The organism is Acrocarpospora sp. B8E8 (genome assembly GCF_039871605.1).
Lineage (GTDB): Bacteria > Actinomycetota > Actinomycetes > Streptosporangiales > Streptosporangiaceae > Acrocarpospora > Acrocarpospora macrocephala.
On the sequence record NZ_JBDPLV010000006.1, the window covers coordinates 112974 to 168496 of the forward strand.

The window sequence follows — 55523 nt, forward strand, 5'->3', positions numbered from 1 at the left end:
CCGCTCAAGACCGCGGCCAGGACCGGTGTTCCGCAGCGCGAGATAGGCGGTGATCACCAGCGCGGCCAGCAGCCCCAGGTAGGTGACCAGGCCGAGCAGCCCGCTCTCCACCAGGGCCCGCAGGTAGTCGTTGTGCACTTCCTTGTAGATGAGCAGCCGCGTCGTGCCGAGCCCGGTGCCGGTGACCGGATTGAGCCCGAGCAGGTCCAGCGCCTGGCTCCAGTGGTCGAACCGCCAGACCAGCGAGTTGGCCTCGAGCCCGCCCTCGGTCCGCGTCTCGGCGAGGTCGGCGAACCGGTCCACCACGGCGGGCACCGCGATCACGATCGCCACCACCAGCGCGCCGAGCCCGATCAGCAGCCGCCGGTTCTGCAGCAGCCCGACCACCACCAGACCGGCCAGTCCCGCGATCATGGCCCCGCGCGCGCCGCTGCCCAGCAGCGCGATCCCGGTCAGCGCGAGCACGGCGCCGATCCCGATCTTCGCGCGGTTCCCGACGTGCGGGAAGAGCGCGACCCCGGCGACGATCAGCACGTGGCAGAACATGCCGAGCGCGTTGGGATGCCAGAAGGTGCCGTGCGGCCGGAGCGAGCCGTTCAGTTCCACCAAACCGTCGCCGGTCAGCAGCTGCTGGACGGTGACCAGGGACGGCAGCACGGCGGCGGCGAAGACGGCGATCATCAGCTGGGGTATCCGGGCTGGATCCTGGGCGACCAGCCGCTCCACCACGAAGATCATGACGAGCACGGCGCCGATCCGGACCACCTCCCCGGCGCTGGTGCCGAAATACAGCGACCCCACCATGCTCAGCACGCAGGCCACCAGGAAGAGCATGGCCGCCACCGGCAGGAACCGCCGGGGCGCGCCTTCGGCAGAGCCACTCTGCGCGCCTTCGGCAGAGCCACTCTGCGCGCCTTCGCCAGAGCCACTCTGCGCGCCTTCGGCACGGCGGCCCTGCGCGACCAGCCAGGCCAGCCCGGCGACGATGAACAGCGCGCCCAGAATCGAGGAGGGGTCGAGCCAGCTGGCCGCCGTCTCGCCGCCGCCCGACGGGCTGATGGATCCGGCCAGCTTGGTGGCGTCAAGGCTGGCCCGCACCCCGAGCACGATCAGGACGAAGACAAAGAACCTGGTCAGCGCGATGACGCCGAGGGCGAGGCTGAGCGCGACGGCGACCGGGATGACCACGGTCCCCCGCGGCGAGTCCAGGGCGAACGCGATCCCGCTGTAGGCGGCCAGCACCGCCGCCACGGCGAAGGCGGCGATCCAGACGGCGCCCTCGCGTGCGGGTCGGGCCAGGGTGTGACTCATGGGGACTCCAGCCACCGCTTGGCGCGGTTGAACGGGGTGGACAGGGTGACGAGCAGCGGTTCCGGGCCCACTTGGAGCGGTCCCGATCCCCAGATCCTGGGCTCCCCCGAGGGCAGGGCGACGACTTCGGCCGCGCCCACCGGCTCGCCGAACGCGAGCGGCACCACGGCGCCGTCGGCGCTCCAGACGACGAAAACGGTGCGGCTGCCCAGGTCGACCGCGCCGCCGGTCACTCCCGGCTTGCCGAGCGGCTGCCACTGGCCCGCGGCCGTGTGCTGCCTGAGCTGGTCGAACACGGTTTTGGCCGGGCGTGGCCTGTCGTCGGCGCCGTACAGGCCGCGCCAGGTCTCGTTGGCGGCGATCGCGCCGGGGCGGTAGTAGAGCGGCAGGTAGACGACCCTGCGCACCCCGGCCGCCAGCAGGGTGACGACCAGCTTGGCCGTCTCCGTGCCGTGCGCGTTCTCGTCGTAGTCCGGGCCCGGCCAGAAGGTGCCGACCTCCCAGGCCTCCACCGTGGTGGTGGCGGGCAGGTTGCGTTTGACGTACTCGAGGATCTCCGGCAGCAGCGCCCACGGGTCGTAGTAGTGCAGCTGGTAGACGTCGAAGACGCCGTTCTCGTCGAGGTCGCGCACGGCCTGGTGGGCGGCGACGGCGCGCTGCCCGGCCGGGGTGTCGAAGGCGGCGCGCAGGGCGGGGGTGTCGGCGGCCGGGGGGAACCGTCCGGCGCCCCGCCTGGCGTAGTAGGCGGCGTAGATCCGGAGCGCGTCGTCGGGGCGGGTACGGAGGTCGTAGTCGTGCGCCACCGCGATGCCGTAGCTGGAGCTGGACAGGCCGGGGTCGGCGACGATCGCGGTGGGATCCGCGCGCCTTACGGCCTCCGCGCCCGCGCGGCCGACCGGGCCGTAGGTGGCCGGGTCGGCCGCCCAGAAGTTCTCGGCGTCGATCTCGTTCTCGATCGCGTACTGGTGCACGCCCATGGCGGCATAGCGCCGGACCAGATCCTCGACGAACGCCTGGTAGGCGGAAATGTCGGCGGGTGGGCGGGATGCGGCGGCGCGCGGCTTCGGATCGGCGGGATCGCCGGTGGCCCAGCAGGTGCCGATCCTGATCCTGAGCATCACGTGGTAGCGGACCCCGAGCAGGCCGGTGACCACGCGATCGTCCAGCGACCATTCCCTGGCGCCCTGCTCCGGTTCGACCGCGCACCAGACGATGTCGTGGAACGTCGCGCCGCCCGCGTACGCGCCGATGTCGGCGTCGTATTCGGGCGGGTGCTGGTAGCCGTCCCATTTGAGGCCGAACGGGCTGCTCGCGGCGTCGGCCGGCGCGGTGGGCACCGGGCGGGGTGGTTCCTGCGGCGCCGAGCAGGCCGTCACCAGCAGCAGGGCGAGCGCGATCGCGGCGAGCGCGCGGTTCACCGGGTCCTCCCGTAGCCGTAGCGGTCGCGGAGCGGATAAGTGGCGCATTCCACCAGCACCCGCTTGGCCGGGGGCAGCGCGCGGGACCATTCGGTGTCCAGGCGGAGCTCGATCTCGCCCGAATGGTGGCGGCCGACGTTGCCGGCCACGGTGTGGGTGGGGCTCATCTTGACCGTCGACTCGCCGATCAGCGGCAGGTCGGGGTCGGTGATCCCGGCCAGCCCGGCGGCGGCGCGCAGCCAGCGGGCCGGGTCCTGGATGAGGTCCTCGTAGCGGACCAGCAGGTAGCGGCCGGGTTCGCCGGCCCAGCTGCCCATGGCCGCCAGGTTGCCCAGATTCCACATGGCCGCCGTGGTCAGCACCGGGCGGGTGCGCATGGTGTCGGCGCCGGTGCCCGCCTTGCGGCGCAGCCAGGACCAGGCCACGGCTCTCGGGTCGCGGACGAGGTGGATCACGCGGAGCTGGACGCCGGGGAGGTCGTCGAGGAGCCTGCCGTACGCGACGGGTTTGGTGGAGTCGACGACGACGCGGCGGCCGGAGACGGACGCGGCGGCGCGGATGAGCCGGGCGAGGATCGCCCGGTATTCGGAGGGTTCCTCCTGAAGGCGGCCGCGTAACCAGAGGGAGGCCACGTCGCGGCCCCGGGAGGTGGCGCGGTGGAAGCGCGCCAGGCGCTCCACCTCCTCCTCGCCGGGGCCCTCTGGGCCGAAGACCTCCTGGAGGATCCGCCGCCAGACCGGGCAGGTCCTGACCTGGGCGCCGCAGCCGCACCTGCCGTCCTGGCGCAGGCCGCGGTCCCACAGGTAGCCGAGCTCGCCGACGTCGAAGCAGTCGCCGAGCTGGCCGAGCAGGCTCCCGAACAGGGTGCTGCCGCTGCGCCCGGCTCCGGCGATGTGCAGGACGATGACCGGATCAGGGGTTACGCGCACACCCACTGCCACCTCGATCGGTGGAAGACCCAATCGCACTTCGGCTTGGGTTTGTACGTCTGGGTGGGCTTCGGGGTGGGCTTCGGAGTCGGCCGCTTCGTCGGCGTCGGGCTCGGGGTCGGCCTCGGCGACGGGCTCGGGCTCGGGGGCGCCACGGCGGTGATCAGCCGGTACGGCTTGTCCTGGTCGACCAGCCCGACCCGGTCGATCGCGGCGATCTGCACCACGAAAGCGCCCAAGGCGGGCGGGCGGAACGCGTACGACCAGGAGGTGGTCGGAGAGCCGGAGCGGTCCACCGGAATCTGCACCCGGGCGAAGGCGCCCCAGGATCCGTCCGGCCGCAGCCATGAGCGGGTGGCCTGGTCCTGGATGGCCAGCCAGAGGCCGGTCACGCCGTAGTCGTCGGTGGCGCTGCCGCTGATGGTGACCGGCGTGTTCAGCGGTGTGCTCGCGCCGATCTCGGCGGGGGCGGCGATCACGGTGTCCGGCGGGGTGTTGTCGACGTTGATCCGCCGGAACGGGATGGACGCGTCGGGGTTGCCCGCCTTGTCCAGCACCACGACCTGCAGCGAGAACTGGCCGGCGCGCGGCGGCGTCCAGGTGAACTGCCAGTTGGCGGTCTTCTCGCCGGTCGAGGTGAGCAGGGTCGGGTAGCGGTGGTAGTCACCGAAGGTCCCGTCCGGCTGGTACCACTGGCCGGTGGTGCGGTCGCTCACCGCGAAGCCGACATCGCCGATCTTCCGGTCGTCGGAGGCCCAGCCGGTGAAGGTGAGCGGGCGGACGCCGTACACCTCGTCGTTGATGGGCGGCTGGGTGAAGTCGGCGTCGGGGGCGACGTTGTCGACCGTGAACGAGCGCCAGGTGGAGGTGATCGCGCCGTCCGCGTCCTTGGCGAAGACGGTCACGCCGTACTCGCCCGCGGCCAGGGCCGTCCAGTCGTAAGCCCAGGTCGCGGAGGTACCTGGGGTGATCGTCACCGGGATCCGGGCGAACGCGCCCCAGGTGCCGTCCGGGCGCCACCACAGCAGGGTGGATCGGTCCTGGATGCCGAGCCAGAGCTCGGTGACGCCGACGTCGTCGGTGGCCGTGCCGCGCAGCGCGATCGGGCCGGGTTTCACGGAGGCTCCCGTGACCGGCTCGCTCATCACCACGGCCGGGGCCGCCGCGATGGCGGGCTGAGGCAAAAGCACCGACGCGAGCAGGAGCCCGGTGGCAACAAGAGGGGTTGTCGTGGACGGTTTCATCAGACCCCCGCCAGGTCATGAAAAATATTGGCATATCCGATTGGTGAGATATTTATACCGGCGGATTACCTTATGAATCAGTGTGCTTAGCCCCAACGTGGTCGTGCCCGAGGATGAATTCCAGGTAAACGAATGGGTGTCCGGCCAGGGAGCGGGACGAAGAGGCCAACCGGTGGTTAAGAGTGCGGGAATACGCCCGCCACCCCTTTTCGCCCGGACGGCTATTCCTTAGCGTCCAGCCCGAGAAGCGCGTTATTTGCGTTGTTATAGGGGCGTCCATGCGTGCCGTAAAGATCTCCACCTCAACGACCACTGCCGAGCGCCAGGGACGTGCGCTCCGCATCGCCATGATCGGCCAGCGCGGCCTGCCCGCCACCTACGGCGGGATTGAACACCATGTCGCCCAGCTCGGCCGGCGGCTCGCGGCCCGCGGCCACGAAGTCACCGTGTTCTGCCGTACCAACTACACCCCCGACCGAGACGACCGGCACGACCGGATCGACGGCATCCGCCTGCGCCACCTGCCCACCCTGGGCACCAAGCACATGGACGCCCTCACCCACAGCCTCACCTCCACCCTGGCCGCCGCGGGACGCCACGACATCGTGCACTACCACGCCCTCGGGCCTGGCCTGTTCGCGCCGGTTCCGCGCTATCTGACCGGATCGAGGGTGGTGCAGACGATCCACGGCTGGGACGACCTGCGGGCGAAGTGGGGCGGGCTGGCGCAGCGGGTCCTGCGGGCCGGACGCTGGATGAGCCAGCGGGTGCCCAATGCCGTGATCGGCGTGTCCCGGGAGATCACCGACGAGTACGGAGAGTCGGCGACCTACATCTCCAACGGTGTCGAACGCCCGCCGGACGGCATCAGCCCGGAACCCGTGCTGGCCCGCGGTTTGCGGCCTGGTGGCTACGTGCTGTTCGTCGGCCGTCTGGTTCCGGAGAAGGCCGTCGACCTGCTGCTCCGCACGTTCAGCCAGCTGCCGGACGATGTTCAGCTCGCCGTCGCCGGTGGTTCCGCGTACACCGACGACTACGTCACCGGCCTGCGCGAGCTCGCCGCCCGCGACCCGCGCATCCACCTGCTCGGCTACGTGTACGGCGACGACCTGGCCGCCCTCTACCATCACGCCGCCGTCTACGTGCAGCCTTCGCACCTGGAGGGTCTGCCGCTGGCGCTGCTGGAGGCCGCCTCGCACGGGCTTCCCCTGATCGCCAGCGGTCTCGGCTGCCATCGCGAGATCATCGCCACGGAGGGGCCCGGCGGACGGATCTTCCGTCCTGGCGACCCGGCCGGGCTGAAGGAGGCGCTCGGGCACGTGCTCGCCGAGCGGGACCGCGAACGCGCCGCCGCGCTGGCCCGCCGCGAGGACACCCTCCGGCGTTACTCGTGGGACCGGGCTACCGACCTGACCGAGGAGCTCTACCTACGGCTGGCCCGCTGACGGTTCGACGGTCACCTCGTCCAGGCCGAGCAGCAAGTCGACCAGCGGGAAGACCACATACCAGAGCAAGCTCCCGGCGGCGGCGACCAGCAGGACCGCACACACGGTCTTGACATACCGTCCGCCGGGCAGCTTGCCCCATATCCAGGGATAAATCACTTCTTCTCCTGCCTTCCGCGCTGGTGGCCGGTTCCACCTGCCCATCGCGCTGGTGACTTCTCCTCAGCCACGTTTCCTGCCCCCCGCGCTGGTGGGTCACTTTCGCTTTTCCAGCTCGGGCGGCCGTCCGGCCGACTTCGCCTGGGAGCGGGTGAGTTCGGCGAAGACCACCAGGCGTTGCCAGTTCTGGAATTTCGGGTTGCAGGTGGTCAGGGTGAGCATCGCCCGTTCGGGGGGGACGCCTGGGTGGTCGGGTGTGGGGGCGACGACCTCGACCGAGGTGGGGAGTACCTCCTGGTGGCCGGTGACGCTATAGATGAACCAGGCGTTCCTGGTCTCGGCGATGATCGTGTCGCCTTCGCGGAGCCGGTCGATGTCCCAGAAGACCGAGGGGATGCGATGGCCGGCCACGGCCATGTTGCCGATCTCGCCCGGGCGGGCGGTATTCGGGTAATGGCCGGGGCCTTTGCGCAGGTCGGCTTGGGTCACCCCTTCGACGACGGCCCATCTCATGTCCAGCTTCGGGATGTGCAGGCGGGCCAGCGGCTGGCCTGGGGCCGGGGCCGCCCCCGCGTTCGCGGTCGCCCAGGTCCGGTTGAGGCGGTCGTCGATCAGGTGCTGTTCCGCTTCGATTCGCCAGGCTTTGCCGTACACGGCGTAGGCGGCGAAGAGCAGGGCGATCACGCCGAGCGTGACCATGAGCTCGCCGGCTCCCCTGGCGAGCCGCCGCGAGGGCGGCTCCCAGAGGTCGTCGTCTTGCTGGTACGGCAAGGCTGCCTGGCCGGTGACCAAGGTCAGAGCTCGCCCGTGACGTAGCCGCCGCGCCTGGCCGCCCGGAGGGTGAACGCGCCGCCCATGACCAGGAAGGCGCCCAGCATGGTCAGGGGGGCGACGAAGCCGTCGCCGGTCTTGGGCAGCTCTTCGTCGTCGCCTCCGCCGGGGACGGGGGCGGTGACCGTTTCGGAAATGGTGGTCGTCGATCTCGGGGTACGGCTGGTCGAGGAGGTGGGGGTGGAGGTGTTGCTGCTGGAGCGGGAGGGGGAGGCGGAGGCCGAGCGTGACGGGGAGGGGGACACGCAGGGAGAGGCGCTGGGGGATGGGCTGGCGCTCGTGCTCGGGCTCGAACTGGCCGAGGCGCTCGGGCTCGAGCTGGCGGAAGCGCTCGCGCTGGCACTCGGTGAGGCGCTCGCCGACGCGCTCGCTGAGGCGCTGGCCGACGGGCTGGCGGACGCCGACGCGCTGGCGGAGGTGCTGGCCGAGGCGGAGGCGCTGGCGGAGGCGCTCGCCGAGGTTGTCGGGCAGGGGCGCAGTGACGAGGTGGTCGACGCGCTTGGGCTCGCGCTGCCGGAAGGGCTGGTGGAAGCGCTGGGCGACGGTGACGGGGTGCCCGACTCGGTGAGCAGGAGCTGAGCGTTCGGCTGGACGACCTGGCTGAGCGTCAGCAGGACGGAGGCCGACGCGGGGGCGTCCTGGGCGAACAACCGCGCGGCCGCCGGGCCGCTTGGCGAAGGACTGGCGTCTGGGCTCGCGGAAGGTGTGCCGGTGCTACTCGGCGTGGGCCCTGGGGTGGAGCCGGATTTCGCGGACGAACCAGAGGTGGAGGTAGCGCTTGGTGACGGGGTGGCCGCCGCGGCTGTGCCGGTCCAGGCCACGGTCGATCCGCTGAGGTTTGGGGTGCCGATGTCCAGGCGTACCACATCGGTGATGGCGGGAGGACTGGCCAGCAGCGATGGGGACGGGCTGGGAGTCGGGTCGGCGAGTGATGGGCTCGGTGTCGAGTGAGGGGTCGCGTGGGGTGTCGGGCTGGGGTCCACGGGTGTGGTCACGCGCTCGGCGCGTACTACGGCGGCTGGGCCGTCGATTCGCAGATGGGGACGGCTGATCACCACCGTGCGCGTGCCGGCGACGATCCGCACGGATCCCTCGTAGTCCACCTCGGCGTCGCCGGTGGCCGGATCGAACGCGCCGCTCGCCGCGTGGAAACGTACCCCGCCCTCAGGCGTCAACTCCGCGCCGCCGTCGACCAGGACCCGCTCCGTGTCCGCGTCGGCGATGGCCGCCAAGCCGATCGTCAGCGTGCCCGCGGTCACGTCCCGGGCGGTCACCGCGTTCGGCGGAGTCGCCGCGAGCGCGCCCACGGCGAGTGCCGCGCCGAGCCATATCTGCGCGAATCCCAGGGTCGCAAGCCGTTTATGCCGCACCCTCATCATCAAAAACCACACCCAAAATGACTAATTTACTGGAGACCCTGCTCGCGATCAATTTGCAATGTTAAGTAGATGTCGCTGAGGTAAGCGTGGCGTAGACAATGAGGTTGTCGGTGTAACTGTGCGTTTTCCTGTTGTACACCCCGCCACAGGTGATGAGGCGAAGCGCGGGATGGGCGGTGTTGCCGTACACGCGCTCGGTCGGAAATCGCGTTTTGGAGACCTGCTCGACGCCGTCCACGGTGAATGTGACCACCGAACCGTCCGCCCGCCCGATTTTGACGACGTGCCCGCGCGCGAGTTCGCGCAGCCGCTGGAAGACCGCGGGGCCGCCCCGGACGTTGACGTGGCCCACGATGACGGCCGGCCCCTGTTCGCCGGGTGTCGGGCCGTATTTGAACCAGCCGGCCAGATTGCGGGCCGACAACGGCGGCACCTCGATCTCCCGCCGTTCGGTGACCCCGACCGCGCGTAGCGGCGCGTCCACCTTGATCCCCGGGATGACCAGCCTGGTCGGGTTCGCCTTCGCGACCGGCTGGGCGGGCTGCCCGGCCGGTTCCGGGGGCGGCGCGTCGGCGACGGCCGCGGTGAGCACGGCACCCGGCCCGCCCGGTCCCACTTCGTTCGGAAAGGTCAGCACTCCGGCGGGTCCGGGTGGATTCACCACTCCCAGGGACTCCCGGACCGCCGAGTCACTGGGTTCCGACGCCACCAGCACGACCCCGACCAGCGCGGTGACGACCGCCGCCACGGTTCCCAGCACCAGGACCAGGCGCACCGGTCCCAGCAGCCCTGGCTCCGGCTCGGTGGCGCTCCGCCTGAACCGCGCGAACCATCCGCCCGGCCGCGGATCGCTCCCCTGCTCGTCCCACCCGGTCGACCGCTGATCGATCCCCGGCTCAACCCTTTGTCCGTGCTCGCCTGGTTCGTGTGGCTGCTCGTCGATGGTGTTCATGCTCGCCTCCAGATCAGGCGGCCGATGAGTGCCGCGCCCGCGCTGCCAAAAACGATCAAGAAGAGGCCGAGGAGGGCGCGCCCTCCGATGGAGCTTTCCGCGCCGGTCGCGGCGCCGCCGAGCGGGGTGAGCAGCACCTGCGGCGAGGGTGAGGCGGTCATGGACACGGTCACCGTGGTCGTCGGCGTCGGGCTCGGCGTGGCCGACGGCGAGGGGCTCGCGGACGAGCTCGGCGTGGCGCTCGGGCTAGGTGTCGCGGACGGGCTCGGCGAGGGGGACGGCGAAGGGCTCGTCGCGGCGGCGACCAGGAGCTGTGTCCCCGCGGTGACCTCGGTGACACAGGTGGTCTTGCCCGCGCCCGGGACCTCGAGCTGGAAGTCGCCCGGCATGAGCGTCACGCTCGACCCCGCCGGGAGGTCGCCCGGGATCGTCATATGTCCCGTCATGGGTGGTACGGCGATTGGTTGCCCTGGATCCACCGACGTCAGCAGGGGCGATCGTCCCGTCATCGGGGCGAGTTCGCCCTGGATCGCGCCGTTCAGCCGGAGCCTGCCGTACGAGCCGATTTCGGTGCCCTGCGCGGCGGTCTTGTCTCCCGCGTTGGCCAGCCCGCCGCCCAGCGACCACACCACGGTGACCGTGGCCCCCGGCGGCGCCGTCTTGGGCGCCTCCAGGGTGACGTCGAGCTCCGCGGCCTTCCCGCCACACGTGTAGGGCACGGTGACTATCCGGGTCTCGGCTGCCGCGACATCCTGGAAGGAGAGAACTCCAGCCACCATCAACAGGATGACGCCGACGCCGGGCCAGGCCTTGAGCACGATCGTACGGCCTTTCAGGAGGGTTCCCCGCCGGAGGGAAGGCGAGGCAGCAGCGAAAGGCTGACGACCTTGGGTTACGCGCTAGCGGTTTCCGAGCGAAATATTGGTGTGGCCCGTGTGAAAGGAGGTCAGGGGCGGTGAACCCGCACATACTCCAAGATGGACTGCACATGACAGGCAGCCAGCGCCCACAAAATATCACCACATAACGGACAAAATCATGGCTTTGAAGGCTCTCGAAGGTGCTTGGCTTTCACGCCGCGCGAACCCTTGGCCGACCACGGCCACCGAAGCGGAGGCCGTGCAGGAACAGCTGCGCCCGCTCGTGGATCTCACCGACCCCGGCCCGCCCACCGTCGACTTCATCGCCGGTCTGGACGTCGGGTACGCCCCTGACAGCGACGAGGTAACCGGCGCCGTCGTCGTCCTCGACAACACCCTGCGGATCGTGGACCAAGCAACATCCCGCGAAAAAGCGAAATTTCCGTACATACCGGGACTGTTTGCGTTCCGCGAACTCCCGCCCCTGCTGACCGCCCTCGACCGCCTCACCATCACCCCCGACCTGCTGATCTGCGACGGCTACGGCCTGGCCCACCCCCGCCGCTTCGGCCTGGCCTGCCACCTGGGCGTCCTCACCGGCCTCCCCACGATCGGCGTCGCCAAGACCGCCTTCGTCGGCACCCACGCCGACCCCGCCCCCACCCGCGGCAGCTGGACCCCGATCACCCTCGACCACGACACGGTCGGCCGCGCCCTCCGCACCCGCGACCACGTCAAACCCGTCTACGTCTCCCAAGGCCACCGCATCAGCCTCGACAACGCCTGCGCCCACGTCCTCCGCACAACCCCGGCCTACCGCCTCCCCGAACCGATCCGCCTAGCCGACCGCCTCTCCCGCACCAACCCGCCCGCCTGACCGCCCCTCCCGCGCGGCCCGCCGCCTGCGGTTTGAGGCCGTACGCCTGGCAGCAGGCTCCGATCCGCTTCCCCGGTCTCCGCTGCGGCCAATTTGATCATCTCGCCCAGGCGTTTGCCTTTGTGTAGGGCGACAAATTGATCCAGCACCACCCGCGCGCTGGTGTTCCGCACCTTGGCCGTCGCCGTCATCTTGATCGTCACCGGCCGGGGCCCGCAGTTGAACCTGATCACCCCGCCCTTGGCGACAGCCGCGACGACCGCCCTCGACGTGCAACTGCCCGGACTGCCATTCCCCACCATCCGATCCGGCCGCGAGGTGTTCACCGCCCGCGCCTCCGCCGGCACATAAGCCCCGCCACCCGGATTCCCCGGCCCAGCGACGGCCCCAGCCGAAACCCCCGGCACCAGCACAGCGGCAATCACCACAACAAGAACAAACAAGAACAACAGTCAGCCCTCGGCACACGCGCCGGATGCTACCGCGACCGGAATAACCACCCCGAAGCTTCCCTAAACCCACCAAACATCACAGTAGCCCGGCAGATTACTACCGGGAGATGGTGAGCAGACCTCGCCGAACAGTAAATGAGGTGAGGCGCTCACCGGGCGGCGGAGGCCGACTGACCTGCCGGGAAATCGGGGTACCGCGCCGCCGATGAGGACACCCGACCCGCGATCGGTCAGATATCTGGAACGTCCAGGAACCCTGAAAATCGACCGTCTGGATGGAATCCTTGACACATTCGGGTAATTGATGCCATCGGTGATGCCCAACGCATCTGAGGCGATCTGCGCCAGTTTCTTCAGGACATAGGAGGAACAGCGAAACCCGTTCGTGGTCTTCGATTCCACCATTGAACTGCCGGACGGGGTCCCTTTTGTCGGCGCAACCAATTGGGCGGGCGGCAGGTCGGCCACCCGCCACCTGCTTGAACTGGGACACCGCCGCATCGCGATGATCGCAGGCCCGGACCGGATCCTGTGCTGCCGCGCTAGGCTGGACGGCATTGCGGATCCCGGCAGACCTGAGCGTGGTCGGCTTCGACGACCTGCCTGTCGCCGCCTTCGTTGATCCCCCGCTGACCAGCGTCCATCAGCCGCTCACCGAGATGGCCGCTGCGGCGACCGAACTGGCGCGCGCCCTGGGGCGAGGTGAGGTGACGCCGCAGGTCGGTCTCGAACTGGCCACCACCCTCACGGTCCGGGAGAGCACCTCCCGGCCGGCGAATCAGTAAGAGGCCGGGCCGGGGCGGCCGGTTTCACCCACGGTGGCACGGGGCACGGAACCCAGCGCGCGGGCCGCCCGCGGATCCGGCAAGATGTAATGAGTGTGACCAAGAACGACTCCGGTGGAAGCGGTGGACGGCCGGATGTGATGATGTCCCCAACGCTCGACCGGGAGGAAGCGATCGTGGGGTCTCTCGTGGGCGGCATGCTGCCCCCGGACGATGTCGTCGTCTCGGCCCTGCGGGCGGGCGATGAGGCGATGTTCGCGACACTGCTGGACACCTGGTCGCGAGGGATGCTGCGGGTGGCCAGGTCGTACGTCTCCACCGACGACTCGGCGGAAGAGGTGGTGCAGGACACCTGGCTGGCGGTGATCGGGGCGATCGACGGCTTCGAGGGCCGCTCGTCGGTCAAGACGTGGGTCTACCGCATCCTCGTCAACACGGCCAAGAAGCGGAGCGTGCGCGAGAGCCGTACACTGCCGTGGAGCGCCTTGGAAAGGGACGCCAGCCCTACCGTCGGCCCCTCGCGGTTCCACGGTGAGGACGCCGCCCGGCCGGGAAGCTGGAAGGAGTCACCTGCGGCCTGGCCGACGCCGGAGAACCAGGCGCTCGCCGCGGAGGTTCGCGGCCTGATCGGTGCGGCCCTGGCCGGGCTGCCGCCACGGCAGCGGATCGTGATCACACTGCGTGACGTGGAGGGATGTACCTCCGAAGAGGTCTGCGAGATCCTGGAGATCTCCGCCGCCAACCAGCGAGTCCTGCTGCACCGCGGCAGGGCGGCGGTCCGTGGGCGGCTGGAGGACTACTTCCAGTCGGTCAAGCAGTCAGAATAGGCGAAACGGTTATGCCACCGAGGGTAAAGGCGGTCACCGTCGTGAAGCGGTTCACGTGCGACGAGCTGGCGGAACTCATCACCGCCTACCTCGACGACGCCCTCGACGACTCCTCCCGCGCCGCGGCCGAGGCCCATCTGGCCTGCTGCGGTGACTGCGGAAACTACCTCGACCAGTTCCGCACGACCATCCGGGCCCTCGGCGACCAGCCTCCGGAGAAGCTGCCGTCCGGCGCGCGTGAGCGACTGATGTCCGCCTTCAGAGGTCGCCGCCGTTCCTGACTGAAGTCCCCTGTAACGCTCGCGTGGCTCGCGGGTCTATAGACCCATGCGCCATGCGCCATGCGAGGGGGAGACGATGATCGGGCTGACCGCCGAGGGCACGCCGCTCAAGGACGCCTCGGACGTGGCGGACTTCGCCCGCCGGTGCTTCCGCGCCACCGATGAGAACCGGGTGGGCGTCGAGCTGGAATTCCTGGTCTACGACCGTGCGCAGGCCACCCGGCACGTCCCGCTCGACGAGATCGCGCGGGCGCTGCCGCCACTGCCCGGCGGGAGCCAGGTGACCTTCGAGCCGGGCGGCCAGCTGGAGCTCTCCGGACCCGCGGGCGCGCTGCCCGGCGCGATCGACGGCCTGGCCACCGACGTGGCCGTCGCCCGCCGCGCCCTGGCGGACGCGGGCCTGGCGCTGGCGGGCGTGGGACTGGATCCGTTACGGCCCGCCCGGCGGCAGCTGCGCCTGCCCAGGTACGACGCGATGGCGGAGTTCTTCGGCGGCCGGTACGGGCGGCTGATGATGTGCTCGACGGCGTCCATCCAGGTCAACCTCGACCTGGGGGAGCGGCCGGAGGCGCGGTGGGAGCGGGCGCACCTGCTGGGCCCCGTCCTGACCGCGGCCTTCGCCAACTCCCCGCTCAGCGGCGGCCGCCCGTGCGGCTGGACGTCCGGCCGCCAGGCCGTCTGGGAGCACCTCGACCCCACCAGGACGGCTCCCGTCCGCGCGTCCGGTGACCCGGCGGCCGACTGGGCGGACTACCTGCTCGACGCCCGGCTCATGCTGGTGCGGGAGGACGAGGAGCGCTGCCGCCCAATCCGCGACGGCTCGACCTTCCGCGACTGGCTGGCGGCCGGCGAGCGCCCGCCCACCGTGGCGGACCTGGCCTACCACGCCACGACGGTGTTCCCGCCGGTGCGGCCGCGGGGCTGGCTGGAGATCCGCTACCTCGACGCACAGCATCCGGCGAGCTGGCCGGTGTGCGTGGCCGTGACCTGCGCCCTCATCACCGACGACCGGGCCGCCGACGCCGCGCTGGCCGCCGCGGAGCCGTACGGGGAGCTGTGGCGGCAGGCCGCCCGGTGCGGGCTGGCGGACCCGCGGCTGGCCCGCGCCGCCGACGCCTGCTTCCGCGCGGCGATCGAGGCGCTGCCCTGCCTGGGCGCGCCCCCCGCGCTGGTCGGCGAGGTGGCCGCCTTCGCCGACCGGCACGTGACGCCTGGCCGCTCCCCCGCGGCCGACCTGATGGATCTGGTGAGAGGACCGGGGCGGCGCCTGTCGGCCTGGCTGACCGAAGAGGGACACGCATGAACGACTTGAAGGAACGCATCGCCGCCGAGTTGCTCGCCGTGCGCGGCCGGTCGCTGGCCTACACGGAGGCGGACGACGACCTGCTGGTACGCCAGCACTCGCCGCTGATGTCGCCGCTGGTGTGGGACCTCGCGCACGTCGGCAACTACGAGGAGCTGTGGGTGCTGCGGGAGGCCGGGGGCATCACGCCGCTCCGGCCCGAGATCGACGACATCTACGACGCCTTCAAGACGCCGCGCAAGGACCGTCCCTCCCTGCCGTTCCTGCCTCCGGCCGAGGCCCGCCAGTACATCGAGGGCGTACGCGGCCGCGTGCTCGACGTCCTGGACGCCGTCGACCTGGAGGATCCCAGCCCGCTGCGCCGCGACGGCTTCGTGTTCGGCCTGGCGATCCAGCACGAGCACCAGCACGACGAGACGATGCTCGCCACGCTCCAGCTGTCGAAGCAGCCCGGCATGGTGCGCGACGGCGACCTGCCGCCGGGCCGCCCGGCGGGCCCCGAGGAGGTGTGCGTCCCCGCGGGCCCCTTCCTGATGGGCACCGACACGCTGGCCTGGGCCTACGACAACGAGCGCCCCGCCCACCGGGTCGACCTGCCCGCCTACTGGATCGACCGGCTCCCCGTGGGCAACGCCGCCTACGCCGCGTTCATCGAGGACGGCGGCTACCACGACCCGCGCTGGTGGACGCCCGAGGGCTGGCAGTGGCGGCAGCAGACCGGCGTCTTCGCCCCGCTGTTCTGGGCCAAGGACGGGGGCACCTGGTGGCGCAGCCGGTTCGGCCGCACCGGGCCCGTGCCGATGGACGAACCCGTCCAGCACGTGTCCTGGTACGAAGCCGACGCCTACGCCCGGTGGGCAGGCAAGCGGCTGCCCACCGAGGCCGAGTGGGAGAAGGCCTGCGGCTGGGACGCCGCGGCAGGGCGAGCCCGCAAGTACCCGTGGGGCGACCACGACCCCACCCCCGACCTCGCCAACCTGGGCCACCGGGCGGCCAGGCCCGCGCCGCTCGGCGCCTACCCGGCCGGGGCCGGCCCGTACGGGGCCGAGCAGATGGTCGGGGACGTGTGGGAGTGGACCGACACCTGGTTCGACGGCTATCCCGGCTTCCGCAGCTTCCCGTACCCGGAGTACAGCGAGGTGTTCTTCGGCCAGGGCTACCGCGTCCTGCGCGGCGGCTCCTGGGCGGCCGACCCGGCGGCGGTCCGCACCACGTTCAGGAATTGGGACTATCCGATCCGCCGGCAGATCTTCACCGGATTCCGCTGCGCCCGGACCGCGGAGCGGCGCTAGATGTGCCGCCACGCCGCCTGGCTCGGCGCACCCCGTCCCCTCACCGCCCTGATCCAGGATCCCGAGTACGGCCTGCTCAAACAGTCGTACGCGCCCCGGCGGCAGCGGCACGGCACCGTAAACGCCGACGGCTTCGGCATGGGCTGGTATGACCCCTCACTCGACGGCCCCGTCCGCTACCGCCGCTCGATACCGATCTGGGCTGACGCCAACCTGCCCGCGCTCGCGCAGGTCGCCCGCTCTGGCTGCCTGCTGGCGGCTGTCCGGTGCGCCACCACCGGCATGCCCATCGAGGAGAGCGCCACCCCGCCGTTCACCGACGGGCCGTGGCTGCTCAGCCACAACGGCCGGGTCGCGCGGGACGCGGTCCGGGATCTCGCCGACGGCGCCGAGAGCGCCTGCGACTCCGCCTGGCTCGCCGCCGCCGCGTTCCAGCGGCTGCGCGCCGGGCTCGCGCTCGGCGAGGCCCTGGCCGAGGTCGTCGCCCACGCCGGGGCCAAGGATCCCGGCGCCCGCCTGAACCTGCTCGCCTGCGACAGCGTCTCGCTCGCCGCGACCGTCTGGGGCGACACCCTCTTCTACCGGCGATCCCAGGACGGCGTGCTCGTGGCGAGCGAGCCGCTCCACGACCTGTCCGGCTGGCAGGCCGTGCCGGAGCGGAGCCTGCTGCTCTCCTCTCCCGAGGGCGTACACATCCAGCCGTTGTGACCTTTCTGCTCAGGAGGCCCCTGTGCCCGTCAGCCAGTCGACCGTGCGTCTGATCAACCATCTTGACCGTGACTACCTGCGCCTGGCGCTCGAACACGACGTCACGACCGGCTTGACCTCGACCCCCAAGTGGCTGCCGCCGAAGTGGTTCTACGACGAGGTGGGCAGCGACCTGTTCTCCCAGATCACGCGACTGCCCGAGTACTACCCGACACGGCGCGAGCTGGCCATCCTGCGGACGCGGGCTGCGGGGCTCGCGGCGGCCAGCGGCGCGGATACGCTGGTGGAGCTGGGGTCGGGGACCAGCGAGAAGACCGTCCTGTTGCTCGACGCCCTCACCGCGGCAGGGACGCTGCGCGGCTACACGCCGGTGGACGTGGACGTGGTCACGCTCGCGGCCGCCGCGCAACGGGTGGCCGGCCGCTATCCGGGTCTGGCCGTACGGGCCGTGTGCGCCGACTTCGAGCGGCATCTCAGCCTGCTGCCGCGGACGGGCCGGCGGATGGTGGCCTTCCTGGGCGGCACCATCGGCAACCTCGATCCGGACGCGCGGGCGGTGTTCATGAAGGAGCTGCGCGACACCCTCCGCCCCGGGGACACGTTCCTGCTGGGGGCCGACCTGGTGAAGGACCGGAGGCGGCTGGTGGCCGCCTACGACGACGCGGCCGGGGTGACGGCCGCCTTCAACCGCAACGTGCTGCACGTGATCAACCGGGAGCTGGACGCCGACTTCGAGCCGGACGCCTTCGAGCACGTCGCGCTGTACGACGAGCGCAACGGCTGGATCGAGATGCGGTTGCGGGCGTCCAGGGCCATGCGGGTGCGGGTCGGCGGGCTCGGGCTGGCCGTGGAGTTCGCGGAAGGGGAGGAGATGCGTACCGAGATCAGCGCCAAGTTCCGCCCGGAGGGCTTGCGGAGCGAGCTGGCCGCGGCGGGCTTCACGGTGCGCCACTGGCACACCGACCCGTCCGGCGACTTCGCCCTGCTCCTGGCCGAGGCGTGACCACTGACCGAAGTGCGATCGCCGAGGGACGGGCTCGGTCCGGCTCCGGCCTAGACGCGATCGCCGAGAGGCTGCGGGCGGCGCGGGACGTTGCCGGGACCTGGCGGGCGGCGCGGTCCGTCGTGCCGCCGGGGCATCTGGACGCCGCGGGCTGCAACGTGCCCAGCGACCGGGTGCTGGACGCCGTCTTCGAGCACCTGCGGCTGGAGCGGTCGCGCGGCGGCTACGCGGCTGAGCCGGATCTCGGCGCCGCCAGGTCGGCGCTGGCCGCTCTGGCCGACGCCGGTCCCGCCGACGTGGCCTTCGTGGAGAGCGGGACGGCGGCGATGGCGGCGCTGCTCGGCGGGTGGCGCCTGCCGCCGGGCAGCCGCGTCGGCTTCGCTCGCACCGAGTACGGCAGCACGCTGATGCTGCTGCGCCGCCTGGCCGACGAGCGTGGATGGACGCTCGTCGAGCTGCCCGTGGACGACGACTCCCGCCTCGACCTGGACGGCCTCCGGTCCAGGCTGGCCGCGGGACTGGACCTGGTCAGCGTGGTCCACATCGCCTCCCACCGTGGGGTCGTCCAGCCGGCCGCGGAGATCGGGGCGCTGTGCCGCGCCGCCGGGGTCCCGCTGGTACTGGACGTCTGCCAGTCTCTCGGCCAGGTAGACGTCGCCGGCGTCGACGCGACCGCGTATGTGGGGACCTCCCGCAAATGGCTCGCCGGGCCGCGCGGGGCCGGCTTCCTGATCGTGCCCGGCCTCACGGCGGAGATGGACGCCGCCGCGCCGACGCTCGGCGGGCATGTCTGGACGGACGGCCGCCGGGCGCCCGGCGGGCGCGCCGGTAGTCCGGCGCCGGTGGCCGGGGCGATCCGATACGAGGGCTCCGAGGGGGCGATCGCGGCCCGGGTCGGCCTCGGCGTCGCCGTACAGGAGCACCGGTCGCTCGGTCCCGCCGCCGTCCACGCCCACCTGGCGGGCCTCGGAGGTACGGCGCGGCGCATCCTCGACGGCGCCGGGGGCTGGCGCGTGGTCGAGCCGCTCGACGAGCCCTCCGCCATCGTCACCCTCAGACCGCCGCCGGGAGGGTCCGCCGACGATGCCAGGTCGCGGGCGGCCCGGGCGGGTCTGCTGGTGGGCGGCGCCCCCGTAACCAGAGCGCCCCTGGACCTGCGCGAGCCCGTAATCCGCGTCTCCCCGCCGCCCGGCACGGATCCGGAGACCCTGCACGCACTCGCCCGCGTCCTCGGCGGCTGATTCCCGGTCACAGGTCGCCGGACAGCTCGATCGGCCCTGTCCGCGAGGATGTCGCCGAGCAGGTCGAGTGCGCGTCGGTGGTGGCCGGGATGCGGCTGCCGGTCTACAGCCTCGACCCTGAGTCGGGGATCTACGCCGCTACTCTCGCGCTCAACGTGCTGGCGGACGGGCCGATCGACCGTCTGCATCAGGCGCTGATACACACCCGGCTGGCCACCACGGTCAGGCGGAATGCCGTCGAGCACGCGGTCACCAGGGCGTCAGGAGACGGTGCCGCCGGAACGCCAGTAGACGCTGTTCTCGCGGCTGAGGAAATCGCCGTCGATCAGGTAGCGGCGAAGCGCGGCGTAGTCGTCGTAGAACGCGCGCAGGACCTCGTTGACCTCGGTCTCCGGGTAACGGACGCCAGGCTGGAAGGAGCCCGCGATCCGGTCGAGCACGGCGCGGCGGATGGACTGTTTGGCGGGCATGGTGATCAGTCGGCCGCGCACGAGGAAACGATCGAGGACATCGTCGCCGATCTCGGATCCCTGGGTGGTCATTGGTTCACTCTAACGACGCTGGCGTACGGGCTCACCAGGATTTTTCGGGCCGGTTGACATTAGGTTGGGTCCCGTCACGATGGGAGTTCAGACGATCGGACGGGATGTGCATGCTCTCCTTACGCGCCTTTGTCGCCGGGGTCGTGGTGGGTGCCGTCGTGAGCGGCGGGCTGGCCGTTCCGGCCAGTGCGCGGGCGGCGACGCCGTTACTGGTCGCGATCCGGGCCGCGCATCATCCGGGGCTGGATCGGCTGGTGTTCGAGTTCAAGGGAGCGCTTCCAGCCGAGCGCAGCGCGCGGTACGTGACGGCGCTCGTGGCCGACGGGTCGGGGCTGCCGGTGCCGGTCGTCGGGAGCGCGCGGCTGCTGGTGCGGTTCGGCGGGGCGAAGGGGCACGGAGACGACGGGAACCTCTCATATGGTGCCGCGCGGCGGACTTACGCGCTGCCGGGGATCATCCAGGTCGTCAACACGGGGGACTTTGAGGCGGTGTTGTCGTTCGGGGTCGGGGTGGCCAAGAAGACGCCGTTCCGGTTGTACACGTTGAAGAATCCGAGCCGGGTGGTCATCGAGCTCACCACGCCGTATCGGACCGTGAACGTGAAGAGCTATTTCCTGAACAGCGCGAACTTCAATGTGGGGCGCAAGCCGTACACCAAGGGAGTGGTGCGGCCGGTGCCGACGCAGGGGCCGGCTGCGGGGGCGTTGCAGCGGTTGTTCGCGGGGCCGACGCAGGGCGAGCGGGTGGGGCTGCATTTCGTGGACTCCAAGGCGACGGGGTTCAGCAAGGTGACCATCAAGAACAAGGTCGCGCGGGTCTATCTCACCGGTGGGTGCAGTAGCGGCGGATCCACGTTCACCATCGCCGACGAGATCGTTCCCACACTTAAGCAGTTCTCCTCGGTGAAGTGGGTGAAGATTTACGATCCGGCCGGTAAGACACAGCGGCCGACCGGATCATCGGACTCCATTCCCGGCTGCCTCGAACCGTAGGTATGGGTTATCGGGCTTTGGGCGTTCTACCGGTGGGGAGGTCTTGATGAGCTGTCCGCATGGTGAACGAGCTGGGGATGTGCACCTGGTGCATGTCGTACGGCATGGGCAGAGCACGTCGAATGTCGCCTACCTCGCGGTCGAGACGTCGGCGGCCTCCTCGGCGGTGATTCCCGACGATGACATGGCGATCGAGCTGACCGATCTGGGGTGGCGGCAGGCGGGTTCGGTCGGGAGATGGCTGGCGGAGCTTGAGCCGAGCGACACGCCGGACATGGTGTGGTGTTCGCCGTATCTGCGGGCCGAGCAGACCTGGCAGGGGATCGAAAGGGAGCTGGCCTCGGCGGGACGGGAGCGGCCGTGCCATCGGGTCGACGAGCGGCTTCGTGATCGGGATCGGGGGCGGCTGCGGCATCGGCATCCGCGCTGGGTGCGGGAGCGGTTTCCGGCCGAGATCGTGGCGGAGGAGCGGGATCCGCTGGGGTACCGGCCGCCGGACGGGGAGTCGTTCCGGGATGTGGCGGAGCGGTTGCGTGAGGTGGTCGCGGAGATCGAAGCCGACGGTCACCGGCGGGTGCTGATCGTGGCGCATGACGCGGTGGTGCTGTTCCTGCGGCAGATCCTGGAAGGGCTGAGCGACGAGGAGGTGCTGGCCATCGCGGCGGAGGGGCTCGCGGACAACGGGTCGATCACCAGCTGGCAGGGAACGGAGGGTGGGTACCGGCTGCTGGCGTACAACGTTTCACCTGGGGGTGATGGGTATGAGCAGGCCGCATCGCATTCGTGATCGGTTCTGGTGGGAGGTCTCGCCGACCATGGAGCGGCCGGACACGCCGCTCAACCTGCGGATCGCGCTGGCGGTCTTCGGGCTGGTGGTGAGCGCCGCGCTCGGGGTGCTGTCGTGGCTGGCGGGCTGGTTCGTGGCCGCCGTGGCGCTGTGGGCGATCGCGGTCATCGCCGTGGTCAACCTGATCGTGCTGACGCAGAAGCGCATCAAGCGCGGCGACGGGAACTCGTTGTTCGGCTGATCCCTGGTGTCACGGAGTGCTCTTATGCCCCTTGACATCCGTTTCGGGCGGCTTCACGCTGTTGCGCATAGCGCATGATGTTCCGTTTCGCGAAACAGGGGTGTAGCGGTGAGCAGCGTGATTCCCACACTTCCCGGCCGCTACTACACCGATCCGGACATCTTCGCGGCGGAGCAGCGGGGGATCTTCGAGGCGATGTGGTTCTGTGCCGCGCGATCCTCCGATGTGGGGGTGCCTGGGGCGTTCCGGACTGTGCAGGTGGGGAACGAGAGCATTCTGATCACGCGGAGCCGGGGTGGGGTTCGGGCTTTTTACAACGTGTGCCGCCATCGTGGGGCGACGTTGTGTGTTGAAGAGTACGGGGAGGTTAAAAGGGCGTTCTCGTGTGCGTACCACGCCTGGAGTTACGATCTTGACGGCAAGCTGATCGCGGCGCCGAACATGTCCGCCATGCCCGACTTGGATCGGGTCGAGTATGGCCTGGCGAAGGTGCATGTGCGGGAATGGCTCGGGTACGTCTGGGTCTGCCTGGCGGACGAGCCGCCGCCGTTCGACGACACCGTGCTCGGCGCGGTCACCGAGCGGCTCGGCGCCCTGGAGTTGATCGACAACTACTCCCCCGACGCGCTGGAACTCGGCCGCAGAATCGTCTACGACGTGAAGGCCAACTGGAAGCTGATCGTCGAGAACTTCATGGAGTGCTATCACTGCGCGACCATCCACCCCGAACTCGTCGAGGTGCTCCCCGAATTCGCGGACGGTTACGCGGCGCAGTATTACGTCGGCCATGGCGCGCTTTTCGGCGAGAATATCGAGGGGTTCACCGTGGACGGCTCCCCCGGCCTCGACCGGATTCCGTCCCTCGCCGAAGACCAGGACCGCCGTTACTTCGCGATCACCATCAAGCCGCAGGTCTTCATCAACCTCGTGCCCGACCACATCATCCTGCACCGCATGTATCCGCTGGCCGCCGGCCGCACCATCGTGGAATGCGACTGGCTCTACACCGCCGACGTCGTCACCGGTGGCAAGAACCTCGACAAGTCCGTCGAGCTCTTCCACCGTGTCAACGAACAGGATTTCGAGGCCTGCGAGCGCTGCCAGCCCCGGATGTCGTCCCGCCTGTACGCCAAAGGCGGCGTCCTGGTCCCCAGCGAACACCACATCGGCGCCTTCCACGACTGGGTCATCGAGAAGCTCGGCCTGTGATTTCTGTGGTGAGCAGGTCAATCACCCCCGTGGTGTCCTCGTCGCCGTGGCCGTCGGCGATCCCGTACGCGTAGGGGGCCATGGCGGTGAGCCAATCGACGAGCAAAGGGGCGAGGGCCGTCGCCCTGCGCCGAGCCCGCGGGCTTTCTACGGCGAGCGTCGTTCTGTCGGAGGGCTTGGCTATGGTGAGGGCGTGGATGGGGTTGTGGCGGCCGAGCAGGCTGAGGCGGCGTTGCTCGCCGACGCGCGGCGTGGTGATGGTGAGGCGTTCCGGAACCTGGTGGCGCCGCACCTGCGCGGGCTGCATGTGCACTGTTATCGCATGCTGGGCTCCTATCACGACGCCGAAGAGGTGCTGCAGGAGGTGTTGCTGCGGGCCTGGCGGGCGCTGGATTCCTTCGAAGGGCGTGCGCCGCTGCGGCACTGGCTGATCCGGATCACGACGACGACCTGCCTGAAGGCCATCGAGCGCAAGGGGCGGCTGCCGGTCGTCGCGGGCGAGGTCGGGTTTCTGGAGCCCTATCCGGATCGGCTGCTCGATGAGGTGACCGGGGGCGACCCGGCGATGGTCGCCGAGACGCGGGAGAGCGTGGCGCTGGCGTTCATCGTGGCGTTGCAACGGCTTCCCGCCACGCAGCGGGCCACGCTGGTCCTGCGGGAGGTGCTGGGCTGGAGTGCGGCTGAGGTGGCCGACCTGCTGGGATGTAGTGTGCCCGCCGTCAACAGCTCCCTGCAACGGGCCCGCGGCACGCTCGGGACGACCAATGGGACGCCGCGGTCCCTGGATCGGCGGGACGAGCAGGTGCTCGGGCGGTTCGTTCAGGCGTGGCAACGTTGTGACATCGCGGCGCTGACGACTCTGCTGCATGAGGACGCGGTCTTGAGGATGCCGCCGGAGGATGCCGTGATCCGGGGCCGGGAGCAGGTCGCGGGGTTCTTCGCCGCCATTCCGGCCGATGGGGCGGTGACGGTCACCCAGGCGAACGGTCACCTGGCGCTGGCGGCTTACCTGCCTGGTGAGGATTTCGGTCCCTGTCCGGCGTATGGGCTGGTGGTCTTCACGTTCGCGGCGGACGGGATCGATTCGATCACGGGATTCCCCGACCCGACGCTGCTGCGGTTCTTCGACCTGCCCGTGGTTCACGCCAGGGGTCGAGGTCGCGCCTGACGGCTCAGGGCCGGACCCGTGGGATCCGGCCCTGATCGAGGAGGGTCAGGCGCGTCGTCCCAGGTGGGCCAGCAAGGCGGTGAAAGGCGGGTCCGCCGGTCCGGTGGGCAGCGCGGGTCCGAACTGGCCGTTTGTACGGCGTTCCGCGCTGATGGTCTGGTAGCTGAAGGCGGCCACCGCGTCGACCACCGCGTCCTCGGGCTTGAAGGACGTCCCGGTGCCGTACGCGATGTCCCAGCCGTGCACGAGCGACTCGAGCAGGCAGACGTTGACCAGCACCACCCCGGGGACGGGATCGGGCTGGAACGGGAACGCGCGCTCCAGCGCGCCGGGCGCGGAGAAGGCCGCCAGGCAGCGCTCGGCCACCGCCGCGAACGCCTTCGCGGGTTCGGCGCCCAGATGGTCGATGTCGGCCGCCCGCTGGGGGTCCGCCTCCTCGGGCGTGGCCGAGCCTCCGCTCGCGATCCGCGCCACCAGGGCGAGCCCGCCGACCAGATGGTTGCCCACCTGGCGAACCGTCCAGCCGGCACAGGGGCTGGCCTTGGCCCAGCAGCCGTCGGCCTGGACTGACGCCAGCAGCGCCGTGGTGGTGTCGAAGTCGCGTTCCAGCAGACCGATGATCGGGTCGGGGTTCATTGAATCCTCCAGCTCCAGGACCGCCGGTGCGGCCCCTCTCACCCAGACAGATCCCGGCCCTCCCGCGAACTCATCGCTCCCCGGCAAGGTATTCCGGCCAGGCGGGCGCGAACACGGCGCTGGCCCCGCCTGCCAGCGGGGCGGGTCGCCTGTGAAGGACGTTGCCACGCGCCCGCGGCATGTACAGATAGAAGATGACCACACCACACACGCCGCTGCTCATCCTTGCCGCCGGTCAGCGTTGTGGGAGCACGCTCCTGCAGCGCCTGCTGACCTCTCATCCGGGCGTTCTCATCTGGGGCGAGCAGGGGGCAGCGTCGCTCATCCAGGCCTGCGGCTACCAGACCGGAGATTGGCGCACACGCAGGAGAAAACACCGCTCGTCGACACACCGGTCCTCCTCCAGAAGACCCCCTAGTACGGGCCGCTTAGTGATCGCCGGTCAGTCCGGTGAGGCGGCACAGGGTGATGAAACCGTCGTCGCTGCCGGGCCAGTGCCGGCGTACGGCCTCCAGGCTGGCGCGGCGGACCACGCCGCGCAGGACGAAGGTGACGACGATCGCGTCGTCGGCGTAGCCGAGGATCGGGATGAAGTCGGGGATCAGGTCGATCGGGAACGCCAGGTAGGCCAGTAGCAGGCCGAGCCGGATCCGTACGCCGCGGGGCAAGGTACGGTCGGCGGCCAGGCGGCGCAGGAGCCGGAGCAGGTCGGGGAGGATGCGCAGCGCTTCGGTCAGGAGTGAGCCCTTCGGCCGGACCACGGCCAGGCCGATGATCAGCACGATCCAGGTGGCCGCGACGGCGATCAAGACGCCGATGAGAATGTCCCACACCATGGCGAACCCCCTTCAATCGGTGAAGCGTAGCCGCCATTCGGCCGGCCAAGCCGGCGGGGCTGCTTCGGTGCCGGCGGCCAGGGCCGGCGCGGTGCGGCGTTCTTGTACCGCGTCGCCGCCGCGAGCCTGGAAGTAGTCGCGGTCAGCCATGCCCGTGAACATCATCTTGATGTACGCTCCAAGCAAGATATTTCACCCTCTGATGAGTTTGATTTTGGGGTGTGATGCCATGCGCAGGACACCTGCGGCCATAGGCAGTGCGATCTTCTTCGCCGTGGCGCCAGGGAGTGTGGCGGGTCTGGGGCCGTGGTTGATCACGCGGTGGCAGGTGTCGGATCTGCCCGACAACCTGTCTTGGGCGGTGATCCCGCTCCGCGTCGTCGGCGCGGTGCTCGTCCTGGCGGGTGTCGCCGTGTTGATCCACGCTTTCGTCCGCTTCGTCGCCGAGGGAGCTGGAACCCCGGCACCCGTCGCACCTCCCGAGCACCTCGTGATCGGCGGACTCTACCGGTATGTACGCAACCCGATGTATGTAGGCGTCCTCTCGGCCATCATCGGCCAGGCGCTACTCCTCGGCCAATTCGGGCTCTTCTGGTACGCCGCCACCGTGTTCCTTGCGTTCTTTCTCTTCGTCCGCATCCACGAGGAACCAGCCCTGCGCCGCACATTCGGCACCGCGTATGACGAATATCGGACGGCCGTACCCGGCTGGCTGCCCCGCCTTCGCCCATGGAGCGGCTGACCGGCGCGGCGCCACCACCCGCCCGCGCGGCAGGAGGGTGGTGGCGGCGCGTCAGCCGCAAATCAGGTCAGGCGAGCAGGCGCTCGCCGATCCAGCCGGTCGGCGAGCAGCCGGGCGGGATGGCGAAGACCGCCGACCCGATCGGGGTGACCCACTCGTTCAGCAGGTCGCCCTCCGCCAATCGGCGCTGGATGGGGATGAACTGGCGCTCGATGTCCGCCTGATAGGACGCGAACAGCAGCCCGGAATCGGAGCGCCCGTCCGGGCTGAGCCCTTCGTCATAGTTGTACGGCCGGCGCAGGATCCGCAGCCCAGGATCCTCCACATGCGCCCGCCGGATATGCGCGAACTCCGAGATCACCGGAAACCCGACCCGGGTGACCTGGTCGAAGTCCGGTTCGTCGCGTTCGTTCCGGCCGGTGAGTGGAGCGCCGTTGTCCAGACGGCGGCCGATGGTGAACTCCCGCCCGACCCTATCGGTGGCGTCCCACTCCTCGAGTTTCATCCGGATCCGCCGGAGCACCAGCGTGGTCCCGCCGCGCAGCCATTGCGGCCCGTCGGAGATCCACACCGCCCGGTCCAGGTCGGTGGGGTTGACGGTCCCGTCGAGCTGGCCCATCAGGTTGCGCTGGGTCTCGCCGGAGGGCGCGGTGCGCCGGAAGCCGCGCTGGGTCCAGCGCACCCGGGCGAACGCCCGCGCGTCCTTGACGATCATTCGCAGCGCGTGGGCCAGGGTGAGGGTGTCGTCGGAGCCGATCTGGACCAGGAGGTCGGCTCCGCTCCACTGCTTCCGCAGCTGATCGGTCTTGAACGGCGGCAGGGGCCGTACTAGCGACTCCAGATCGGCGGCCGCGAACAGGCCGGGGCCGAATCCGAAGGTGACGGTCAGCCGGGCCGGCACCGTGGCCAGTTCGGGTTCGGTGTCGGCCAGCGCGGGCCTGCCGGCGGTCAGCCGGCGGGCGTCGTCGGTGAGCAGGCGCAGCAACCGGCCGATCGCCTCCCGGCCGGTCCCGGCCCGCAGGTCGAACCCGGCGAAGACGGCGTGCGCCTGCGGAGGCGTCGCGATTCCCGCCTGGTGCACGCCGTCGAACGGCTCGGCGACCGGGGCGGGAGGCGCTTGTGCGGTGGGGCGCGCCGCGAGGGCGCCGACCACGGTGGCGGCGCCTCCCGCGAGCAGGCCTCGCCGGGTGAGAGGCGGGGTCATCAGCTCTCGCCCATGTCCATGCCGGGCTGATAATCCTCCTTGCCTCCGGCGAAGTCCTTGCCGACTGCCGTGAACGTGACCGTCCCGCCGTCCTTGAGCGTGAGCGTGAACTCGATCTGGGCGCCCGGCTTCACTTCTTCGGTGACGCCCATGAGCATGATGTGATCGCCGCCGGGCTGGAGCTGATGGCTGCTGCGGGCGGGAATGGTGAACCCGCCCTCCTTGGGCCGCATGATCATTTTGCCGTCATTGTCGACGACCTCGTGCAGTTCGATCTTCGGGGACAGGGGTGAGGCGCCGGAGACGACAACCACGTCGGCGTCGGTGTCGTTGACGAGGGTGCCGAACGCGGCGGTCATGCCCTCCTTGGTGGTCTTCACCCAGGGGTCGACGATCGACAGGGTGGGTGCGGGCGCCGGGGTGATCACGGCGGCCGGGCTGGCGGCGGCGGGGGCCGCGGCGGTCGGTTCCGAGCCGCAGCCGCTGAGCGTGATCGCGATAAGGCACAGGGATGCCATACGGCGAACAGACATGGTCATGCCTTTCATGACGAGCTGGGAGGTTGTCACAGGAGATCGACCTCGGGGGTCGATGAAATGAGTGGCGCCACCTGGATCAGGCGGCGCTGACAACCTCCGGCGGGCCACGCCTGCTCAGCGCATGCCGGAGCGGCGCCGACCGCGTGATCGCCGGCTCGGCGCGCCAGGGCCTGACCCGATACGTCCAGGCCGGATCGGGATGGACGGCGAGGATCAGGCAGAGCCGTACGACCAGGCGGCGGAGCAGTCCCCACAGGGCGGCTTCGCCGCGGGCCAGCCACATCGCGATCAGGCCGACCGCCCAGCCGTGCAGCACGAGCATCCCGAGCCCGGGCACCAGCCCGGAGTGAACATGCCCGAACGGTTCGGCCGCCGACATCGTGTGCGCCAGCGAGAACAGCAGATGCAGCCCGGCCTGCAGCCCGGCGAGCAGCCCCAGGATCACGCCGAACGACCGTTCCCGCCCCGACAGCGGGAGCGCGGCGGCGAACGCCAGCCCGAACCCGCAGATCAGGCCCGGCACCGGTACCGAACCTCCGCCGAAGACATGCGCCGGCGCGCTCAGACCCACGCAGACGACGGCGAAGACCGCGGCGCGGGCAAGGCGGAAGGGCATGGTCGCGGACATGATGCGGCAATCATGACACGCGTACCGGGCGCCCTTGAACCCGCCACGGGGCCACCTCGGAGCGCCGCCGCGCCCACTCGGCGGAGCTGCGCGCGTGCCGACCGGCAACCTCGATCACCCCGCCCGCCGCGCGGTGAAGTCCCAGGACGGCACGCAGCAGGGTGCTCTTGCCCGAGCCGTTGGTGCCGGTGACGGCCAGGTGCTCGCCGGGGGCGAGTTCGAGGTCGACGCGGTCCACCGCGAGCTGCTTTCCGTACCTGCAGATCACCTGGGACAGGCGTAAGGCGCTTGGGGGCATGGGCGTGCTCCGGGTCGCGAAATGGCGTACGACGACAGCCGGACGGAGGGATCCGCCCGGAAAGAACCGGTGCTGCCTGAAGGTCAGCCGGTGAGGAGAGGAATTGCCGGCGGAACCGGCGACTGGTCACGTGCCGCGACAAGGCGGAACGGAGAATTCTCGGCCCAAGCGCCATCCAGCAGGGAGCGCCTGGTCACCAAAGGGTCGACCGGGTTCAGCTGGCGAGAACCGCCGCGGGAGGGGCACGACGGCTGACCGCGGTCGCGATCTCACGGTCGGCGAAGACTTCGGGCTCGGCCGTCGGAACCGGCCGTCGTACTGGCGAGATCGGCGGGTGGAACACCGCGAAGACCCAGCGCAGCGCGGAAAGAGACGCCCGCGCCCACAGGCGCAACATCAGCCAGACCGCGCGCTCACCCCGATACAGCCACCAGCCGGTCAGCGCCGCCACCGCGACATGAACCAGGAACATGCCGAACGGGTGATCGTGCTCAGCCTCGCTGGGCTGACCGGGCGGTTCGGACTAGAGAGTTGACGAGTTCGACGGGCCGGAGGGGCGGTCGCGGGGGTTGCCGAGGCGGGTGCTTATTTCGGCGGCGGCGGTGAGGAGGGTGGGGGCTGAGTCGTGGACGCGTTGTTCGGTTAGGCGGTAGGCGGGGCCGGAGACGCTGATGGCGGCTACCACCTCGCCGTGGAAGGAGCGGATGGGGGCGGCGATGGCGTTGAGGCCCTCTTCCAGTTCTTCGAGGGTGATGGCGTAGCCGCGGGTGCGGGCGGTGGTGAGTTCTTTTTCGAGGTCGGGGAGTGAGGTGATGGTGCGGGAGGTGAAGCGTTCCAGGGTGATTTGGTCGAGGAGGGTGGGGGCGGCGTGGGCGAGGAGGATCTTGCCGCTGGAGGTGGCGTGGAGGGGGGTGAGCTGGCCGACCCAGTTGTGGGCGGTGACGGCGGAGGGGCCGCGGACCTGGTCGAGGTTGACGGCGTAGAGCGAGCGGAGGACGGCGATGTTGACGGTTTCGCCGAGTTCTTCGGCCAGGCGCTGGCAGGTGGGGCGGGCACGCTGGGTGATGTCGAGCTGGGTGTCGACGCCGGCGGCGAGGCGGATGAGGCCGAAGCCGAGGCGGTACTTGCCGCGATCCTCGGCCTGTTCTACCAGGCCGCGGGCTTCGAGGGCGCCGAGCAGGCGGAAGGCGGTGGACTTGTGGACCTCGATTTCGGCGGCGATCTCGCTGACGCCCGCTTCGCCCTTGCGGGCCAGGATCTCCATCACGGAGATGGCGCGGTCCACGGACTGGACGCCCCCGCTCTCGTTGCCCATGGCGCAACTGTAGCCGCCCGGCACGAACGATTAAATCTCTGTTGCTAGTAGTGAAACGTGGTGCGTATGACGCTACGATTCGGCCAAAAGCGGAGGGGTCATGACATATGACTTCATCATCGTTGGCGGCGGCTCGGCTGGGTGCGCGCTGGCGAATCGGCTGTCGGCCGATCCGGGGACGCGCGTGCTCGTGCTGGAGGCCGGGCGGCCGGACTACCCGTGGGACGTGTTCATCCACATGCCCGCCGCGCTGACGTTCCCGATCGGGAGCCGGTTCTACGACTGGAAGTACGAGTCGGAGCCGGAGCCGTACATGCGGGATCGGCGGATCTACCACGCGCGCGGGAAGGTGCTCGGCGGGTCGAGCAGCATCAATGGGATGATCTTCCAGCGTGGGAACCCGCTCGACTACGAGCGGTGGGGCGCCGATCCGGGGATGTCGAGCTGGGATTACGCGCATTGTTTGCCATATTTCCGGAAGATGGAGAACTGCCTGGGGGATCCGGGGACCGAGTTCCGGGGGCATGAAGGGCCGCTGGTGCTGGAGCGCGGGGCCGCGTCGAGTCCGTTGTTCCCGGCGTTCTTCGAGGCGGTGCAGGAGGCCGGGTATCCGCTGACCGACGACGTGAACGGGTTCCGGCAGGAGGGGTTCGCGTCGTTTGACCGGAACATCCGGAAGGGTCGCCGGTGGTCGGCGCGGCGGGCGTATGTGGATCCGGCGCGGAAGCGGAAGAACCTGACGGTCAGGACGCGGGCGTTCGTCACGAAGGTGCTGTTCGAGGGGACCCGCGCGGTCGGCGTGGAGTGCGATGGCCAGCGGGTCCACGGCAAGGAGATCATCCTGTCCGGCGGCGCGATCAACTCGCCGCAGTTGCTGCAGCTCTCCGGGGTGGGGAACGCGGAGGAACTGCGCGCCGTGGGCGTGACGCCCGTTCATCATCTGCCCGGTGTGGGCGAGAACCTGCAGGACCACCTGGAGGTGTACATCCAGCACGGGTGCGGACAGCCCGTGTCGATGCAGCCATACCTGAAATATCGGCATCGGCCGTGGATCGGCGCGCAGTGGCTGTTCCTCCGGAGCGGACCTGGTGCGACCAATCATTTTGAGGCGGGCGGGTTCGTCCGCAGTAACGAGGACGTGCCCTATCCCAACCTGATGTTCCACTTCCTTCCGCTCGCCGTGCGGTATGACGGTTCCGCTCCGGCGGGTGGGCACGGGTATCAGGTGCATGTCGGGCCCATGTACTCCGACGCGCGCGGGTCGGTGAAAATCACTTCCAGCGATCCTGGGAAACATCCCGCGTTGCGGTTCAACTACCTGTCGACCGCGCAGGATCGCCGCGAATGGGTGGAAGCCGTACGGGTCGCCCGGTCGATTCTCGAGCAACCGGCGCTCAAGGCGTACAGCACCGGAGAGATCTCCCCAGGGCCGGGCGTTCAGAGCGAGGAGGAGATTCTCGACTGGGTGGCCAGGGACGGGGAGACCGCGCTGCACCCGTCATGCACGAATCGCATGGGTCTGGATGACATGTCGGTGCTTGACCCGGACACGATGCGGGTGCACGGTCTGGATGGGATTCGTGTGGTGGATGCGAGCGCGATGCCGTACGTCACGAACGGCAACATCTATGCCCCGGTCATGATGCTGGCCGAGAAGGCGGCCGATCTCATTCTCGGCAACACCCCGTTACCCCCGCAGCACACCCCCTTCTACCGCAAACCCTAGGTGCCCATGAAAGATCAGCCCGTCCTCGACGTACGCGGCCTGTGGAAGGTTTTCGGGCCCAAGCCGGAGCGCGCCGTCGGCAGCACGCTGTCGCGGCAGGAGTTGAAAGAGCGGACGGGCTGCGTGGCCGCCGTCCGGGATGTCTCTTTCACGGTACGGCCCGGCGAGGTCTTCGTCGTGATGGGATTGTCGGGGTCGGGCAAGTCGACGCTGGTCAGATGCCTGACGCGGCTGGTCGAGCCGACCGCGGGCGAGATCCTCTTCGATGGGGCGGACATCAGGCAGGCCGACGAGAGGCGGCTGCGGGAGCTGCGGCGGCATCGGCTGGCGATGGTGTTCCAGCATTTCGGGCTGCTGCCGCATCGGTGCGTGCTGGACAACGTCGCGTACGGGCTGGAGATCCGCGGCAGCGCGCGGCCAGAACGCTACAAACGGGCCCGCGAGGTGCTGGAACTGGTGGGGTTGACCGGGTTCGAGAACTCCTATCCTGATCAGCTCTCGGGGGGCATGCAGCAGCGGGTGGGGCTGGCGCGGGCGCTCGCCGTGGATCCCGATCTGCTGCTGTTCGACGAGCCGTTCTCGGCGCTGGATCCGCTGATCCGGCGCGAGATGCAGAACGAGATCATCCGGCTGCACCACGAGGTGGGCAAGACGATGGTGTTCATCACGCACGATCTCAGCGAGGCGCTCAAACTGGGCGATCGTATTCTGATCATGCGGGATGGCGCGCTGGTGCAGATGGGCACTCCGGACGAGGTGGTGGGCGCGCCCGCCGACGACTACGTGCGGGATTTCGTGAGCGATGTGCCCCGCTCGCATGTGCTGACCCTGCGGTGGATCATGCGGGAGGCGCTGCCGGAGGAGCCGCTGGACGGGCCCGAACTGGCGCCCGATCTGGTGATCCGCGACGCGGTCCACACGGTGCTGTCCGCCGATCGCCCGGTGCGGGTGGTCCGCGAGGGTGAGCTGCTCGGCGTCGTCACCAGCGCCGAGATCCTCGAAATGATCGCAAGATGATCACGCTCAGCGTGCCCGCGCGGTTGCCCGCCCGCCGTTACCTGGCTGGGGCGATCGTGGCGGCGTGGGTGCTCGGGCACGCGCTGCTGGCCGGCCGGGACACGCTGGCGCTGGGCGGGGCCGAGCTGACGCCGCTGCACGAGGGCGTCAACGAGGCGTGGGACACGGTCGACGACAACCGCAACAGCAATCCGTTCTTCTTGTACTTCGTCAACTACATCCGGCTCATCCTGGATGAGTCAGTTAAATTCGTGCAGGCGCTGATCAGCCAGCCGTCGTTCGGGCGGCCGGTGCCGGTGCTGGGCTGGCTGGGCGTGGTGGCGCTCGCGGCCGCCGTGACGTACATATTCGGAAATATCCGGGTGGCGTTGCTGACCGTGGCCGGGTTCGTGTCGTTCGGGCTGCTGGGGCTCTGGGCGGAGAGCATGGACACGCTCGCGCTGACGCTGACCGCGGTGGCGTACTCGCTGGCGGTGGGGATTCCGCTGGGCGTGTGGGCGGGGTTGAGCGGGCGTTTCAACCGGTTCGTCACGCCGGTGCTGGATTTCATGCAGACGATGCCGACGTTCGTGTATCTGGCGCCGTTGACGCTGTTCTTCCTGATCGGCCCGGCCAGCGCGACCATCGCCACGATGATCTACGCCATTCCCCCGGCCATCCGGATCACCGCGCACGCCGTCCGCGAGGTGTCCCCGGTCACGCTGGAGGCCAGTTCGTCCCTAGGCGCCACGTCGGCGCAGTCGCTCCGGCATGTACGGCTCCCGCTGGCCAGGCGCACCATCGTCGTGGGCGTCAACCAGACGATCATGGCAGCGCTGTCGATGGCCACGATCGCGGCCTTGATCGACGCGCCGGGGCTGGGCAAGACCGTGCTGAAAGCGCTCCAGACGCTGGATATCGGCGCGGCCTTCAACGCCGGTCTGGCGATTGTGATCATGGCGGTGGTGCTCGATCGGGCCACCACGGCGGCGAGCCATCGGGTGGAGACGCAGCGCCGTACCGGACGCCTGAGATCGGCATTTTTCCGGCGGGTGGAGGTGGCGGTCGCGCTGGGGATCGCGGCCGTGCTGGGCTACCTGTCCTATACCTATGTGTGGGCGGCGGAATTCCCGGCCGGAGCGAACATCGGGTCCTATGTCCGCAGGGCGGCGGACGCGGCCAGTGTCTGGGTTCAGGACAGCCTGTCCGGATTCACCGACGCGCTCAAGAACGTGATCACCTACGGCCTGCTCAACCCGTTCGAGTCGCTGCTGGCCGGTTCGCCCTGGTGGCTGGTGTTCGCGGTCGCGGTGGGCATGGCCGCGCTCGTGGGCGGAACCCGGGCGGCGATCATCGCGGCGGCCGGTCTGGCGGCGCTGATCGGGCTCGGGCTCTGGCAGGACAGCATGGTCACCCTGGCCGCCACGCTGGTCGCCACGATCCTGGTGATGGCGCTCGGCGTGGCCACCGGCGTGTGGATCGGCAGGAGCGACCGCGCCGACGCGGTGCTGCGGCCGGTCCTGGACGCCGGGCAGACCATGCCCGCCTTCGTGTATCTCGTCCCGATCCTCGGCCTGTTCGGGCCGACCCGGTTCACCGCGATCATCGCAGCCGTCGTCTTCGCCGCCCCCGTCGCGATCAAGCTGGTCGCCGAAGGCATCAGGGGCGTGCCCCCGGCCACGGTCGAGGCGGCCCGCTCGGCCGGATCGAGCTCCTGGCAGCTCATCACCAAGGTGCAACTCCCGATGGCCCGCGGCGCGGTCGCGCTGGCCGCCAACCAGGGGCTGATCTACGTGCTGTCGATGGTGGTGGTCGGCGGGCTGGTCGGCGCGGGCGCGCTCGGCTACGACGTGGTCGCCGGGTTCTCCCAGCACCAACTGCGCGGCAAGGGCCTGGCGGCGGGGCTGGCCATCGTCGTGCTGGGGATCGTCTTGGACCGTGTCACGCGAGCGGCCCAGGCCAGAACGAACCGACTCGGGGTGATCAAGGAGGACTGATGGCAATTCGACGAATAGGCGTGGTGGCCGGAGCCGTGCTGGTGCTGGCCGGATGCGGCGGGGCCAAGGTCGGCGAGGCGCCCAGCGCCGCGCCCGGCACCGGGGCCGCCGGATCGGCCGCGGCCTGCGGGACCCTCAACCTGGCGATCAACCCCTGGGTCGGGTACGAGGCGAACGCGGCCGTCATCGCGCATGTGGCCGAGAAGAACCTGGGCTGCACCGTCGTCAAGAAGGATCTGAAGGAGGAGGTCGCCTGGCAGGGCTTCGGGACCGGCGAAGTCGACGCGGTCGTGGAGAACTGGGGTCACGACGACCTGAAGCAGAAATACATCCAGGAGCAGAAGACCGCGCTCGAAGCCGGACTGACCGGGAACAAGGGTGTGATCGGCTGGTATGTCGCGCCATGGATGGCCGCGAAATATCCGGACATCACCGACTGGCAGAACCTGAACAAGTACGCGGAGCTCTTCAAGACCTCCGAATCTGGCGACAAGGGGCAGCTGCTGGACGGCGACCCCTCGTTCGTGACCAACGACGAGGCGCTGGTGAAGAACCTCAAGCTCGACTACAAGGTGGTCTACGCCGGGAGCGAGGCGGCGCTGATCACCGCGTTCCGGCAGTCGGAGAAGGAGCAGAAGCCCATCATCGGCTACTTCTACGAACCGCAGTGGTTCCTGTCCGAGCTGAAACTGGTGAAGATCAACCTTCCGGCCTATACGGCGGGATGTGACGCGGATGCCGCGAAGGTGGCGTGTGACTATCCGCTGTACGAGCTGGACAAGGTCGTCAGCAAGAAGTTCGCGGATTCCGGGAGCCCGGCGTACACGCTGATCAAGAACTTCAGCTGGACGAACGACGACCAGAATCTGGTGGCGAAGTACATCTCCGAGGACAAGATGACCCCGGCGGAGGCCGCCGCGAAGTGGGCCGCCGACAACGAGGCCAAGATCAAGACCTGGCTGCCGGCGAGCTGAGTTTCCGGGCGTCCCGTGCTGCTTGACACCCCGTGAGCAGCACGGGACGCTTGTTGCGGCAAACGCAGTTAGTTGCGCATATTGCAACAGCGGAGGTGGCTATGGCGGGCCCGAGCGTTGTCGTCATCGGCGCGGGAGTGGTGGGCGCGGCGCTCGCCGACGAGCTGTCCGCGCGCGGGTGGACCGATGTGACCGTGGTCGATCAAGGGGATGTGCCGGCTACGGGTGGGTCGTCGTCGCATGCCCCGGGGCTGGTCTTTCAGACCAACGGGTCGAAGGCGATGGCGGAGATGGCCCGCTACACGGTCGAGAAGTTCGTGGGGCTGGGGGCTTTCCTGCAGGTCGGGGGGCTGGAGGTGGCCACCACGCCGGAGCGGCTGCGGGAGTTGCATCGGCGGTACGGGTGGGCTACGTCGTGGGGGCTCGAGGCTGAGCTGCTGAGTCCGGAGGAGTGTGTGGTCCGGCATCCGTTGCTGGATGCGGGGCGGGTTCTTGGGGGGTTGTTCCTCGCGAGTGACGGGCTGGCGCTGGCCGTGCCCGCTGTGGCGGCGCAGCTGGCGCGTGCCCAGGAGCGGGGGGTGCGGGTGCTGGCGCGGCATGAGGTGCTCGACGTCGTCGCCGTGGACGGCCGGGTGACCGGAGTCGTCACCGATAAAGGGGAAATATCGGCGGATGTCGTGGTGTGTTGTGCGGGGATTTGGGGGCCCCGGGTGGCGCGGATGGTGGGGATGGAGCTGCCGTTGACGCCGCTGGCGCATCAGCTGGCGTGGACCGGGCGGTTGCCGGAGCTGGCCGGGGATGTGGTGGCGAGCCTGCCGATCCTGCGGCATCAGGATGCCGATCTTTATTACCGGGATCGGAACGGGACTCTTGGGGTCGGATACTACGGGCATCGGCCGATGCCTGTTTCCGCGGATGACATCCTTTCTGTGGACGCGGCCGAGGTGATGCCCTCGCTGATGGCCTTCACGCCGGACGACTTCGCGGACGCCTGGACCGAGACGCAGGCGCTGCTGCCCGCCACCCGTAACGCGAAGGTGGAGCAAGGCGTCAACGGGCTCTTCTCCTTCACGACCGACAACATGCCGCTGATGGGCGAATCGCGGGACGTACGCGGATTCTGGGTGGCCGAAGCGGTGTGGGTGACGCACTCGGCGGGAGTCGGGCGGGCGATGGCGGAATGGCTCGTCAACGGACGTTCCAACATCGATCTGCACGAATGCGACGTCAACCGCTTCGAACGGCACCAGCTCGCCCCGGAGTACGTCCTGGCCCGCGGTTGCCAGAACTACGTCGAGGTCTACGACATCATCCATCCGCTCCAGCCGATGGAGGACCCGCGTCCGCTTCGCACCAGTCCATTCCACGTACGGCAACGCGAGCTCGGCGCGTTCTTCCTGGAGGCGTCCGGGTGGGAACGTCCGCATTGGTACGGCGTCAACGAGGGGTTACCCGCTCCTTCGTATGTGCCGAACGATTGGGCTGCCCGGTACTGGTCGCCGATCGTCGGCGCGGAGGCCAAGGCGACCCGGGAGGGTGTGGCCCTCTACGACATGACCGCGCTGAAACGGCTGGAAGTGAGCGGGCCTGGCGCGACGGCGTTCCTGCAGCGGCTGACGACCGGGGATGTGGATAAATCCATCGGGTCGGTGACGTATTGCCTGCTGCTCGATGGGGATGGCGGGATTCGCAGTGATGTCACTGTGGCGCGGCTGGGTGTGGATCACTACCAGGTCGGTGCGAACGGGGAGCTGGATCTGGACTGGTTCGAGCGGCATCGTCCGGGTGATGTGTTCGTGCGGGATATCACGGCGGGCACGTGCTGTCTGGGGGTGTGGGGGCCTCGGGCGCGGGAGCTGGTGCAGCCGCTGACGGGTGTCGATCTGACGGCGCTTCGGTATTTCCGGGGGGCTCGGGGATATGTCGGGCATGTTCCGGTGACGATGCTGCGGTTGTCGTATGTCGGGGAGTTGGGGTGGGAGATCTACACCACGGCTGATATGGGGCTCAAGCTCTGGGACACGCTGATGCGGGAGGGCGCGATCGCGGCGGGGCGGGGGGCGTTCGCGAGCTTGCGGCTGGAGAAGGGATATCGGTCGTTCGGGGTGGATATGACCTTCGAGCACGATCCGTACGAGGCGGGGCTGGGGTTCGCGGTCAAGCTGGGGAAAGGCGACTTCATCGGGCGGGACGCGGTGCTGGAGCGTAAGGAGTCGGTGCGGCGGAAGCTCACGTGTCTGGTGCTGGACGACGTGGTCATGGGGAAGGAGCCCGTCTATCACGACGGGCGTGCGGTGGGGTATGTCACCAGCGCGGCTTATGGCTACACGATCGGGCGGGGTATCGCGTATGCGTGGCTTCCCGCTGAGCTTTCCGTGCCGGGGACGGGTGTGCGGATCGGTTACTTCGATCGGCTGGTGGATGCGGTCGTCGCGGCGGAGCCTTTGTTCGATCCGGCTATGGAACGCCTGCGCGGTTAGAGGGAGAACGATGCATCCGGATCGTTTGTGGCGGTCGGCGGAGCCGCGGAAGGCCTACGACGTGGTCATCGTGGGTGCGGGTGGGCATGGGCTGGCCACGGCCTACTATTTGGCGAAAAATCATGGCATCGGGGATGTGGCGGTGCTGGAGCGAGGGTGGCTGGCCGGGGGGAATATGGCCAGGAACACCACGATTATTCGGTCCAATTATCTGTGGGATGAGAGCGCGGGGATCTACGAGCACGCGCTCAAGCTGTGGGAGGGGCTGGAGGAGGATCTCGGGTATCCGCTGCTGTTCAGCCAGCGTGGTGTGCTCAATCTGGCACATAGCCTGCAGGATGTCCGTGATGGGGTTCGGCGGGTCGAGGCCAATCGCGTCAACGGGGTGGACGCCGAATGGCTCGATCCAGAGCAGGTCAAAGAGATCTGCCCGATCGTCGATGTGAGCCCTGAGGTTCGCTATCCCGTGCTCGGTGCGACCTACCAGCCGCGGGCCGGTATCGCCAAGCACGACAACGTCGCCTGGGCGCTGGCGAAAGCCGCCTCCGACCTGGGCGTCGATCTGATCGAACACTGCGAAGTAACCGGAGTCGAAGTAACCGACGGTCGCGCCACCGCTGTAACGACCACCCGCGGCCGGATAACCGCCAATAAAATCGCGCTATCCGCTGCGGGCCACACTTCGGTTGTCGCCAAAACCGCTGGAATAGGCCTCCCCCTGCAAACCCATCCGCTCCAAGCTCTCGTTTCCGAGCTCCTCGAACCTGTTCACCCCACCGTTGTCATGTCCAACGCCGTGCACGTTTATGTGAGCCAAGCCCACAAAGGCGAGCTGGTCATGGGCGCGGGCATTGACGCCGCCAACTCCTACCGCCGCCGCGGCGCCTTCCACATCATCGAACGCCAGATGGCCGCCGCCCTCGAGCTCTTTCCCATCTTCGCCCGCGCCCACGTCCTGCGAACCTGGGGCGGCATCGTGGACGTCTCCCCCGACGCCTCCCCCATCATCGGCCTCACCCCCGTCGAAAACCTCTACCTCAACTGCGGCTGGGGCACCGGCGGCTTCAAAGCCACCCCCGGCATCGGCTGGTGCTACGCCCACACCATCGCCCACAACACCCCCCACCCCCTCGCGGCCCCCTTCACCCTCAACCGCTTCACCACCGGCGCCCTGGTAGACGAACACGGCGCCGCCGCCGTCGCCCACTGACTTTCCCCACATGCCCATTCCGCCACCTACCGACTTTCCCCATAGACCCATCCCATCGCCCACCGACTTTCGTCATACGCCCACCCCGTCGCCCACCGACCTTCCCCATGGGCCCATCCCATCGCCCACCGACCTTCCCTGTACGTCCACCCTGTGGAGGCCCCCCGTGCTCCTTATCTCTTGCCCCTGGTGTGGGCAGCGCGATGAAGTTGAATTTCACTATGGCGGGCAGGCTCATGTGGCTTATCCGGAGGATCCAGCCGCGTTGTCGGATGAGGAATGGGGACGGTATTTGTTCTTCCGGGAGAATCCGGAAGGATCGTTCGCGGAGCGGTGGAGCCATTCGGCAGGCTGCCGTCGGTGGTTCAACGTAGTGCGGGATACCCGGACCAATCGGATTCAGGCTGTTTATCTGCCTGGAGAGCCTCGGCCGGTGATCGGGTGAACAGGCATCCTGAGCTGGGGGCCATCGACCGGACGCGGGTGCTCCGGTTCGTTTTCGATGGCCAGGAGTACAGCGGACATCCCGGAGACACGCTCGCGTCCGCGCTGCTGGCCAATGGTGTTCGGCGGGTCGGGACGAGTGCGATTCTGGGGCGACCTCGCGGGATTTTCTCCGCCGGGGTCGAGGAGCCCAATGCGGTAGTGCAGATTGAGGCGCCGTTCCCTGAGCCCATGGTTCCGGCGACGACGATCGAGCTTTATGACGGATTGGTGGCGCGCAGCCTAGCCGGGCGGGGACGGCTCGCCGATCAGCCGGATCCGGCGCGGTATGACGCTGTTTACGCGCATTGCGATGTGCTGGTGGTCGGGGCTGGTCGTGCGGGAGTGGCGGCCGCGCTGGAGGCCGAACGTTCCGGAGCTCGGGTGATCATCGCCGACTCAGGGCCGGTTACAGCCGAAGGCCTGAGAGCACCTACCAGAATGAGCGGTTCGCCAGGTTACTCACCGTTATCCGGCGCCGTTTACGCAGGTGACAGTTCTCGCCGCACCGGCGCCAAGAACGTCAGCGGCATTCCGTTGAGCGCTCCAGCAGAATCACCGAACCTCAATGTGCCAGCAGAACCGCGGAAGCTCGGTGCGCTGGCAGAACCAACGGAGGTCAATGGGCTGGCAGAACCGCCGGAAGTCGGTGCGCTGGCAGAACCAACGGAGGTCAATGGGCTGGCAGAACCGCCGGAAGTCGGTGCGCTGGCAGGACCAACGGAGGTCAGTGGGCTGGTAGAAGCGCCGGAGGTCGGTGGGCTGGTTGGGGCGGGGACTCGGGTGCTTGGGCGGACGACCGTGGTGGGGTATTACGACGACAACTATCTGGTGGCGGTTGAGCGTAGGACTGGGCATCTTGGGTTTGGCGCGTCGCCGGGGGTGGCTCGGGAGAGAGTGTGGCGGATTCGGGCTAAGCGGGTGGTTCTCGCTACCGGGGCGCTGGAGCGGCCGATTGCGTTCGCGGGGAATGATTTGCCGGGGGTGATGCTGGCGGGGGCGGCTAGGGAGTATCTCGTCCGGTTCGGGGTGTTGCCTGGGCGGCGGGTGGTGGTGTTCACGACCAATGACAGTGCTTATGGCGCCGCGTTGGAGCTGGCGGGGGCGGGGGTTGCGGTCGCGGCGATCGTGGATTCTCGGCGTGTTCCTGGTGAGGAGTGGGTGAGTCGGGCGCAGGCGGCCGGTATTGAGGTGCTTGCCGGATATTTCGTGACTGAGGCGCGGGGAGGCGATGAGCTCGCTTCCGTGCTTGTCAGTCCTCGCGAGGCTTCGGGCGTCGATTTCGGCAGTCGGGAGCTTTCGGCCGATCTCTTGCTGGTTTCTGGGGGTTGGAACCCTGTTGTTCACCTGTTCAGCCAGTCGGGCGGGACGCTGCGATACGAGGAGTCCCTGGGCGCGCTGGTCCCGGATGAGTCTCCGCAGGCTGTGGAGGTGGTGGGTGCCGCGCGGGGAAACATCGATCACGGCGGCGAGGTCCTGTGGTTCGTCCCGGCCGATGATTACTCGCGGCATTTCGTGGACCTTCAGCGGGATGTGACCGTTGCCGACATATGGCGGGCCACGGGCGCGGGGCTCACCTCGGTCGAGCATGTGAAGCGGTACACGACCGCAGGGACCGCACACGACCAGGGGAAGACCTCCGGAGCGCTGACGGCGGCGCTGGTCGCGCATGCGATCGGGGCCACTCCGGGCGAGGTGGGTAACACGACATTCCGGGCGCCATATCTGCCGGTGTCGTTCGCGACGCTCGCCGGGCGCGATCGTGGCGATCTCCACGATCCGGTACGGATCACCGCGCTCCACCAATGGCACGTCGACCACGGAGCCCTGTTCGAGAACGTCGGTCAATGGAAGCGCCCCTGGTACTACCCCCAGAACGGCGAGGACATGGAGGCGGCGGTACTCCGCGAATGCCGCGCCGCCCGCGAAGACGTCGCCGCGATGGACGCCTCCACGCTCGGGAAGATCGACGTGATCGGCCCCGACGCCGCCGAGTTCCTCGATCGCCTGTACACGAATCTGATCAGCTCGCTCGCCGTCGGTTCGATCAGATACGGCATGATGTGCCGCCCCGACGGCATGGTCTTCGACGACGGCACCACGATCCGCCTGGCCGACGACCACTTCCTGATCACCACCACGACCGGCAACGCGGCCGCCGTACTCGACTGGATGGAGGAGTGGCTGCAGACAGAATGGCCCGACCTGCGGGTCACCTGCACCTCCATCACCGAACAATGGGCCACCGTGGCCCTCGTCGGCCCCGGCTCACGAGCGGTCCTCCGCGACCTGGCCCCCGCCCTCGCCGTCGACAAGACGAGCTTCCCGTTCATGACCTGGCGCGACACCGAGGTGGCCGGCATCCCCGCCCGCGTCTGCCGCATCAGCTTCTCCGGCGAACTCGCCTACGAGATCAACGTCTCCGCCTGGTACGGCCTCGCCCTCTGGCAAGCCCTCATGTCCCGAAATATCACCCCCTACGGCACCGAAACCATGCACGTCCTCCGCGCTGAGAAGGGTTACCCGATCATCGGCCAGGACACCGACGGGACCACCACCCCCCAGGACCTCGGCATGACCTGGATCATCTCCAAAAAGAAGCTCGACTTCCTCGGCAAACGCTCCTTCACCCGCCAGGACACCTCCCGCCCCGACCGCCGCCACCTCGTCGCCCTCCTCCCCCAAAACCCCACCACCCACCTCCCCGAAGGCGCGGCCCTCCTCGCCGACAACAAAATGGTCGGCCACGTCACCTCCAGCTACACCAGCGCCACCCTCAACCGCACCTTCGCCCTAGCCCTCGTAACCGGCTCCCACCCAACTCTCACCACGCTCAGCGGCACCAAAGCCGACGTGACCACCCCCGTCCTGTACGACCCCGAAGGCACCCGCCGCGACGGCAACCCTGACGAGGAAACCCGCCACGACGCTGGAACGGACGTGGGCGGCTCCCCACCAGTAGCGTCCGACAGAACGAGTGATTCGCCGAGTTCCTCGCCGTTATCCGGCGCCGTTTACGCAGGTAACGGTTCTCGCCGCACCGGCGCCAAGAGTGGCAGCGGCAGTCTGTCCGGATTTCAAGCCCCAGAAACGCATCCTCCAGCGCCAGAGCCGAGCCCTGCCATGCAGGCCGAACCCGGAGCCACTCCCGCGCGCAGCGCCGCCACGCAGACCGAACCCGCAACCACTCCCCCTCATCCCCCAGCACCCGAGCGCAGGAGCCCTTTGAATGGGTTCTTCGCCGAGTTCGATGGGGTGAGCGTGCGGGAGGTGCCCTTCCTTAAGCAGGTCAATGTCAGGAGTGGTGAACCGCTCACGCCGGCCAATGCCGCCGTGACGGATGGCGAGACGGTCACGGTCTGGCTCGGGCCGGATGAGTGGCTGGTGGTTGGGCCCTCGGAGGTGCGGGGGGTGGATGTGTCGGCGCAGCGGACCGCGATCAGGGTGAGTGGGGGGCGGGCGCGGGAGTTGCTGGCGCATGGGTGCGGGCTTGATCTGCATCCGGAGGTTTTCCCGGTTGGGCGGTGCGCGCAGACGCTGCTGGCGCGTGCGCAGATCATCCTGATCGCTGAAAGTGATGGCTTTCTGGTCCTTGTCAGAGCGTCGTTCGCACGCTATCTGGCCGCGTGGCTATTGGACGCCGCCTCCGAATTCTGACCCCACGTACGCGCCTTGTGCTCCGTACGCAGCAAGTTCGGCATCGAATGGAGACCTTCTTGGCCGATATTGACCAATATCACGTGGTATCGAGCAATAAAAGCGCACCGAGTCATGATCGGGACCCAAGCCGAAGGGCGCCCCATGAAGTCAGCGGTTTCCAGATGGTACGCCCCTGTTCACGCGCGCGTCACTGACCGCAGAGACACCATCCCTAGTTTGTTCGGAGAAGTACTACATCGTTTCACCTGGAGATCTGCTGTGACCTCTGCACGACTGCCACTCGCCGGCCTTTCGGCCGTTGTTATTTTCGGCGCCGTCGCCTGTGGCGCCGCGCCCGGCACCACGGGAGCGTCCGGTTCCGCCGCGCCGAGCGGGGGCGGGGTGGACGCCAGGACCGCCACCTCGGCCGCCGACTTCGGCGGTCTGGACAAGCTGGTCGAGGCCGCCAACGCGGAGGGCAAGCTCCACGTCATCGCGCTGCCGCCCAGCTGGGCCAACTACGGCGAGATCCTCGCCGCCTTCAAGGCCAAGTACCCCAAGATCACGATCGAGGAGGAGACCCCGGACGCCTCCTCGGCCGACGAGATCAACGCGGTGAAGACCCGCAAGGGCCAGGACCGCGCCCCGGACGTGCTCGACATCGGGCAGGCGTTCGCGGTGAGCGGGGCCGCCGAAGGGTTGTTCGCGCCGTACAAGGTGCAGACCTGGGACAAGATCCCGGACGGGCAGAAGGAGCCGAGCGGGCTCTGGTTCAACGACTACGGCGGCTACGTGTCGATCGGCTGTGACGCCAAGAAGGTCGACCCCTGCCCGACCACCTTCGCCGACCTGCTCAAGCCCGAGTACAAAGGCAAGGTCGCGATGAACGGCAACCCGACCAAGTCGGGTTCGGCGTTCGCCGGCGTGTACGCGGCGGCGCTGGCCAACGGCGGCTCGTTCGACGACATCAAGCCGGGCATCGAGTTCTTCAAGAAGCTGAAGGACGCCGGGAACTTCAACCCGGTCGAGACCACCCCGGCCACGATCGAGAAGGGCGAGACCCAGATCAGCATCGACTGGGACTACAACAACGCCGCCTACGCCCCGCTGATGACCCCCAAGGGCCTGGACTGGAAGACCGTCATTCCCACCGACGGCAAGTACTTCCAGCTGTACGCGCAGGCGATCAACTCCGGCGCCCCGCACCCGGCGGCGGCCCGCCTCTGGCAGGAGTTCCTCTACAGCCCCGAGGGCCAGAACCTGTTTCTGAAGGGCTTCGCCCGCCCGGTGCTGCTGCCCGCGATGATCGCTGACGGAACCGTGGACCAGGCCGCGTCAGCCGCGCTTCCGCCGGTGGAGGGCACGCCCACCTTCCCGACCGACGCGCAGACCACGAAGGCCCAGGCGGACCTGGCGGCCGGCTGGGGCGCCGCGGTCGCCGGATGACCGCGGTCAAGGCACGCCGCAACTGGGGGAAGGGGTGGGCGCCCGCCGCGCCCCTTCTCCTGGTGGTGGCGGTCGCGTTCGGGATACCGGCGGTGATGCTCGCCGTGGGCGCGTTCACCGAGAAGGGCGCGCCCGGCGAGCCCTCCTCGTTCGGGTTCGCGAACGTGACAGCCAGCCTGCGCGAGCCGTACCTGGGGACGCTGCTGAGCAGTGTGGAACTGTCCGCGGTGGTGGCCGTGGCAGGGGCGTTGACCGGGACGTTCGTGGCGCACGCCGTACTGACCTCGAAGAGTTCGGCGCTGCGTGAGGCGGTGCTGAGCGTGTCCGGGGTGCTGGCCAACTTCGGCGGGGTGCCGCTGGCGTTCATCTGGATCGCCACGCTGGGCAACTCCGGCGTGGTCACCACCGGCCTCGGGCTCGGCTCGGGGCTGCTCTACAACTTCTGGGGCCTGGCCCTGGTCTACCTCTACTTCTCGATCCCGCTGATGGTGCTGGTGATCGCCCCGGCGCTGGAGGGGCTGCGCCCGCAGTGGCGGGAGGCGGCGCTCAACAACGGCGCGACGACCTGGCAGTTCTGGCGGCTTGTCGGCATTCCGGTGCTGGCTCCCGCGCTGCTCGGCGGGGTGGTCCTGCTGTTCGGCGGCGCGTTCGCCGCGTATGCGACGGCCGCCGCCATGGTGGGCGCGTCGGTGCCGCTGGTGACGCTGCAGATCGCGGACGCGCTGACCGGCAACGTGCTGGTCGGCTTCGAGAACGTGGCGCTGGCGCTGAGCCTGGACATGATCGTCATCGCCCTGCTGGTGATGGCCGTCTACCTGCCGCTGCAACGAAGGAGCACGCGTTGGCTGCGGTGACTCCCACCATCGTCACCCCGGCGGCTCCGGTGGTGGGCGGCGGCTGGGGCCGGCGGGTGATCCTGCTGATCGCCGCCGTGTACTTCCTGGTGCCGATGCTGGTCGCGGCGACGTTCACGGTCTACAACGAGGCGCAGGGGTTCTCGCTCGGCGCCTACGGCCGGATCCTGTCGGCGCCCGGTTTCGTCTCGAGCTTCCTGCTGTCGCTGGCGCTGGCGGCGGCCACGATCGTCATCGTGCTGCTGCTCATCCTGCCGGCCATGCTGGCGGTGCGGCTCGGCGCACCGGGGCTGCGGCCGGTGCTGGAGACGATCACGACGCTGCCGCTGGTCGTGCCGCCCATCACCTACGTGGTGGGCATCAGCACCTCGCTGCGGGAGGGCGCGGACGCGCTGGCGGCCACGCCGTTCTGGCAGACGCTCATCTCGCTGCAGGATGAGAACTTCCCGTTCGTGCTGGTCCTGGCGTACGTGGTCCTGGCCCTGCCGTTCGCCTACCGGTCGCTGGACGCGGGCCTGCGGGCGATCGACGTGGTCACCCTGGTCGAGGCGGCCAGGAATCTGGGCGCGTCCTGGCCGCAGGTGATGCTGCGGGTGATCATGCCCAACCTGCGTTCCGCGCTCGCCGGGGCCGCGTTCCTGACGCTGGCGCTGGTGCTCGGCGAATACACCGTCGCCGCCCTGCTCGGCTACCAGACGTTCCCGGTCTGGATCGTGACGATCTCCGGCAGCGACGGGCAGCTGTCGGTGGCGCTGTCCATTCTCAGCCTGTTGCTCGCCTGGCTGCTGCTGCTCACGCTCTCCCGGGCCGGAAGGAAGAAATCATGACCGTGGAGTTCCGCGGGCTGCGGCGCACGTACGGCCCGACGGTGGCGCTGGACGGCTTGGACCTGACCGTCGAGCAGGGCGAGCTGATCGCGCTGCTGGGCCCGTCCGGCTGCGGCAAGACGACCGCGCTGCGCTGTGTCGCCGGGTTCGAGAAGCCGGACTCCGGCATGGTGCTGATCAACGGCAAGGACGTCACCCGGGTTCCGGCCAACCGCCGGGACGCCGGGATGGTGTTCCAGTCGTACTCGCTGTTCCCGAACCTGAACGCGCGCGACAACGTGGCGTTCGGGATGCGGGTGCGGGGCCGCCCGGTGGCCGAGCGGCACGCCCGGGCCGACGAGCTGCTCGACCTGGTCGGCCTGGCCGGGCGGGGCGACCGTTACCCGCACCAGCTGTCCGGCGGGCAGCAGCAGCGGGTGGCGCTGGCCCGCGCGCTGGCGCTCGCGCCGCAGGTGCTGCTGCTGGACGAGCCGCTGTCGGCGCTGGACGCCAAGGTCCGGGTGTCGCTGCGGGAGGAGATCCGCCGGCTCCAGCTGGAGCTGGGCATCACCACCGTGTTCGTCACCCACGACCAGGAGGAGGCCCTGTCGATCGCCGACCGGGTCGCGGTGCTGAAGGACGGGCGGCTTGAGCAGGTGGGCGCGCCCGCCGAGATCTACGACCGCCCGGCCACGCCGTTCGTGGCCGAGTTCGTCGGCACCATGAACCACCTGGCCGGCCGGGTGACCGGCGACCGGGTGGAGGTGCTCGGCAAGCTGCTGCCGGTGGACGGCACCGCGCCCGGCGAGCTGGTGGACGTGCTGGTCCGGCCGGAGGCCGTCCTGGTCACCCCCGCCGAGTCCGGCTCGGCGCTCATCCTGGCCTCCTCGTTCCGCGGCTCGACCGCCCGCCTGCGGGTGCAGCTCGCCGACGAAAGCGAGGTCCTCGCCGACGTCCCCGGCCACGACGCGGTACGGCTCGCGCCCGGCCTGCGGGTGGAGGTCTCCGTGGTCGAACGCCCGGTGCTGGTCACCGCCCGTACGGCCACGGCCGACGACGAGTCGGTGGTCACGGCGTAGCAGCCACGGCGGTCCAGCCAGTCGTCACGAAGCAAAGGTGCCGGTCGCCCAATAACGGTGACCGGCACCCCCCTTTTCAGTCCTCGTCGGCGAGGGCGTCCGTGGCTTCGCGGCCGGCGACGGTGGTGCGGCGCAGGAATCCGGCGAGGAGTTCCAGCTCCTTGTCGTCGTAGCCGGTGCAGATCTCGTCCATCGCGGCGTTCATGCCCTGGTACAGGTGATACAGCTCGGCACCGCGGTCGCGCAGGGCCCGGACGGCCACCGCGCGCCGGTCGGACGCGTCGGGGGTGCGCTCGCGGGTCACCCAGCCGCCGCGCTGGAGCCGGTCGATGATGCCGGTCACCGTGGCCGGGTGCAGCCCGGCCCTTCTGGCCAGGGCGCTCGGGCTGAGCGGGCCGTGCCGGGAGATCAGGTCCAGGCAGTCCAGATCCACGTCCTTGAGCCCGGCGTGCATGCCCACGTGGTGGTTGAGCAGCGACAGCTGGTTGCTGAGCTCGCGCAGCGACTCCTTGATCTCCACAGTCAGCCGCCGCCGGTGGCGAGCCGCGAACTCAGATGATACGGAATCCATATGATATGATCCTCGTGTCGTATGACATACAGAGAAAAGGGTATCGCCACTCGGAGGTACGAGCCATGCAACTCACGATCTTCGCGGCCACCGGCGGGATCGGCCGCCAGCTGGTCGAACAAGCCCTGGTGGAAGGGCATGACGTCACCGCGGTCGCGCGGAATCCGCGGGGACTGAGCGGTGTGGCGCGGGTGGTCACCGCGGATCTCTCGGCGCCCGATCCCGCCGCGCTGCAGGACGCGGTGGCCGGGGCCGACGCGGTGCTGTCCGGTCTCGGCCCGCGGACCAGGGCCGAGGCGGGCGTGGCCGGGGCCGGCACGCGGGCGATCGCGGCGGCCATGCACGACACCGGAGTGCGGCGGATCGTGGTGGTCAGCGCCGCGCCCATGGGGACGTTCCCGACCCCGGCGAACCCCCGGCCGCCGCGCTTCGATCCCGGGGACGGGTTCTTCATGCGGCACCTGTTCGCGCCGTTCGCGAAGGCGGCCTTCCGCCCGGTGTACGAGGACCTGGCCGTGCTGGAGGACGTGCTGCGGGACAGCGGCCTGGACTGGACGATCGTGCGCCCGCCGCGGCTGACCGACAAGCCGCTCACCGGGGTGTATCGCACGGCGCACGGGCAGAACATCCGGGGTGGCTGGCTGGTGCCGCGCGCCGATGTGGCCCATTACATGCTGCGTACGCTGCGGGATCGCGGCACGGTCAAGCAGATCATGGGAATCGCGACCTAGCCCACTCTTAACCGGCTGACGCTTAACCGGCTGACCAGTTTCGTCGGCTTTTGTCGGATATCTCGTCTTTAATGCACTGATTCGGCTCGGTGAACAGGTCCACTATGGAGATTTTTCCGGTTCATTGTGGACCTTGGATCTCACTGCGGGGCGACGCCAAGGTATTAGCGTTACCCGTCGCGCGCCCTCCGGTGCCTCGTTGATCTTCCCTCCGATCGACGGCCGGGGAATTGATCGATCACCTGGTGCGTGTTCAGGCTGCCCCCGTTGATCGGCTGGCATTGCCGCACGTATGCCGGATATTTCGTGCTATGAAAGGGAAATCCGTGAACCCGCAGTATCCACAAAACCCCCAATACCCGCAGCAGCCTCAGTACCCGGTCGAGCAGGCCACCACACGGTACGACCCGCAGCAGCCGCAGCAGCCCCAGTACCCCGGACAGCAGGGACAGCAGCCGCAGTACCAAGGCCAGCAGCCCCAATATCCGGGCCAGCAGGGCCACTACCACGTCCAGCAGCCCGGCTACCCCCCGCAGCAGGGCTACCCGCAGAACGCCGGACACCCGGGAGTACCCCAGGGCCCGCTGAAGACCCCGGTCACCCTCACGATCACCCTGATCAGCGCCATCGTCATCGCGCTGGCCAACGTGGTGAACGGCGTCATCTACCTGATCTCCGGCGAGGACCTGCTGATCGACCAGGTGAAGTCGCTCGGCTTCAGCGAGGAGCTGGTGGAGGCGGCGATGCGGGAGGTCGACACCTCCATCGTGACCGGCCGCGCCGTGACCTTCATCATCAACGGCCTGGTCGTCGGCCTGCTGCTGATGGCGCTCAGGTCCGCCAAGACCTGGGCCCGCGTGGTGCTGACGATCTTCAGCCTGGGCGCGCTCTTCACCGCGTTGATGGCCCTGGCCGACAACCTCAGCTCGCTCAACATGATCCTCGCCCTGGCCGTCGGCCTGGCCGGGCTGACCGCCCTCAGCACCGTCTGGCTGCCGCCGACCAACCGCTACGCCAGCTGGCGCAAGCTCTCCGGCGCCTGATCCGCCCACGACACCCGACGCCGCGGCATGTCCGCCATGCCGCGGTGAAAGGTTCATCGAAGATCACGCGACAGCCGTTGTCCACCCCTGCGACCTGCAGATCGACCCCCCTGCGAGCAGAACCCCACCGCACGTCTTCTCGACGGTCACGACATCCCCTAACCTGCGCGGGAGCGCTCCCACATTCCTCCCACGCGCTCCTGGAAGGACCGTCGTGACCCGATCGCCTGGCCGGCGCCTGCACGCGTTCGTCGCGGGCTGTGCGGCCGCCGTACTCACCCTCACCGGCCTGACGGCCTCCTCGGCGCACGCCGAGATCATCGAGCACATCGACAACGGCACGTTCGACAGCGCCACCGCCCCGTGGTGGTCCACCGGGAACACCCCGATCTCGGCCGTGGACGGCGAGCTGTGCGCACAGGTGCCCGCGGGCGCCGCGAACCCCTGGGACGCCAGTCTCGGCCACAACGACATCACGCTGGCCGAGGGCGACCCGTACACGCTGACCTTCACGGCCTCCGCCAGCGCGGCCGTGACGGTCCGGGCGAACGTGCAGCTGAACGAGGCGCCGTTCACCACCGCGATCTCCCGCGAGGTGGCGCTCACCAGCACGCCGCAGACCTTCACCTACGAGTTCGACGGCAACCTGGACTCGGCCAACGGGACCTTCACCTTCCAGCTGGGCGGGGGCGCCTCGGCGTTCACGTTCTGCCTGGACGATGTCTCGCTGACCAGCGACACCGACGCCGAGCCTCCGGCGGGCGGGCCCGAGCAGCTGGAGAACGGCGACTTCGCCGACGGCCTCGGCGGCTGGTTCACCTACGGCACCAACGCCACCAGCACGGCGGACGGGCGGCTGTGCACCACCGTTCCGGCCGGTCTGGCCAACCCGTGGGACGCCGGCATCGGGCAGAACGACGTGCCCCTGGTGAACGGCGCCACCTACACCTTCTCGTTCGAGGCGTCGGCCTCGCCCGGCTCGTCGGTCAACGCCAACGTGCAACTGGGCGACGCGCCGTTCACTTCGTTCTTCGGGCGTACGGTGCCGCTGACCGCGACCACACAGACCTTCGAATACACCTTTACCGCGACCGCCGACACCGAGCGGGCCCAGGTGGTGTTCCATGTGGGCGCCAACACGGCCGAGTACCGCCTGTGCGTGGACGACGTGTCGCTGCGCGGGGGCGAGGAGGAGCCGCCGTACGTGCCGGACACCGGGCCGCGCGTCCGGGTGAACCAGGTCGGCTACCTGCCGCACGGACCGAAGAACGCGACCGTCGTGACCGAGGCGACCGCGGCGCTGCCGTGGCAGCTCAAGAACGCCGGCGGCACCGTGCTGGCCAGCGGGAACAGCACGCCGCGCGGCGTCGACCAGGCGTCGGGGCAGAACGTGCACACGATCGACTTCAGCTCCTACACCGGCACGGGGAACGGCCTGACGCTGGTCGCCGACGACCAGACCAGCTACCCGTTCGACATCTCCGCCGACGTCTACGACCAGCTGCGCTCGGACTCGCTGCAGTTCTTCGCGCTGCAGCGCAGCGGCATCGCCATCGACGGCGCCCTGTTCGGCGCGCAGTACGCCCGCCCGGCCGGGCACCTGGGCGTCGCCCCCAACCAGGGCGACACCGACGTGCCGTGCCAGCCGGGCGTCTGCGACTACCGCCTGGACGTGCGCGGCGGCTGGTACGACGCGGGCGACCACGGCAAGTACGTCGTCAACGGCGGCATCGCGGCCTACCAGCTGCTGAGCACCTTCGAGCGGACCAAGACCGCGATCACCGGCTTCGGCGGCGCGGAGCTGGGCGACAGCACGCTGCGGGTGCCCGAGCGCGGCAACGGCGTGCCGGACGTGCTGGACGAAGCCCGCTGGGAGCTGGAGTTCCTGATGCGGATGCAGGTGCCGGTCGGCAAGCCGCTGGCGGGCATGGCCCACCACAAGATGCACGACCAGAACTGGACCGGCCTGCCGCTGCAGCCCGAGGACGACCCGCAGCTCCGCGAGCTGCACCCGCCGTCCACCGCGGCCACGCTCAACCTGGCCGCCACCGCCGCGCAGTGCGCCCGGCTGTTCGCCCCGTACGACGCCGCGTTCGCGGCGAAATGCCTGACCTCGGCGAAGCGCGCCTGGACGGCCGCCAAGGCCAACCCGGCCAGGTTCGCCGACCCGAACGACGGCAACGGCGGCGGCTCCTACAGCGACGGCGACGTGAGCGACGAGTTCTACTGGGCGGCGGCCGAGCTCTACCTGACCACCGGGGAGGCCCCGTACCTGACCGAGTTGCGCGCGTCGCCGCACCACACCGGCAACGTGTTCACCTCGACCGGCTTCGGCTGGCCGGCCACGGCGGCGCTGGGCCGGATGGATCTGGCCACGATCCCGAGCGAGCTGCCCGCCGCCGAGCGCCAGCAGCTCCGCCAGTCGGTGGTGACGGCCGCGGACGCGTACCTCGCCACGCTGGCCACCCAGGCGTACGGGCTGCCGCTGCCCGGCGGCGCGAACAACTACTTCTGGGGCTCCAACAGCAACATCATCAACAACGTGATCGTGCTGGCCACCGCGTACGACCTGACCAGGGACCGCAAGTACCAGGCCGGTGCCCTGCAGGGGATGGACTACATCTTCGGCAGGAACGCGCTCAACCACTCCTACGTCACCGGCTGGGGGGAGAAGAACCCGCAGAACCAGCACAGCCGGATCTTCGGCCACCAGCTCGACGAGAGCCTGCCCAATCCCCCGGCGGGATCGATCGCCGGTGGCGCGAACGCGGGTCTTGACGATCCGTACGCCTCTGGCCTGCTGGCCGGGTGCAAGCCGCAGTTCTGCTACGTCGACCACATCGAGTCGTACGCGACCAACGAGGTGGCGGTCAACTGGAACTCGGCGCTGAGCTGGATCGCGTCCGCGCTGGCCGACCAGGGTGACGGGCAGGCCCCGGCGGCCGGGGCGTGCAAGGTGGACTATGTCCGGCACGGGCAGTGGGCCGGTGGCTTCACCTCCCAGGCCACGATCACCAACACCGGGACGACGCCGATCGACGGCTGGACGCTGCGGTGGGCCTGGATCGGCGACCAGAAGGTGACCGATCACTGGCTGACCTCCATCACCCAGACCGGAGCGTCGGTGGCCGCGACCAACCTCAGCCACAACAAGAAGATCATGCCGGGGAGCACGGTCACGTTCGGCTTCCTCGGGGACAGCGCGGGCGGGGCGAACCCCACGCCAGGCCTGTTCACGCTGAACGGGAAGGTCTGCGCTTAGCGGGATAAACCACGGCCGCGTCGTCTCCTGACGGCGCGGCCGTTCTCATTCTCCGAAATATTTCGGTCACAATCGGAGATCTATCGGCACCGTTCTTGCCTGTACTCGTACGCCTGACTAATCTCACAAAGAGCAAATGGCACGAGAAAACCGCCCCGGAGGCAGTGAACTTTACGAAAGTTTTCGGTGAGGCTCGCCTCCTCCGGTGCTCGGCAGCGTCTACCTGCCCCTGGTCGGCGGAGGCAGGCAGGCGCTGCTACGAAGGAGCGACCCGGTGCACAGCAAGATCCCGGCGGAGCTGGCCGGGTTTCCGGCCCGTGTGGTCCCGTTCCAGGCGAAAGCCGAGGTGGCCGAGGGGCCGCTGACCTGGGCGCAGCAGCACATGCTGGCGCTGATGGAGCAGCTCAGTCCCGACACCAGCAGCGTCAATCTCCGCTTCACCTGGGCCTTGCGCCGTGGCGTGGCCGCTCAGGATGTACTCGCGGCGCTGCGCGACCTGGTGGAGAGCTTCGACGCGCTGCGCACGGTCTACGTGCCGCCGCCGTACGGGCCCGGGCAGCGGGTGCTCCGCGAGGGCGAGTTGGTCGTGCCGGTCATCGAGGCCGAGGCTGCGGCCTCCGCGGCGGACGGCGCGGCGGCGGCCATGTGGTCGGTGGCGTTCGACGTGAGCGAGGAGTGGCCGATCCGGTTCGCGCTGGTGACGTCGGCGGGGGTGCCCAGGCAGCTGGTGGTGGTGGCCTCGCATCTGGTGCTGGATCAGACGGGCGGGCACTGGGTGCGGCATCATCTGCGCGACCTGCTGGCGCGGCCGCCCGCGCCCGTACCGGTGCCGGAGCGCGCGCACCGGCCGCTGGACGAGGCCGGATGGGAGAAGTCGGACGCGGGGCGGCGGCACGGCGAGCGGGCGGTGGCGTGGCACGCGGAGACGTTGCGGGTGATGCCGCAGACGATGCTGCCGCGCCCGGCCGTGGCCGTCGAGTCGCCGCGCTACCGGTATCTCCAGTTCGACTCCCCCGCGCTGGCGATGGCGGTGTCGGCGTGGGCGGCGCGCCACCAGGTCAGCCCGGCGAGCGTGCTGTACGCGGGGGTCAGCGCGATCGCCGGGCACGTCAGCGGCCTGGGCCGCTCCTTCCTGCAACTGACCGTGGGCAACAGGATCGCCCCGAGAACCCGCTTCGCGGTCGGCATGCACACCCAGGACGTCCCGGTATGCATAGATTTATCGGATATTTCGATATCTGATCTGATCGCGCGGTCGGGAGTCGCGCTCACCCGGTCGGCGCGGTTCGGGCCGCACCCGCCCGGCGAGCTGGCCAAGCTGCGGCACGAGATCGAGCACGAGCGCGGCATCTCCTTTGACCTGTCCTGCTGGCTCAACTACCGGCAGCTGGGACCCGCGCGGCCCGCCGCGCCCGAGAAGATCGGGCCGGACGCGCTGGATCGCACGATCTGGCGGTGGCTCGACGGCGTGGACAGCAGCACCAGCACCTACTTCGTCTTCGCCGACGACGCCGGGAACATGCTGCGGCTGACCCTGCTGCTGGACTCGGCGGTGCTCCCGCCACAGGAGGCGCTGGCCTGGCTGCGCGGGGTGGAGCGCCTGCTCTGCGCCGCCACCACGACCGAGATCGGCACTACCGAGATCGGCGAGCACACGGGCCTTGAGCCGGCTCGCCGGAACGGCGACTGGCGCCTGACGGAAGCGGGCTGGGCCCACCTGCCGAGCGTCGCCGAACTGGTCAGGAACGCTACGGGAGCCAGGGAAGCCGAAGTGGCCGTACACGACGGCGAA

The 55523-nt window shown here is 69.3% G+C and carries 58 protein-coding genes (2 of these 58 cut by a window edge); 37 read left to right on the plus strand and 21 right to left on the minus strand.

Going from position 1 to position 55523, the window contains the following annotated elements:
* The 4 genes in view from ABGB08_RS07975 to ABGB08_RS07990 are tightly spaced (each overlapping or abutting the next) and all read right to left on the minus strand, a layout consistent with a single transcriptional unit that may run on beyond the window.
* Positions 1-1311, minus strand: partial view of an O-antigen ligase family protein gene (locus tag ABGB08_RS07975; protein WP_347587868.1) — the 5' portion only. Its footprint begins 168 nt before the window's first position; 1311 of the gene's 1479 nt are visible here — the first part of the coding sequence; the start codon lies at positions 1309-1311; its stop codon lies beyond the left edge, outside the window.
* Positions 1308-2729 (minus strand): hypothetical protein, encoded by a 1422-nt coding sequence (locus ABGB08_RS07980; protein ID WP_347587870.1) that lies wholly within the window; start codon positions 2727-2729, stop codon positions 1308-1310. The genes ABGB08_RS07975 and ABGB08_RS07980 overlap by 4 nt, the downstream gene beginning before the upstream one ends.
* Positions 2726-3658 carry a sulfotransferase gene (locus ABGB08_RS07985; RefSeq protein ID WP_347587872.1) on the minus strand — a complete coding sequence of 311 codons (933 nt, stop codon included), beginning with the start codon at positions 3656-3658 and terminating at the stop codon, positions 2726-2728. Before ABGB08_RS07985 ends, ABGB08_RS07980 begins: the two co-directional genes overlap by 4 nt.
* Positions 3649-4848 (minus strand): Ig-like domain-containing protein, encoded by a 1200-nt coding sequence (locus ABGB08_RS07990; protein WP_347587874.1) that lies wholly within the window; start codon positions 4846-4848, stop codon positions 3649-3651. Before ABGB08_RS07990 ends, ABGB08_RS07985 begins: the two co-directional genes overlap by 10 nt.
* A gap of 332 nt (positions 4849-5180) precedes the next feature.
* On the opposite strand from ABGB08_RS07990, the gene ABGB08_RS07995 reads away from it, so the two are divergent.
* Positions 5181-6347 carry a glycosyltransferase family 4 protein gene (locus tag ABGB08_RS07995; protein WP_347587876.1) on the plus strand — a complete coding sequence of 389 codons (1167 nt, stop codon included), beginning with the start codon at positions 5181-5183 and terminating at the stop codon, positions 6345-6347.
* On the opposite strand, the gene ABGB08_RS08000 is transcribed toward ABGB08_RS07995, so the two are convergent.
* Both ABGB08_RS08000 and ABGB08_RS08005 read right to left on the minus strand, forming a co-directional pair.
* A complete protein-coding gene (locus ABGB08_RS08000; RefSeq protein ID WP_155352381.1) occupies positions 6330-6506 on the minus strand; it encodes a hypothetical protein in 177 nt (58 codons plus the stop codon). The two genes, ABGB08_RS07995 and ABGB08_RS08000, sit on opposite strands and share 18 nt — an antisense overlap.
* Before the next feature lie 96 nt (positions 6507-6602).
* The gene (locus ABGB08_RS08005) at positions 6603-7277 is read right to left on the minus strand and encodes a class E sortase (protein ID WP_347587879.1); all 675 of its coding nucleotides are present in this window, start codon (positions 7275-7277) and stop codon (positions 6603-6605) included.
* A gap of 180 nt (positions 7278-7457) precedes the next feature.
* On the opposite strand from ABGB08_RS08005, the gene ABGB08_RS08010 reads away from it, so the two are divergent.
* From ABGB08_RS08010 to ABGB08_RS08020, 3 genes are all read left to right on the plus strand, one after another.
* The gene (locus ABGB08_RS08010) at positions 7458-7916 is read left to right on the plus strand and encodes a hypothetical protein (protein ID WP_347587881.1); all 459 of its coding nucleotides are present in this window, start codon (positions 7458-7460) and stop codon (positions 7914-7916) included.
* Between the two features lie 132 nt (positions 7917-8048).
* The gene (locus tag ABGB08_RS08015) at positions 8049-8288 is read left to right on the plus strand and encodes a hypothetical protein (protein WP_347587883.1); all 240 of its coding nucleotides are present in this window, start codon (positions 8049-8051) and stop codon (positions 8286-8288) included.
* A gap of 165 nt (positions 8289-8453) precedes the next feature.
* Positions 8454-8741, plus strand: a complete 288-nt coding sequence (locus ABGB08_RS08020) for a hypothetical protein (RefSeq protein ID WP_347587885.1) — start codon at positions 8454-8456, stop codon at positions 8739-8741.
* Between the two features lie 36 nt (positions 8742-8777).
* On the opposite strand, the gene ABGB08_RS08025 is transcribed toward ABGB08_RS08020, so the two are convergent.
* Both ABGB08_RS08025 and ABGB08_RS08030 read right to left on the minus strand, forming a co-directional pair.
* A complete protein-coding gene (locus ABGB08_RS08025) occupies positions 8778-9668 on the minus strand; it encodes a class F sortase (RefSeq protein WP_347587887.1) in 891 nt (296 codons plus the stop codon).
* A complete protein-coding gene (locus tag ABGB08_RS08030; RefSeq protein WP_347587889.1) occupies positions 9665-10486 on the minus strand; it encodes a hypothetical protein in 822 nt (273 codons plus the stop codon). Before ABGB08_RS08030 ends, ABGB08_RS08025 begins: the two co-directional genes overlap by 4 nt.
* Positions 10487-10706: 220 nt before the next feature.
* Here ABGB08_RS08030 and nfi point away from each other — a divergent pair, with 220 nt between their 5' ends.
* Entirely contained in the window at positions 10707-11405 is a 699-nt protein-coding gene (gene nfi, locus ABGB08_RS08035) for a deoxyribonuclease V (protein ID WP_347587891.1), read from the plus strand.
* 162 nt (positions 11406-11567) lie between these two features.
* Complete coding sequence (locus ABGB08_RS08040; protein ID WP_347587893.1) at positions 11568-11756, plus strand: hypothetical protein; 189 nt, start codon at positions 11568-11570, stop codon at positions 11754-11756.
* Positions 11757-11917: 161 nt separating this feature from the next.
* On the opposite strand, the gene ABGB08_RS08045 is transcribed toward ABGB08_RS08040, so the two are convergent.
* Positions 11918-12325: a hypothetical protein gene (locus ABGB08_RS08045; protein WP_347588101.1), complete on the minus strand. Its 408-nt coding sequence runs from the start codon at positions 12323-12325 to the stop codon at positions 11918-11920.
* Here ABGB08_RS08045 and ABGB08_RS08050 point away from each other — a divergent pair.
* From ABGB08_RS08050 to egtE, 9 genes are all read left to right on the plus strand, one after another.
* Positions 12243-12479, plus strand: a complete 237-nt coding sequence (locus ABGB08_RS08050; RefSeq protein WP_347587895.1) for a hypothetical protein — start codon at positions 12243-12245, stop codon at positions 12477-12479. The two genes, ABGB08_RS08045 and ABGB08_RS08050, sit on opposite strands and share 83 nt — an antisense overlap.
* Complete coding sequence (locus ABGB08_RS08055) at positions 12415-12642, plus strand: substrate-binding domain-containing protein (protein ID WP_347587897.1); 228 nt, start codon at positions 12415-12417, stop codon at positions 12640-12642. Before ABGB08_RS08050 ends, ABGB08_RS08055 begins: the two co-directional genes overlap by 65 nt.
* 176 nt (positions 12643-12818) lie before the next feature.
* On the plus strand, positions 12819-13469 hold the full coding sequence (locus ABGB08_RS08060; RefSeq protein ID WP_347587899.1) for a sigma-70 family RNA polymerase sigma factor: 651 nt from the start codon (positions 12819-12821) through the stop codon (positions 13467-13469).
* 41 nt (positions 13470-13510) lie between these two features.
* Positions 13511-13750, plus strand: coding sequence for an anti-sigma factor (locus tag ABGB08_RS08065; RefSeq protein WP_347587901.1), 240 nt, complete (start codon positions 13511-13513; stop codon positions 13748-13750).
* A 76-nt stretch (positions 13751-13826) separates the two neighbouring features.
* Positions 13827-15053 (plus strand): ergothioneine biosynthesis glutamate--cysteine ligase EgtA, encoded by a 1227-nt coding sequence (gene egtA / locus ABGB08_RS08070; RefSeq protein ID WP_347587903.1) that lies wholly within the window; start codon positions 13827-13829, stop codon positions 15051-15053.
* Positions 15050-16345 (plus strand): ergothioneine biosynthesis protein EgtB, encoded by a 1296-nt coding sequence (gene egtB / locus ABGB08_RS08075; protein WP_347587905.1) that lies wholly within the window; start codon positions 15050-15052, stop codon positions 16343-16345. The genes egtA and egtB overlap by 4 nt, the downstream gene beginning before the upstream one ends.
* Complete coding sequence (egtC, locus tag ABGB08_RS08080; RefSeq protein ID WP_347587907.1) at positions 16346-17053, plus strand: ergothioneine biosynthesis protein EgtC; 708 nt, start codon at positions 16346-16348, stop codon at positions 17051-17053.
* Positions 17054-17102: 49 nt separating this feature from the next.
* Positions 17103-18056 carry an L-histidine N(alpha)-methyltransferase gene (gene egtD / locus ABGB08_RS08085; protein ID WP_347588088.1) on the plus strand — a complete coding sequence of 318 codons (954 nt, stop codon included), beginning with the start codon at positions 17103-17105 and terminating at the stop codon, positions 18054-18056.
* Positions 18053-19297: an ergothioneine biosynthesis PLP-dependent enzyme EgtE gene (gene egtE, locus ABGB08_RS08090; protein ID WP_347587909.1), complete on the plus strand. Its 1245-nt coding sequence runs from the start codon at positions 18053-18055 to the stop codon at positions 19295-19297. Before egtD ends, egtE begins: the two co-directional genes overlap by 4 nt.
* 260 nt (positions 19298-19557) lie before the next feature.
* On the opposite strand, the gene ABGB08_RS08095 is transcribed toward egtE, so the two are convergent.
* A complete protein-coding gene (locus ABGB08_RS08095) occupies positions 19558-19839 on the minus strand; it encodes a DUF2087 domain-containing protein (RefSeq protein ID WP_347587911.1) in 282 nt (93 codons plus the stop codon).
* 110 nt (positions 19840-19949) lie between these two features.
* Here ABGB08_RS08095 and ABGB08_RS08100 point away from each other — a divergent pair, with 110 nt between their 5' ends.
* From ABGB08_RS08100 to ABGB08_RS08115, 4 genes are all read left to right on the plus strand, one after another.
* Positions 19950-20831: a GerMN domain-containing protein gene (locus ABGB08_RS08100; RefSeq protein ID WP_347587913.1), complete on the plus strand. Its 882-nt coding sequence runs from the start codon at positions 19950-19952 to the stop codon at positions 20829-20831.
* 46 nt (positions 20832-20877) lie between these two features.
* Complete coding sequence (locus ABGB08_RS08105) at positions 20878-21618, plus strand: histidine phosphatase family protein (RefSeq protein WP_347587915.1); 741 nt, start codon at positions 20878-20880, stop codon at positions 21616-21618.
* Complete coding sequence (locus ABGB08_RS08110) at positions 21593-21859, plus strand: hypothetical protein (RefSeq protein ID WP_347587917.1); 267 nt, start codon at positions 21593-21595, stop codon at positions 21857-21859. The genes ABGB08_RS08105 and ABGB08_RS08110 overlap by 26 nt, the downstream gene beginning before the upstream one ends.
* Before the next feature lie 108 nt (positions 21860-21967).
* Complete coding sequence (locus ABGB08_RS08115) at positions 21968-23068, plus strand: aromatic ring-hydroxylating dioxygenase subunit alpha (protein WP_347587919.1); 1101 nt, start codon at positions 21968-21970, stop codon at positions 23066-23068.
* Here the strand turns inward: ABGB08_RS08115 and ABGB08_RS08120 are convergent.
* On the minus strand, positions 23046-23375 hold the full coding sequence (locus ABGB08_RS08120) for a hypothetical protein (protein ID WP_347588103.1): 330 nt from the start codon (positions 23373-23375) through the stop codon (positions 23046-23048). The two genes, ABGB08_RS08115 and ABGB08_RS08120, sit on opposite strands and share 23 nt — an antisense overlap.
* Between ABGB08_RS08120 and ABGB08_RS08125 the strand changes: the two genes are divergently transcribed.
* Positions 23274-24236, plus strand: a complete 963-nt coding sequence (locus tag ABGB08_RS08125) for an RNA polymerase subunit sigma-70 (protein WP_347588090.1) — start codon at positions 23274-23276, stop codon at positions 24234-24236. The two genes, ABGB08_RS08120 and ABGB08_RS08125, sit on opposite strands and share 102 nt — an antisense overlap.
* Before the next feature lie 45 nt (positions 24237-24281).
* On the opposite strand, the gene ABGB08_RS08130 is transcribed toward ABGB08_RS08125, so the two are convergent.
* The 3 genes from ABGB08_RS08130 to ABGB08_RS08140 form a co-directional block, all read right to left on the minus strand.
* Positions 24282-24914, minus strand: coding sequence for a TIGR03086 family metal-binding protein (locus tag ABGB08_RS08130; protein WP_347587921.1), 633 nt, complete (start codon positions 24912-24914; stop codon positions 24282-24284).
* Between the two features lie 386 nt (positions 24915-25300).
* Positions 25301-25708: a DUF1232 domain-containing protein gene (locus tag ABGB08_RS08135; protein ID WP_347587923.1), complete on the minus strand. Its 408-nt coding sequence runs from the start codon at positions 25706-25708 to the stop codon at positions 25301-25303.
* A gap of 12 nt (positions 25709-25720) precedes the next feature.
* Positions 25721-25894: a hypothetical protein gene (locus ABGB08_RS08140; protein WP_347587925.1), complete on the minus strand. Its 174-nt coding sequence runs from the start codon at positions 25892-25894 to the stop codon at positions 25721-25723.
* A 43-nt stretch (positions 25895-25937) separates the two neighbouring features.
* On the opposite strand from ABGB08_RS08140, the gene ABGB08_RS08145 reads away from it, so the two are divergent.
* Entirely contained in the window at positions 25938-26450 is a 513-nt protein-coding gene (locus tag ABGB08_RS08145) for an isoprenylcysteine carboxylmethyltransferase family protein (protein ID WP_347587927.1), read from the plus strand.
* Between the two features lie 67 nt (positions 26451-26517).
* Here ABGB08_RS08145 and ABGB08_RS08150 read toward each other — a convergent pair whose 3' ends face one another.
* The 6 genes from ABGB08_RS08150 to ABGB08_RS08175 all read right to left on the minus strand — a co-directional run bounded on the left by ABGB08_RS08150 (position 26518) and on the right by ABGB08_RS08175 (position 30434).
* Positions 26518-27654 carry a Dyp-type peroxidase gene (locus tag ABGB08_RS08150; protein WP_347587929.1) on the minus strand — a complete coding sequence of 379 codons (1137 nt, stop codon included), beginning with the start codon at positions 27652-27654 and terminating at the stop codon, positions 26518-26520.
* Entirely contained in the window at positions 27654-28193 is a 540-nt protein-coding gene (locus ABGB08_RS08155) for a copper chaperone PCu(A)C (RefSeq protein WP_347587931.1), read from the minus strand. The genes ABGB08_RS08150 and ABGB08_RS08155 overlap by 1 nt, the downstream gene beginning before the upstream one ends.
* A 76-nt stretch (positions 28194-28269) precedes the next feature.
* On the minus strand, positions 28270-28821 hold the full coding sequence (locus tag ABGB08_RS08160) for an MFS transporter (protein WP_347587933.1): 552 nt from the start codon (positions 28819-28821) through the stop codon (positions 28270-28272).
* 10 nt (positions 28822-28831) lie between these two features.
* Positions 28832-29119 carry an ATP-binding cassette domain-containing protein gene (locus ABGB08_RS08165; RefSeq protein ID WP_347587935.1) on the minus strand — a complete coding sequence of 96 codons (288 nt, stop codon included), beginning with the start codon at positions 29117-29119 and terminating at the stop codon, positions 28832-28834.
* Positions 29120-29333: 214 nt separating this feature from the next.
* Positions 29334-29591, minus strand: a complete 258-nt coding sequence (locus ABGB08_RS08170; RefSeq protein ID WP_347587937.1) for a hypothetical protein — start codon at positions 29589-29591, stop codon at positions 29334-29336.
* A gap of 51 nt (positions 29592-29642) precedes the next feature.
* Entirely contained in the window at positions 29643-30434 is a 792-nt protein-coding gene (locus tag ABGB08_RS08175) for an IclR family transcriptional regulator (protein WP_347587939.1), read from the minus strand.
* A gap of 100 nt (positions 30435-30534) precedes the next feature.
* Between ABGB08_RS08175 and betA the strand changes: the two genes are divergently transcribed.
* The 12 genes from betA to ABGB08_RS08235 all read left to right on the plus strand — a co-directional run bounded on the left by betA (position 30535) and on the right by ABGB08_RS08235 (position 48124).
* Positions 30535-32160 carry a choline dehydrogenase gene (gene betA / locus ABGB08_RS08180; protein WP_347587941.1) on the plus strand — a complete coding sequence of 542 codons (1626 nt, stop codon included), beginning with the start codon at positions 30535-30537 and terminating at the stop codon, positions 32158-32160.
* A 6-nt stretch (positions 32161-32166) separates the two neighbouring features.
* Positions 32167-33177 carry a glycine betaine/L-proline ABC transporter ATP-binding protein gene (locus tag ABGB08_RS08185; protein WP_347587943.1) on the plus strand — a complete coding sequence of 337 codons (1011 nt, stop codon included), beginning with the start codon at positions 32167-32169 and terminating at the stop codon, positions 33175-33177.
* Positions 33174-35153: an ABC transporter permease subunit gene (locus tag ABGB08_RS08190; protein WP_347587945.1), complete on the plus strand. Its 1980-nt coding sequence runs from the start codon at positions 33174-33176 to the stop codon at positions 35151-35153. The genes ABGB08_RS08185 and ABGB08_RS08190 overlap by 4 nt, the downstream gene beginning before the upstream one ends.
* Positions 35153-36127 (plus strand): ABC transporter substrate-binding protein, encoded by a 975-nt coding sequence (locus ABGB08_RS08195; RefSeq protein ID WP_155348616.1) that lies wholly within the window; start codon positions 35153-35155, stop codon positions 36125-36127. Before ABGB08_RS08190 ends, ABGB08_RS08195 begins: the two co-directional genes overlap by 1 nt.
* Positions 36128-36228: 101 nt before the next feature.
* The gene (locus ABGB08_RS08200) at positions 36229-38607 is read left to right on the plus strand and encodes an FAD-dependent oxidoreductase (protein WP_347587948.1); all 2379 of its coding nucleotides are present in this window, start codon (positions 36229-36231) and stop codon (positions 38605-38607) included.
* A 10-nt stretch (positions 38608-38617) separates the two neighbouring features.
* Positions 38618-39817: a sarcosine oxidase subunit beta family protein gene (locus tag ABGB08_RS08205; protein ID WP_347587950.1), complete on the plus strand. Its 1200-nt coding sequence runs from the start codon at positions 38618-38620 to the stop codon at positions 39815-39817.
* Between the two features lie 166 nt (positions 39818-39983).
* The gene (locus tag ABGB08_RS08210; RefSeq protein WP_155352348.1) at positions 39984-40262 is read left to right on the plus strand and encodes a sarcosine oxidase subunit delta; all 279 of its coding nucleotides are present in this window, start codon (positions 39984-39986) and stop codon (positions 40260-40262) included.
* A 38-nt stretch (positions 40263-40300) separates the two neighbouring features.
* Positions 40301-43957 carry a 2Fe-2S iron-sulfur cluster-binding protein gene (locus ABGB08_RS08215; RefSeq protein WP_347588093.1) on the plus strand — a complete coding sequence of 1219 codons (3657 nt, stop codon included), beginning with the start codon at positions 40301-40303 and terminating at the stop codon, positions 43955-43957.
* Between the two features lie 261 nt (positions 43958-44218).
* Complete coding sequence (locus ABGB08_RS08220; RefSeq protein ID WP_347587952.1) at positions 44219-45385, plus strand: ABC transporter substrate-binding protein; 1167 nt, start codon at positions 44219-44221, stop codon at positions 45383-45385.
* Positions 45382-46239 (plus strand): ABC transporter permease subunit, encoded by an 858-nt coding sequence (locus tag ABGB08_RS08225; RefSeq protein ID WP_347587954.1) that lies wholly within the window; start codon positions 45382-45384, stop codon positions 46237-46239. The genes ABGB08_RS08220 and ABGB08_RS08225 overlap by 4 nt, the downstream gene beginning before the upstream one ends.
* On the plus strand, positions 46236-47066 hold the full coding sequence (locus ABGB08_RS08230) for an ABC transporter permease subunit (protein WP_347588095.1): 831 nt from the start codon (positions 46236-46238) through the stop codon (positions 47064-47066). Before ABGB08_RS08225 ends, ABGB08_RS08230 begins: the two co-directional genes overlap by 4 nt.
* The gene (locus tag ABGB08_RS08235) at positions 47063-48124 is read left to right on the plus strand and encodes an ABC transporter ATP-binding protein (protein WP_347587956.1); all 1062 of its coding nucleotides are present in this window, start codon (positions 47063-47065) and stop codon (positions 48122-48124) included. The genes ABGB08_RS08230 and ABGB08_RS08235 overlap by 4 nt, the downstream gene beginning before the upstream one ends.
* A gap of 76 nt (positions 48125-48200) precedes the next feature.
* On the opposite strand, the gene ABGB08_RS08240 is transcribed toward ABGB08_RS08235, so the two are convergent.
* On the minus strand, positions 48201-48695 hold the full coding sequence (locus ABGB08_RS08240) for a MarR family transcriptional regulator (protein WP_347587958.1): 495 nt from the start codon (positions 48693-48695) through the stop codon (positions 48201-48203).
* A gap of 65 nt (positions 48696-48760) precedes the next feature.
* Between ABGB08_RS08240 and ABGB08_RS08245 the strand changes: the two genes are divergently transcribed.
* The 4 genes from ABGB08_RS08245 to ABGB08_RS08260 all read left to right on the plus strand — a co-directional run.
* Positions 48761-49426, plus strand: coding sequence for an NAD(P)-binding oxidoreductase (locus tag ABGB08_RS08245; RefSeq protein ID WP_347587960.1), 666 nt, complete (start codon positions 48761-48763; stop codon positions 49424-49426).
* A gap of 311 nt (positions 49427-49737) precedes the next feature.
* Positions 49738-50469, plus strand: coding sequence for a hypothetical protein (locus tag ABGB08_RS08250; RefSeq protein ID WP_347587962.1), 732 nt, complete (start codon positions 49738-49740; stop codon positions 50467-50469).
* Positions 50470-50683: 214 nt separating this feature from the next.
* A complete protein-coding gene (locus ABGB08_RS08255) occupies positions 50684-53731 on the plus strand; it encodes a glycoside hydrolase family 9 protein (RefSeq protein WP_347587964.1) in 3048 nt (1015 codons plus the stop codon).
* 205 nt (positions 53732-53936) lie between these two features.
* On the plus strand, positions 53937-55523 hold the 5' portion of the coding sequence (locus ABGB08_RS08260) for a condensation domain-containing protein (RefSeq protein ID WP_347587966.1). It continues 216 nt past the right edge of the window; only the first 1587 of its 1803 coding nucleotides appear in the window; its start codon is at positions 53937-53939; the stop codon falls past the right edge of the window.

What these genes read in the sequence shown, in the direction of transcription:
- ABGB08_RS08105 (WP_347587915.1), top strand. Translation starts at nt 20,878, where the DNA reads ATGAGCTGTCCGCATGGTGAACGAGCTGGGGATGTGCACCTGGTGCAT.
- ABGB08_RS08155 (WP_347587931.1), bottom strand. Translation starts at nt 28,193, where the DNA reads ATGACCATGTCTGTTCGCCGTATGGCATCCCTGTGCCTTATCGCGATC.
- ABGB08_RS08165 (WP_347587935.1), bottom strand. Translation starts at nt 29,119, where the DNA reads ATGCCCCCAAGCGCCTTACGCCTGTCCCAGGTGATCTGCAGGTACGGA.
- ABGB08_RS08200 (WP_347587948.1), top strand. Translation starts at nt 36,229, where the DNA reads ATGGCGGGCCCGAGCGTTGTCGTCATCGGCGCGGGAGTGGTGGGCGCG.
- ABGB08_RS08150 (WP_347587929.1), bottom strand. Translation starts at nt 27,654, where the DNA reads ATGACCCCGCCTCTCACCCGGCGAGGCCTGCTCGCGGGAGGCGCCGCC.
- ABGB08_RS07995 (WP_347587876.1), top strand. Translation starts at nt 5,181, where the DNA reads ATGCGTGCCGTAAAGATCTCCACCTCAACGACCACTGCCGAGCGCCAG.
- ABGB08_RS08120 (WP_347588103.1), bottom strand. Translation starts at nt 23,375, where the DNA reads ATGCAGCCCGCGCAGGTGCGGCGCCACCAGGTTCCGGAACGCCTCACC.
- betA (WP_347587941.1), top strand. Translation starts at nt 30,535, where the DNA reads ATGACATATGACTTCATCATCGTTGGCGGCGGCTCGGCTGGGTGCGCG.
- ABGB08_RS08205 (WP_347587950.1), top strand. Translation starts at nt 38,618, where the DNA reads ATGCATCCGGATCGTTTGTGGCGGTCGGCGGAGCCGCGGAAGGCCTAC.
- ABGB08_RS08185 (WP_347587943.1), top strand. Translation starts at nt 32,167, where the DNA reads ATGAAAGATCAGCCCGTCCTCGACGTACGCGGCCTGTGGAAGGTTTTC.
- ABGB08_RS08135 (WP_347587923.1), bottom strand. Translation starts at nt 25,708, where the DNA reads ATGGTGTGGGACATTCTCATCGGCGTCTTGATCGCCGTCGCGGCCACC.
- ABGB08_RS08195 (WP_155348616.1), top strand. Translation starts at nt 35,153, where the DNA reads ATGGCAATTCGACGAATAGGCGTGGTGGCCGGAGCCGTGCTGGTGCTG.
- ABGB08_RS08235 (WP_347587956.1), top strand. Translation starts at nt 47,063, where the DNA reads ATGACCGTGGAGTTCCGCGGGCTGCGGCGCACGTACGGCCCGACGGTG.
- ABGB08_RS08170 (WP_347587937.1), bottom strand. Translation starts at nt 29,591, where the DNA reads ATGTTCCTGGTTCATGTCGCGGTGGCGGCGCTGACCGGCTGGTGGCTG.
- egtC (WP_347587907.1), top strand. Translation starts at nt 16,346, where the DNA reads ATGTGCCGCCACGCCGCCTGGCTCGGCGCACCCCGTCCCCTCACCGCC.
- ABGB08_RS08225 (WP_347587954.1), top strand. Translation starts at nt 45,382, where the DNA reads ATGACCGCGGTCAAGGCACGCCGCAACTGGGGGAAGGGGTGGGCGCCC.
- ABGB08_RS08240 (WP_347587958.1), bottom strand. Translation starts at nt 48,695, where the DNA reads ATGGATTCCGTATCATCTGAGTTCGCGGCTCGCCACCGGCGGCGGCTG.
- ABGB08_RS08190 (WP_347587945.1), top strand. Translation starts at nt 33,174, where the DNA reads ATGATCACGCTCAGCGTGCCCGCGCGGTTGCCCGCCCGCCGTTACCTG.
- ABGB08_RS08110 (WP_347587917.1), top strand. Translation starts at nt 21,593, where the DNA reads ATGAGCAGGCCGCATCGCATTCGTGATCGGTTCTGGTGGGAGGTCTCG.
- nfi (WP_347587891.1), top strand. Translation starts at nt 10,707, where the DNA reads ATGGCTTTGAAGGCTCTCGAAGGTGCTTGGCTTTCACGCCGCGCGAAC.
- ABGB08_RS08145 (WP_347587927.1), top strand. Translation starts at nt 25,938, where the DNA reads ATGCGCAGGACACCTGCGGCCATAGGCAGTGCGATCTTCTTCGCCGTG.
- ABGB08_RS08250 (WP_347587962.1), top strand. Translation starts at nt 49,738, where the DNA reads ATGAAAGGGAAATCCGTGAACCCGCAGTATCCACAAAACCCCCAATAC.
- egtA (WP_347587903.1), top strand. Translation starts at nt 13,827, where the DNA reads ATGATCGGGCTGACCGCCGAGGGCACGCCGCTCAAGGACGCCTCGGAC.
- ABGB08_RS08245 (WP_347587960.1), top strand. Translation starts at nt 48,761, where the DNA reads ATGCAACTCACGATCTTCGCGGCCACCGGCGGGATCGGCCGCCAGCTG.
- ABGB08_RS08160 (WP_347587933.1), bottom strand. Translation starts at nt 28,821, where the DNA reads ATGTCCGCGACCATGCCCTTCCGCCTTGCCCGCGCCGCGGTCTTCGCC.
- ABGB08_RS08175 (WP_347587939.1), bottom strand. Translation starts at nt 30,434, where the DNA reads ATGGGCAACGAGAGCGGGGGCGTCCAGTCCGTGGACCGCGCCATCTCC.
- ABGB08_RS08095 (WP_347587911.1), bottom strand. Translation starts at nt 19,839, where the DNA reads ATGACCACCCAGGGATCCGAGATCGGCGACGATGTCCTCGATCGTTTC.
- ABGB08_RS08025 (WP_347587887.1), bottom strand. Translation starts at nt 9,668, where the DNA reads ATGAACACCATCGACGAGCAGCCACACGAACCAGGCGAGCACGGACAA.
- ABGB08_RS08100 (WP_347587913.1), top strand. Translation starts at nt 19,950, where the DNA reads ATGCTCTCCTTACGCGCCTTTGTCGCCGGGGTCGTGGTGGGTGCCGTC.
- egtB (WP_347587905.1), top strand. Translation starts at nt 15,050, where the DNA reads ATGAACGACTTGAAGGAACGCATCGCCGCCGAGTTGCTCGCCGTGCGC.